Origin of the sequence: Humibacillus xanthopallidus, assembly GCF_044793955.1 — a bacterium.
In the GTDB taxonomy this organism is placed as follows: domain Bacteria; phylum Actinomycetota; class Actinomycetes; order Actinomycetales; family Dermatophilaceae; genus Humibacillus; species Humibacillus xanthopallidus_C.
The window spans coordinates 114408-172078 of the sequence record NZ_CP084995.1; the positions used below are offsets into that span (position 1 = coordinate 114408).

The following is a 57671-nucleotide window of genomic DNA, read 5'->3' on the forward strand; positions in this document are numbered from 1 at the left end:
GCTCAGTCCCACCCAGACCGTCTCGCTCAGCGACGGGAGCATGTCCACCAGCCCAGACTTTCGCATCCAGTAGGCCAGGTAGAGGACATCGCCGCCCGCCACCAGCAGGACGTCCGTCTCCCGGACCAGCGGCACCCAGCGCTCTTCATCGATGCTGGGCAGCGCGGTGAGCTCGAGCACGCCGACCGACTTCCAGCCCAGGTCGACCATGGGGTTCTCGGAGGTTCCACTGATGAACTGCCAGGCCTTGACGCCAGGGCCGACCCAGGGGTGTCCGTACATCCCGGTGGGGATGCACAGAGCGCTCGAGTCGCCGATCGGCTTGGCCAGCAGATCGACCAACGCATCGCGGATGCTCGGGTTCGTGACGCCGCCTGAGGTGAGCAGAAGCCTCATCGCTTGCCTCCAGATGTCTTGAGCGGTCCCCAAAAGGGCTGGCTTGGTCGACCGGAAACGGGGATCACCGAGATGTGTTCACACCGTACACACCAGAGCGGCTCAGGGCTGGTTGGGCCGCTGTCCACTCGGTCTCGGACTACGCCGAGATATCCACCATCACCAGGGTCATCCGGCACGCTGTCTCGGCAACCAAGGCATGTGACGCACCCGGCGCGAGGTAGATGACGTCACCGTCCCCCATGCTGTGCTCGGTGCCATCGACGGTGAACCGCATCCGGCCGCTCACCAGCTGGACTGACACGGCGCGGGGCGACGTGTGCTCCGTGAGCATCTCCCCGGCGTCGAAGGTGAACTGCACGATCCGCATCACGTCGTTCGTGACAAGGACCCGCGAAGTTGTCGATTCGGCTACGACCGGCAGAGCGTGGAGCAGATCCACGTGGGCGGAGGACTCTGAGACGGGGGACGGCTTCGCCATCTAGTGAGCCTACGACCGCGTGGGCGTCTCAGGTTCACCTTCCTCCGTGCGGTCGATCCGAGAAAGCTTCCTGCAGATGCGCCAGCCTGCAACTCGTGCGTCCTTCGGCTCCGAGTGGCTCGTCGAGGTCAAGCGCCGTGCGGACGTTGATGACCGTTCGACCTTCGCGTGGATCCGACAAGCCTTTGAGCGGCACCAAACAGAACTGCCTGAGCTGCAACGGGACGTGGTGCGCCACTACGCGGCGGCTAGACGCATCCGCCGCCGCCAGCCACGAGGCTTCCGAATTCCGGCACTCGCGGTCTCGCGCGGGACCTACATTCGCTGGCAGGACGGCTCATCCGGAAACCTGCCAGGCCATCCGGGACCTGATTGCGACGACGTACCAGACAGCGGAGAGGTGCCTCAGCAGGAGCCGGGCGGCTGCCTTGACCGCCGCAGGGCGGTCGGCGCGGGAACGATGGTCCGGGCGACGTGCGGGACCTTCTGCCCACCTCGGGACCCGCCGGCGACGCACGGCCAGGAAATCTCGCGGGAACCGACTCGGCGCTCCTCGCATTCTCCCCCTGTGTCACCCGGCGCACAGACAGCACCGCGCCCGAAGCGCACCCTCATGGCATGAACACCAACAAGAGCATCAGATGCGCCATCGGTAGGCACCGCTGGCAGCCCACCCCCATTGCAGGCATGCACGAACGGATCTGCGTCGACTGCGGCAGCTCCCGCTTCGACGCCTCGATCCACCCGGACCACGAGGCAGGCAGCGGAGCCGTCAGCGCCTCGGGTCCTGCTCCCGCACACTTCCTCTCTGACGGTGGATTCGACGGAGGGTTCGACGGCGGTTTTGGTTGACCAGGTCGTGCGCAGTGGCCGACCGCTGTCGTGCGCTCGGTTAGCGCTGCCGGGTGGCTTCAGGCCAGACAAGCAACACAGCCCTACAGCCCGACGCTAGCCCGATCGGGTTCCCGCTGCCGCTTCGCGGCGGAAGGACACTGCCGCTTCGCGGCGGTTAGACGCACCATCACGGATTGCGGCACGAGCGCACGTCCACCGCTGACCTCCGGTGGGGTCACTGAGCGCAATAGGGCATTTGGTCCAACGCGAACCATACTCGCAAGTAGCGCGAACCGGACTTTGTGGTTCCGCTGTGCAATCGCCACATGGGGAGTATGCCGGAACGAGGGCCATCGCCGACTTGGCCCCAAAACCCACCCTCTGGAGGTGGACTCATGATCCGATTACGTGGCATGGCGTTGGCGGCGGCACTTGTGGCCGGCTTGACCCTTCCAGCGCTCTCTCCGGCGGCCCCGGCTTCAGCCGCGCCCGCCGGGAACGGCCCGTGGCACACCCTGTACGAGGAACCGTTCACCGACACCATCCAGGACTACTGTGACGTCCCCGGTCTGACGGTGACCTACACGTACGGCGGAGTCCTTCAGGTCCGGACTTCTCGCACCCTCGGCGTCGACGGCTTCCCTTATGAGACTTCCTTCTATACCGCCGAGGAGCTATACACGAACGTCGCCACCGGTGAGACGGTCACTGATGCCTTCGCAGCCGTGAGTCAGGACGTCCGCCTCATTGACAACGGCGACGGCACTTTCACCCGCCACGTCTCCAACAAGGGCCACCACGTCCTGTACTCGGACGACGGCGTCGTGCTCGTGCGCTCAGCCGGCATATTCGGCTACAACGTCGTCTACAACTACGCAGGCACTCCGTCCGACCCGTCCGACGACTTCAAGGTAGGGCGCCCCTTCAACTTCAAGGACGAGGGCCTCAAAATCGACTACTGCGCCGTCATCGTCGGCGCGATCGGCTGATTCGCAGGGTCACAACCCGTCGGCCAGCCCACATCGGATCCTCGAATGCGCGACGGGCACGGCGCGAAACTGATCCAGTGCCCGCCCGCGGGCGGAGGGCGATGGGACCCCACCGGCACGACCTTGAACGTCCTGAATTCGCCACGAGTGCTACGCCGGCGCCCGTCATGCGGCGATAGGGGCGCCCACAGTGGGCGGAGTAACCGCCCCAAGAGTCCGGGTGGTGGATCAGAAGTTGGTCGCCATGTTGGTGAACCGGCTGAAGTGGCCCTGGAACGCGACGACGATCGTGTCGGTGGGGCCGTTTCGGTGCTTTGCCACGATGAGGTCTGCCTCACCCTCTCGGGGCGAGTCCTTCTCATAGGCGGCCTCGCGGTGGAGGAGGATCACGATGTCCGCATCCTGTTCGATCGAGCCCGATTCTCTCAGGTCGCTCATCGCCGGCTTCTTGTCGGTGCGCTGCTCGGCGCCACGGTTGAGCTGCGAGATGGCGATGACCGGCACCTCGAGCTCCTTGGCGAGCAGCTTGAGTGCACGGGAGAACTCCGAGACCTCCTGCTGACGCGACTCGACACGCTTGCCCGAACTCATGAGCTGGAGGTAGTCGATGACGACGAGCTTGAGGTTCTCACGCTGCTTGAGCCGGCGGCACTTGGCGCGGATCTCCATGAGCGACATGTTGGGCGAGTCGTCGATGAAGAGCGGCGCCTCGGACACGCGTCCCATGGTCGAGGCCAGACGGGTCCAGTCCTCCTCGCGCATCGTGCCCTTGCGCATATGCTGCAGCTGGATGCCCGCCTCGGCCGAGAGCAGACGCATCGTGATCTCGGTGCGGCTCATCTCGAGGGAGAAGACCACGGCCGCCATCTTGTGCTTGATCGCGGCGGACCGGACGATGTCGAGCCCGATGGTCGAGTTGTGCGTCGGAATCATCGCCTCACCGGCGAGGTAGAGATGATCGTCCGCGGCAACCTCGATGCAGCGCACCGGCACCGATGTGACAGGACGGATCTGCTCGATCTTCCACTGCGCGTGCCGGATCCGGCTGACACCCTTTGCGGGTGCGCGGTCGATGCTGACGACGCGACCCCGCCGAGCGGCATACATTGCCTCGACCGTCGTCACCACCTGCGCAGGTGCGGCGTCGAGGGAGACCAGCCACTGGTGGTGCTCGTCGGCGACGATGACCGAGCCGTCGGAGAACTCGACCTCGTAGCAAGGGCGGTCGTGCATGACCTCCGTGGCCGCGATGACCCGGGTCGGGCGCCCGTCCGAACCGATGACGAGGTCGCCGACGCGGACCTCGCCCATCGTCGTCCAGCCCTCAGGCGTGGGCAGCGGGGTGTCGAGCGCCAACGCCTTTCCCATCGCGGGACGAGCGGCGATGACGATCATCTGGCCGGCGTGCAGACCGTTGGTGAGGGCGTCGAGGTCGGTGAAGCCCGTGGGCACACCCGTCATCTCGCCAGAGCGACCCGAGGCGAACTCGATCTCGTCGACGGTGGCCTCGATGACCTCGCCGAGGCGGTGGTAGTCCTCGCCGCCGCGCTTGTCGGCGACGGAGTAGACCTCGGCCTGGGCGGCGTTGACGATGTCTTCGACGTCGCCGCCACCCTGCGCGTAGCCGAGCTGCACGATGCGCGTGCCAGCCTCGACGAGGCGGCGCAGCACGGCCCGCTCGCCGACAATCTGGGCGTAGTAGCCGGCGTTGGCCGCCGTCGGCACCGACGCGATGAGCTGGTGGAGGTAGGCCTGGCCCCCGATGCGGGAGAGGTCGCCGCGCTTGGTCAGCTCGTCGCTGACGGTGATCGCGTCGGCCGGCTCGCCGCGGCCGTAGAGGTCGAGGATCGCGTCATAGATCAGCTCGTGCGCCGGGCGGTAGAAGTCGGTGCCCTTGAGCTGCTCGACGCAGTCGGCGATCGCGTCCTTGGACAGGAGCATGCCGCCGAGGACGGACTGCTCAGCGCCGACGTCCTGGGGCGGCAGCCGGTCGTCGGGGGGACCGCCCTCGCGGTTCGACGCCGCGAACGCGCTGGTGCTCAGCTCATCGAGCGACACGCGCTCCCCTTCCCCTGTGTCCCCTGTGTCGACGAATGACATCGGTGCAACTCAAGTAGACCCCGAGCCACCGACAGTCCCGCGTCCTCTGCTCCCCGACCCACCCGGCGGGGGAGCACCACGCCAACCTAGGCCCCACCCTCCGGGGGACCAAGCCGATCGGACGAGGTCGAGACGCCGCCTGTGGACAACCCGTGGACAACACCCCTCGACACGCCGTCAACAGGTGTGGACAACTTGTGTGAACAACTGTGGGGCCGGTGCCGGCGAGATCGCGTTTCGTGCGTGGCGACCTGCATCGATGCCCGTCCACGGGGTGTGGAGAACAAACTCCTGACCCCTGTGCGTCGTCCACAGATCGAGTTCGTCCCACGCGTCACACCCGTCTCCGACACCCGGCGCCCCGGTCCAGAGACCCGTCGCGCTCAGTCGCCGGACCGCACCACACACCCCGACGCACGCTCCCCCGAGGCCGGGAAGGAGCGGGCGAACGCATCGGCGATGCGCTTGGCGCGCTGGGCATAGCCGGCGCTCGTGAAGTGGATCTCGTCGTCGATGAACCACGAGTCCTTGACCTCGGACCGCCAGTCGTAGACGCGCATGGTGGGGTAGCGGGAGCAGGCGTCGACGAGCGCCTGGTTCCACTTGCGCATCTCGGCGTCGTCCCACGGGCCGGAGGAGCGCAGCGTCTTCACGGTGAGCCACATGACGGGGTGGTTGCCGATCGGCTCCATCAGCAGGTCGATCCGCTGCGCCAGCGGCACGGTGCCACCGACGTACTGGTTCGCCACCTCGTTGGTGCCCATCGCCAGCACCCAGCAGCCGTCGTAGCCGTCGGACACGCGCGAGACGACCGCCTGCTCGGCGTTCGGCTGGTCCTTGTAGCGCTCGACGATGGAGCGGGCGCCGAGGATGTCGGGCGAGAAGTCGCGCACGCCGATCCGGCGATACTGCGCGTCGATGCGCTTGCTCGCCGCGGGCAGGTAGTTCTTGTCGACCAGACCGGTCGACGTGGAGTCGCCGACATGCACTAGCTGGGTGCACGAGGTGCGCAGGTCCGGCGCAGCCGTCGTGGCCGGCGCGGTCGGCGCGGTCGGCGTCGCCGGCAGGTCGGTCGGGGTCGGCCCCGCCGATGCCCCCGCCGACGCGCCCGCCGATGGAGTGCCGCTCGCCGACGGCTCGGCCCCGTCGCCGCCGTCGGCACCGCCGTCCGCGCCGGCGTCCGGCGGCAGCGGCGGCTTGCCCGCGTCGAGGAGCGCCGTCTCGGGGTGGTGACCGCCGCCAGCGAGCGCGGTCGCGCTGAGCGCCGTCACGCCCACCAGCCCGAGCACCGCGGCCCCCACAACGATCGCGGGAGCCGCGGGCGCCAGCACGCCGGGTCGGGCGGGCGACGGCCGCCCCAGCCGCAGGGCTCCGCGGAAGCCGTGCCGGCGGATCGGGTCCTCGAGGATCGCCCACGACAGCGCCGCGAGGGCGAGCGTCAACGCGAGCTGTATGCCGCCGCGCCAGGCCGGGTGGTCGGTGAGCAGTCCGTTGGGGGTGAAGGCCACGACGGGCAGGTGCCACAGGTAGATCCCGTAGGACCGCGCCCCGATCCACGCCAGCGGAGCGACCCCCAGCGCCTTCCCCACGAGGGACGACGGGTGCGAGACCGCAGCAACGACAAGGACGGTCGCGATCGAGAGCAGCAGGATGCCGCCGCGATAGAGGAACATCGAGTACTCGTCGGTGTGCAGCACGAGCAGCCCGATGCCGACGAGGCCGACGACGCCCGCCCCGTCGAGCAGGGCACGCTCGCGCGGGGTGTCACACGCCGGCATACGCCCCGGCCGCCACACGAGCGCGACGGCCGCCCCGATGAGCAGGCCCCCCCGCGCGCGTGTCGGTGCCCTCGTAGGCACGGGTGTTGTCGAAGCCCGGGGCGGCGATCACCCACAGCAGCACGAACGACACCGCAGCGAGCGCCAGCGTGGCCCGGGCCACCGCCCGCAGGTTGCCGCGCAGCACGACGACGAGCAGCAGGAGCAGCAGCGGCCACACGAGGTAGAACTGCTCCTCGACGGCGAGTGACCAGAGGTGGTCGAGCGGGCCGGGGCCGTTGACGCGGTCGAAGTAGGACTCCCCGGACGCGATGGTGGCCCAGTTGCCCACGTAGAAGAAGGCCGCCACGCTCTGCCACCACCGGGCGCCGATGGCGTCACGGTCGACGAGCACGGTGGCGACGAGCACGACGAGCAGCACCATGACGAGCGCCGGCAACAACCGCCGCGCCCGTCGCAGCCAGAAGGTGCGCAACCCCACCTCACGGGTGCGCTCCCACCCGGACAGCAGGATCGAGGTGATGAGGAAGCCGCTGAGGGTGAAGAACACCCCGACCCCGAGCAGCCCTCCGGGGAGCCGCGCGACGCCGAGGTGGTAGCCGAAGACGACCACCACCGCGATGGCGCGCACCCCGTCGAGGCCGGGCAGGTAGGTCGACGATCGGTCGACAGGTCTGGGCACTCATCCCCCCCGGGTTGGTGAGCGCGCAGGCACGCACTTCCCGTCATGCTAAGCAACGATCGGCGCGCGCGCACGGAGGGCACCCCCGACACGGCGGGCGGCGCGCGCAACCCAGCGACCCACTCCCGTATGCCGTTCGGCCCGCTCCGCAGCCGACGCCCAGTCCTCGTTCAGGGCACGTTCAGGCTTCGTGCAGGGCGCGTCCTGACCCTGCACACAGCCGCCACAGAGCCGCTCCAGAACACCCTCAGGCCGCGGTCGGCTGCCGGCTCACAGCCCGGCGGCCGACGCGTCGTAGTAGTCGCGGTTGGCCAGGCCCGCGGCGGCTGCCTCGTCGAGCACGACGACCGCATCGGCGTGCCACTGCAGCACCGATGCCGGGCACGACGCCGAGAGCGGACCCTCGACCGCGGCCGCCACCGCCGCAGCCTTGCCGGCTCCCGACGCGACGAGCACGAGACGCCGGGCGTCGAGCACCGTCCCCAGCCCCTGGGTCACGCAGTGCGTCGGCACCGCGTCGAGCGAGTCGAAGAAGCGGGCGTTGTCGGATCGGGTGCGCTCCGAGAGCCGCTTGACCCGCGTGCGCGAGGTCAGCGCCGAGCCGGGCTCGTTGAAGCCGAGGTGGCCGTTCGCGCCGATGCCGAGGATCTGCACGTCGACGCCGCCGGCGTCGGCCATCCGGCGCTCGTAGTCGGCGGCCCCCGCCGCGAGCTCCTCCTCGGATCGGCCCGAACCGTCGGGCACGTGCAGCCGGTCCGGCGGCAGCCCCAGCGGTCCGCAGACCTCGCGCAGCAGCACCTCGCGATACGACTCCGGGTGGCCCGCCGGCAGGCCGACGTACTCGTCGAGCGCGAAGCCGCGAGCCCGCTCAAAGCTCACCTCGCCGGCCGCGACGGCACCCGACAGCACGGCATACAGCCCCAGGGGCGATGAGCCCGTCGCGAGGCCGATGACGGGCTCCGTCCGACCCGACGCCAGCGCGGCGCGCACCCCGTCGACGACGACCCGGGCGGCCCGCTCGGCCACCTGCTGCGCCGTCGGCAGCACGAAGACCTCCATCAGCCCACCAGCTCGTCGGTCAGCAGGACGGGGCCCGGCAAGCGCCCAGGCAGCAGCGCCGCGCCGATGGCGGCCACCGGCACCGACGCGGGCACGAGCTCGAAGCGCGACTCGAGGTCGAGCGCCGCGATCATCGGCGCCGACCGGGCGCGGCGGCGCAGGTCGGCGCGCACACCCTCGACGAAGGGCTCGCCGAGGCCGGTCAGCCCGCCGCCGATGACGACGTGCTCGGCGCCGGCCGCGAGCACGAGGAGCTGGATCGCGAGTCCGACCCCGTCGCACAGCACGTCGACGGCTGCGGCGGCCATCGCGTCGCCGGCCGCGGCCGCGGCGAAGGGGTCACGTCCACCGCGCGACGGCGGCCACAGCCGGGCCAGTGCCGTGCCCGACGCGACGGTCTCGAGGCAGCCGACCTGCCCGCACGTGCACGACACGTCACCGCCGACGGGCAAGTGCCCGATCTCTCCTGCGGCGCCGTCGATCCCGCGGACGAGCACGCCGCCGCGCACGACCGCCGAGGCGAGTCCGGTGCCGAGGTTGAGATAGGCGAGGGTGTCGACCGGCGCTCTCCGGTATGCCGTGTCGCCCGTCGCGGGGTCGGGTGCCGTCCCGGCCCCGCCGCTCTCGGACCCGTCTGTCGCGGGCGTCTCGGGCGTCTCGCGACCCTCAGGGTCCAGTCCCCAGGCCCGCTGGCGGAGGTGGTGGGCACCGAGGGCAGCCGCCTTGACGTCGTTGTCGACCTGAACGCGCAGTCCGAGTGCCCGGGTCAGCGCGCCAGCCAGGTCGAGCGACTCGACGTCGAGGTTGACGGCGTGGCGCACGACGCCGGAGCGGGGGTCGACGAGCCCCGGCATGCAGGCCCCGACCGCGCTGATGCGCCCGAGGCCGCCCACCGAGCCGGCGACCTCGCGGGCGAGGCGAGCGGCGACCTCGACGACCTCGGCCCCGCCGCGACCCGACGGCGCGCTGCGCAGCGACACCACCGCACCGGCTCGGCTGACCGCGGCGACGGCGGTCTTGGTGCCGCCGATGTCGATGCCGAGGAGGAGTTGCTCGCTCACGGCGCGGTCACCCCGAGCAGCCGGCCGAGGGCCCTGGCGACGACGGGCGAGCCGCCGTAGGTGACGACGTCTGCATCGCCGCGGGGCCAGCCGCACTCGACGGCGATCACCGGATGGCCTTGGGCACGAAGCCGATCCACGACCGCCCACGCGGGGTGGGAGGGGGCAAGGGACCGGCCAGCCACCGCGACCTTGGCACGTGCGGGCACGGCCTCCTCGGCGGTCGTCAAGCCGGCCGCATCGGGCCCCCAGGCCACCCGTCCGACCGCGAGGTTGGGCTCGGACGCGACCTGCACGACCACGGGAGACGCATCGAGCGCCAACCACTCGCGGGCGGCGTCACTGACCGAGAAGGCTTGCTGCACCACGTCATCCGACCACAGACCCACGTCACCCGCCACAGGGCCCGACGTGACCCCCGCTGGCGCGAAGTCCCTGCGCAGCCGCTCCACCCGCGCTGCCGCGTCGGCGACTCTCGCGTGCGGCAGCCGCCCCGACTCGACCGCGGCGACGACCGCGTCGACGATGGCCAGGTAGTACTGCTCCGTCGTCTCCGACCCCGTGCAGAGCAGGTCGCAGCCCGCGTCGAGCGCACGCACCGCGGCCTCTGGGATGCCCGTCTCGGCCCTCGCGCCGGCCATGTCGAGCGCGTCCGACACGATGACCCCGTCGAAGCCGAGACGCCCGCGCAGCACACCGCCGAGCATCGTCGGCGAGAAGGTCGACGGCCGGTCGGGGTCGATCGCCGTCACGACGACGTGCGAGGTCATGACGCAGGCGACCCCTGCGGCGACGGCCGTCCGGAAGGGCTCGAGCTCACGCACCTCGAGCACGTCGGCCGGTGCGTCCACCCGCGGCAGCGCGAGGTGCGAGTCGGTCACGGTGTCGCCGTGCCCCGGGAAGTGCTTCGCGCACGCCGCCACCCCCTGCGACTGCAGGCCCTCGATCGCCGCGACCGTGTGCCGAGCCACGTGGGCGGCGTCGGCGCCGAAGCTTCGGACCCCGATGACGGGGTTGTCGGGCGCCGAGTTGACGTCGACGACCGGGGCGAGGTCGAGGTTGATGCCGTATGCCGTGAGCTCGCGGGCGATCGCAGCCGCCGAGTCCCGCGTCAGGGCGGTGTCGTCGATGCGGCCGAGGACCGCGTTGCCCGGCTGGTCGGACCCCGTCGGGTAGTGCAGCCGCGTGACGTCTCCGCCCTCCTCGTCGACCGAGACGAGCAGGTCGGGCGCCGCGGCTCGGAGGTCGGCGCACAGGCGCGAGAGCTGTTGGGGGTCAGCCACATTCGCGCCGTAGAGGCAGACGGCCGCCAACCCACCGGCATACTCGCGGACGACCCACGGCGCGACGGTCGTGCCGACGAAGCCCGGCATGAGCGTGCCGACGACGAGGCGACGCAGCGCCTCCCTGGTGGTGTCCATGTCAGCCCTTCACCGCCCCGCCGACGAGCCCGCTGCTCATCCGGCTCTGCACGATGAGGAAGAAGACGATGACGGGGATGGCGACGAGCGTCGATGCGGCCATGACCTGGCCCCAGTCGGTCTCGCGGGTCGCGCTCGCCTGGATGAAGCCGCGCAGCCACAACGGCAGGGTGCGCGCCTGCTCCTCGGTCATCACAACCAGGGCGACGGTGAACTCGTTCCACGCCTGGAGGAACGCATAGACCCCAGACGCCACGAGCCCGGGAGCGAGCAACGGGAAGGTGATCCGCAGGAAGGCCTGCGTGCGTGACAGCCCGTCGACCATGGCCGCCTCCTCGAGGTCGATCGGCACGCCGGCGACGAAGCCGCGCAGCATCCAGATGGTGAAGGGCACGACCGCCGCCGTGTAGAGCACCGCGAGGCCGATGACGTTGTTGAGCAGTCCCACGGAGCTCATCATCTTGTACTGCGCGATGAAGAGACCCTCGGCGGGCAGCATCTGGATGAGCAGCAGCGCCAGCACGAACGAGGCGCGGCCACGGAAGCGGAAGCGGCTGATCGCGAGCGCGCCGAGGAAGGCGATGGCGAGCGCCGCAGCCACGGTGATGAGCGTGACCGAGAGCGAGATCGCGAGGGCCCGACCGAACGCCGGGTCGCCGAGCACGGTCGTGAAGTTGTCGAGCGACCCGCCGAAGGGCAGGAAGGTCGGCCGCGTCGACTGCAGCGTGGCCTTGTCGAGGAAGGCCGAGTTGACCATCCAGTAGACGGGGAACGCCCAGGCGAGGGCGAGCACGACGGCGAGGAGCGTGAGCAGCCACCGGCGCAGTTTCGGGGCGCGCATCAGGACTCCTCCTTCATGAGGGAGCGGACGTAGTACCAGCTCATCGCCACGGTGAGGCCGAGCATGATGACCGAGACCGCGGCTGCGGCGCCGAAGTCACCGGCGCCCGTGCCGAGCTGGTAGATGTAGGTGCCGAGCAGGTTGGTCTCGTTGGCGAAGCCCCCCGCGTCCTGGAGCAGCTTGATCTGCGTGAAGACCCGAAGGTCCCAGATGAGCTGAAGCAGCAGGACGATCGAGACGACGGGCGCGATGAGCGGCAGGATGATGTGCCGCACCCGCTGCCAGCCGTTGGCGCCGTCGATCTCGGCCGCCTCGAGCACCTCGGGCGAGACCTGCGTCAGCCCGGCATAGATCGACAGGGCGACGAAGGGCACGCTCATCCAGATGACGATGACGGCGGCGACGGCGAAGAACGAGAGCGGCTCGACGAGCCAGTTGTGGCCCTGGAAGTCACCGCCGAGGCGGGTGAGCAGCCAGTTGAGCACGCCGCGGCGCCAATCGACGATCCAGATCCAGACCGTCATCGAGGTGACGACGGGCATCGCCCACGCGACGAGCAGCGCGATCTGGAGGATGAGCCGGACGGGCGTGCTGACGGCCCGCATGAGCAGGGCCATGCCGCCGCCGATCGCGACCGTGCTGACGGCGCAGACGAGGCAGAAGGCGATCGAGCGGGCGATGACGATCCACAGGTAGGAGTCCGTGAAGAGCGCCACGTAGTTGTCGAGGCCCACCCACTCGGGGGGCTGCCCGAACTGCTGGAGCATGCCGTAGTGCTGGAAGCTCGTGACGAGCTGCCACCCGATCGGGTAGCCGAGGGCGACGAGCAGGATGAGCAGCGTCGGGACGATGAGCGCGAGGGGCACGCGCCTGGCCGTGGACATGGTGGACCTTTCGACGGGGAGCCCGGTGGTCGGTGGAGGGGTCCGACCACCGGGCCCTGCCTGCCTTCAGTGCGATTCGCCCGAGGGGCGAGGCGTCACTTGAGGTTGAGGATCGGCGTGATCTTGGCGTCGTACTCCGCGGCGAGCGCCGTCAGGTCCGAGGCGTCGCGGATCTTGCCGAAGAACTCCTCGAGGATCATCTTCGACTCGACGGCGGCCCACCCGGGGGCGGCGGGGGTCAGCTTGGAGTTGGACGCCGACTCGATGAGCGACTTGGCGAACTGGTCGGTGCCGAGCGAGCTGACGTAGTCGGCGTTGGCCGGGCCGAGGCCTGCCTTGCCGAGCATCTGCTGGTACTCCGGCGAGAAGATGATCCTCATCAGGTCGCGCGAGAGCTCCTGGTTCTGGCTCGCCTTGGAGATGCCGATGTTGGAGCCGCCGGCGAAGACCGGGGCCGGCTTGCCGTCGTTGCCCGGCAGCACGAACGCCGCGAACTTCGCGTCGTTCCACTCACGCACCTTCTTGCCGTCCTTCTCGACGAGGTCACCGATCGACCAGTGCGCCCAGCCCGGGGCCATGATCGTCGCGGCGGCGAGGGAGGTCTTGCCGGTCACCTTCTGGTTCTCGTCGAGGATCTCGTCCGAGTCGTTGACGTAGAGCCACGGCGTCGCGTCCTTGGCGTCGGCCGGCGCCTTCGAGGCGTTCTTGAAGAGGTCCTGCAGCTGGGTGAGGCCCTTGATCGTGTTGGGGTCGCTCAGCGTCGAGACCCACTGGCCGTTCTCCTTCTTGGCCAGCTCGCCGCCGTTGGCGAAGACCCACGAGATGCCGTTGCGCCAGTCCTGGCCGCCGAGGAAGAAGCCCGAGAAGTCCTTGATCTCGCGGGGGCTCTTCGCCGTGATCGTCTTCACCGCGGTGTTGAACTCCTCGAGGGTGGTCGGCGTCTTGACGCCGGCCTCCTTCCACACGTCGGAGCGGGCGAACATGTAGCGCGAGCCGAAGTAGTAGGGGAGGGCGAACTTCTTGCCGTCGACCGAGCCGACGTCGACGAAGGACTGGAGCAGCTTGGCGCCGCCGAGCTCCTCGTAGAGGTCGGAGACATCGCTGAAGGCGCCGACGTTGGTGAAGGTCGGGGCCTGCGTGTTGCCGAGCTCGGTGACGTCGGGCGTGTTGTTCGCGTCGGGCAGCGAGGTCGTCAGCTTGGTGACGATGTCGCCCCAGCCCTGCTCCTCGATCTTGAGGGTCGCGCCGGTCTTGGCCTTGAAGGTGTCCTGGAGGTAGGTCCGCAGCTCCTGGGGGGTGTCACCGCCGACGACCCAGAAGGTGATCGTCTTGCCGGCGTTGTCGGCCTTGCTCGCGGTCGTCGCCGACGACGAGGAGCCGGTCGCCCCTCCGCCACAGGCGGTGAGCAGGAGCGCCGCCGTGGTCGTGGCCACGGCCAGACCCAGGGTCTTCTTCATTGCGTTGTTTCCTTTCGGGGTGGCCGCGGTGCGGACCGGTGAGGTGGTGCAGGTGGAGGGGATTTGCAGTTCAAGGGCCCCGCCGGCGTATGCCGGGTGGCGGGGCGGGTGCTCGTGCTCAGGCGACGCCGAGCTGGTCCCAGAGCACGAGCACGGCAGCGCCGCGCAGCACGATGTCGTCGGAGTCGTGCGCGATGCGCACGGTGAGCTCGGCCTCGGGCCGGGCGAGCAGCCGGTCGTGCAGGGTCTGCTCGACGGAGTCGCGCAGGGGTCCGTCCAGCAGGTGCCCGGGCCCGGAGAGCACGACCTCGGCGAGGTCGAGCACCGCGACGACGGGGGCGAGGGCGATGCCGAGCCGCTCCCCCGCCTCGCGCAGCGGGGCGTCGTCACCGGAGGCCGCGAGCGCCTGCTCGAGACGGGGCGCCGAGACCCACGTCTCGAGGCAGCCCGTCTTGCCGCACCGGCATACGGCTCCTCCGTCGGTGCCGACCGTGACGTGCCCGATCTCGCCCGCCGCGAAGTGCGCCCCGCGCACCCGCTGGCCGCCGACGATGAGCCCGCAGCCGACACCGCGGCCGATCTTGACGAGGACGACGTCGTCGCCTCCGTCGCCGAGCGTGTAGTCGGCGTGCACGGCAGCGTCTGCGTCGTTGACGACGAAGACCGGCAGGCCGGTCGCGTCGGCGATGAGGTCGCGCAGCGGCACGTCACGCCAGCCGAGGTTGGGGGCCGTGTCGACGACGCCGCCGGCCACGATGATGCCGGGCGTGCCGACGCCGATGCCGAGGATCGGCGCGGTCGCGGCGGCGACCATCTCCTGCACGAGCTCGAGGACGATCGCGACGATCGCCTCGCCCGTGTCCTCACCCGTCTCGTCGGCGATGCGGCGCTCGGCGCGCACGAGGATGTTGCCGTCGAGGTCGAGCACGGCGGCGCGCAGCACCTCGTGGGCGGCGAGGTCGACGCCGATCGCCTGCAGCCCGGTGCGGTTGACGTCGACGAGGGTGGCCGGCTTGCCGGGGCGCACCTGCTCGGACGGGCCGAGCTCGACCGCGTGGCCGCTCTCGATGACCTCGGCGACGAGGTCGGAGACGGTCACCTTGCTGATGCCGAGCCGGCGGGCGAGGTCGGCCCGGCTCATCGGACCGGAGGTGTAGAGCACCTGAAGCGCGAGCGAGAGGTTGTGCCGGCGGCCGTGGGTGGGGAGCATCACGGTGCGCGGCGAGGCCCGGCGAGCGCGAGGAGGGGTGGTCACAGGAGTTAGTAAAGTTTACTAACTCCTGATTGGCAAGTCCCTCGGCAGTCCCGTGAGCGGGCCGCGCCGCTTAGAGTCAGTCCATGTGCCGCAACATCCGCCAGCTCCACAACTTCGAGCCACCGGCCACCTCTGACGAGGTGCACGCCGCTGCGCTGCAGTACGTCCGCAAGGTCAGCGGCAGCACGAAGCCCAGCCAGGCCAACCAGGCCGCCTTCGACGAGGCCGTCGAGGCGGTGGCCCACGCGACGGCCCACCTGCTCGAGCACCTGACGACGACCGCGCCGCCCAAGGACCGAGACCTCGAGCGCCAGAAGGCCCGCGAGCGCAACGCCGTCCGCTTCGGCACGCCCGCCTGACCGGCACCAGGCCGGCCACCCCCTGTGTCGATCTTCGTCATCGTCGTCGCGGCAGTCCTCGCGCTGCTGACCTTCCTGCTCTACCGCCGGCTCGCCGTCGCCCCCGACCTGTCCACCCGCGGTCGGTGGGCCGTCGCGCTCGTGCTCGCCGTCATGTGGGGGGCCGCTCTCGCGGCCTTCGCCATGCAGGCCGGCGTCATCGACCCGAATCGCGCGCGCTGGCTCGCGTGGGCGGGCATGACCTGGCTCGTGGTGGCCTGGTATCTCATGCTCGGCACGCTCGTGCTCGGCTTCCTCGCCCTGCTTGCCAGCCTCTCCAGCAGCCGCGAGCCGCGGCGCCGCCTGCTCCGCGTGGGCACCCCCCTCGTCGTGGTCGCCTCACTCAGCGCGACGGCATACGGGCTGCACGAGGCGGCGATGCCGACGGTCACGCCGGTGACGGTCACCAGCCGCGAGCTGCCCGAGGGCTTCGACGGTCTGCGGGTCGCCCTCGTCACCGACCTGCACCTCGGCCCGGTGCGTGACGCGTCCTTCGCCCAACGCGTCGTCGAGGAGGTCAACGCGCAGCGGCCCGACGTCGTCGTGCTCGGCGGCGACCTCGTCGACGGCAAGGTCACCCAGGTCGCCGACGCAATGGCGCCGCTCGCCGACCTCGACGCGCCCCTCGGCGTCTTTGCCGTGAGCGGCAACCACGAGTTCATCTCGCAGGAGGCCGACGCCTGGCTCAACCACTGGGAGACGCTCGGCATCACGGTGCTGCGCAACGAGAACGTCGCGCTGCAGCGGCAGTCCGACACGATCCGGCTCGCCGGCGTGCACGACGAGACCGGCACCGGGGCCGACACGGCCGACGTCGATGGCGCCCTCGGGAGCGCCCCCGCGGGCGGCTTCACCCTCCTCGCCGCGCACCAGCCGCAGCAGGCGCTCGACGCCCAGGGGCGCGGCATCGACCTCCAACTCTCCGGGCACACCCACGGTGGTCAGGTCTGGCCCTTCCGGTATGCCGTGCGGCTCCAGCAGCCGGTCATCGACGGTCTCAACCTCGTCGGCGACGTGCCGGTGCTCACCTCGCGCGGCGCGGGCGCGTGGGGTCCGCCCGTGCGCGTGCTCGCCCCACCCGAGATCCCCGTCATCACGCTGCGTCGAGGATGAGCGGAGCGTAGGTTCGGGGCCATGGGTCTGTGGGCGAGGCAGGTGGTGCCGCGCCTCGTGGAGGTCGGCACCGGCGGCGTGGAGATGCTCGCCTACCGTCGGCGGGTCTGCGAGGGGCTGACCGGGCGGGTCGTCGAGCTCGGCTTCGGCAGCGGCGCGAACCTCGAGGCTCTGCCGGCGACCGTCACGAGCCTCGTGGCCATCGAGCCGTCCGACGTGGCGTGGCAGCTGTCGCAGCAGCGCCGGGACGCAGCCGGCGTGGCGGGCGTGGCCGTCGAGCGCGGCGGCCTCGACGGACAGCGGCTCGACCTGCCCGACGCGAGCGCCGACGCGGTGCTCTCGACCTTCACCCTGTGCACGATCGCCGACGCCGACGCCGCGCTGCGCGAGGTCGTGCGGGTGCTGCGCCCGGGGGGCAGCCTGCACTTCTTCGAGCACGGCCTCGCCCCCGACGACGACGTCGTGCGCTGGCAGCACCGCCTCGAGCCGCTGCAGAAGCGGCTCTTCGACGGGTGCCACCTCACCCGCTCGATCGACGAGCTCGTCGAGCGGTCGGGGCTCGTCGTGGACTGGATCGAGCGGGCCTACGCGCCGGCTCCCCGACCGATGCGGCCGTGGGTCTACGGCTACCTCGGGCGGGCCCGGCGCGTCTGAGCCCGCCGGAGCGATCGGCTGCTCGCGGGCTAGACGGGCCGCGCGGGTGTCGCCCGTCCCGGCTACGTTGGCCGCATGGTCGAGCAGGGGGTGCACCACGAGCTCGTCGGCGCCCTGCGCGCCGCGCTCGAGCAGCACGCCGACCCCGAGCGCGCGGCGGGCCAACAGCGCTACATGAAGTCGACGATGCCCTACCGCGGGCTCACGACGCCGCAGCTGCGCCGGGCGCTCGCACCGCTGCTCGCCGACCCCGGTCTGCGCCTCACGTCGCGGGAGCAGTGGGAGGCGACGATCGAGGCGCTGTGGCACGGCGCCACGCACCGCGAGGAGTGGTATGCCGCCATCGCCCTCGCGCGGCACCGCACCTATCGCAGGTGGGTCGACAGCGACGCAATGCCGTTGTGGCAGAGTCTGATCCGCAACGGCGCGTGGTGGGACGTCGTCGACGACATCGCGACGCACCTCGTGCGCGACACCGTGGCGGCCGCCCCCGACGTCGAGGGACTGCGGATGCGCGAGTGGGCGGCCGACGAGTCGCTGTGGGTGCGGCGCGCGGCGATCCTCAGCCAGATCGGCGTCCGTGACGGCTTCGACGCCGACCTGCTGACCGACGTCATCGAGCCCAACATCGACCACCCCGACTTCTTCAGCCGCAAGGCGATCGGCTGGGCGCTGCGCGACCGCGCCCGTCACGACCCCGACTGGGTGCGCGGGTTTGTCGCGACGCACCCGAGTCTGTCGGGCCTCTCGCGCCGGGAGGCGCTCAAGCACCTCGGGGCGCTGTCGTGAGCGAGAGGCGCGACCAGGTCGGACGAGACGAGGCGGGGCCCGACGAGGCCGCGCGAGACTCTGCGGGCGGCTCGACGAGCGGCTCGACGGGCGACTCGGCACGCGGCTCGACGAGCGGCTCGACGAGCGGCTCTGGCCTGAGGGGCGCGACCACGCAACGTCGCGACATCCTCCGGCTGGCGGTGCCGGCCTTCCTGGCCCTCATCGCCGAGCCGCTCTTCCTCCTCGTCGACTCGGCGATCATCGGCCACCTCGGCACGGCCGAGCTCGCGGGTCTCGGCGTGGCGAGCGCCGCGCTCATCACAGGTGCCGGCATCTTCGTCTTCCTCGCCTACGGCACGACGAGCGTCGTCGCGCGCCACCTCGGAGCCGGTGACGAGCGGTCGGCGATCAGCGCCGGCGTGGACGGCCTGTGGCTGGCGCTCGGGCTCGGCGCGGTCACCGCAGCCGTCGTGGCGATCTGGGCGGAGCCGATCTGCGCCGCCTTCGGCGCCTCTCCGGCGGTGCTCGAGCAGGCGACGATCTATCTGCGGGTGTCGGCCTTCGGCCTGCCCGGCATGCTCGTCATCCTCGCCGTCACCGGGGTGCTGCGCGGCCTGCAGGACACCATTACGCCGCTCGTCGCGTCGGTCGCCGGCTTCGGCGTCAACATCGCGCTCAACCTCCTCTTCGTCTACGGGCTGCACTGGGGCATCGCCGGATCCGCCTGGGGCACCGTCATCGCCCAGACCGGCATGGCGGTCGCGCTCGTCACGGTGCTCGTCGTCAAGGCACGGGCCCGGCAGGCCTCACTGCACCCGCACCCGGGGCGCGTGCTCGCGGCCGCACGCACCGGCATACCCCTGCTCGTGCGCACCCTCGCGCTGCGAGCGGTGCTGCTGCTCACGACGTGGGTCGCGGCCTCCCTCGGCGATGTCACCCTGGCCGCGCACCAGGTGGCGCTCACGATCTGGTCGTTCCTCGCCTTCGCCCTTGACGCGCTCGCGATCGCCGCACAGGCGATCGTCGGCCGAGCGCTCGGAGCCGGCGACCGGCGGGGGGTGCGCGAGGCGATGGGCACGATGACGCGCTGGGGCGTGTGGGGTGGTTTCGGGCTCGGGCTCGCGCTCGTCGCGCTGCACGGGGTCATCCCGCCGCTCTTCACGCCCGACCCGGCCGTTCAGGAGGCGCTGTCGGCGGCGCTCGTCGTCGTCGGTCTCGGCCAGGCGGTGTCGGGCTACGTCTTCGTGCTCGACGGCGTGCTCATCGGCGCCGGGGACGGCACCTGGCTCGCGTGGGGCATGCTCGTCACGCTCGTCGCCTACCTGCCGATCCTGCTCGCGGTGCGGTCGGCCGGCCCCTCGGCGTCGCCCGCGCACGACGTCGCGATCCTCTGGGCGGCCTTCACCGGCTTCATGGTCATCCGGGCATTCGTGCTGGGCTGGCGCGCCCGCCACGACGCCTGGATGGTCGTCGGCGTCCGCTAGCCCCCAGGCGCCGCGCCCCACCCAACTGCTAGGCGTCTCCCAGCCTTCTTTAAGGTTCGCGGGTCATAGTCGTTCTCGTGAGTTGCTCCTGTGCGACTCGGTGATCTCCTCCCCTGTCGGATCACCGGGTCAAAGGGCACCCGCCCCTGCTGGTCAAGTTCGGCGACGTGACCAGTGGGGGCGGGTTTTCTCTTGTCCCGCAAGGCATTCCGGCGGACGTGACTCCTCACCAGGCGCCGTCGGTCACCTCGATGTCGGAGAGCATCTGCTGCACCTCGGCGGTCGTCGGCATCGCCGTGGAGCACTCGGCCCGAGACGCGACGATCGCCCCGGCGACGTTGGCGAAGTGCAGTGCGCGCTCGAGGTCCCAGCCCTCGAGCAGGGCGTGCACGAGCGCGCCGCCGAGCGCATCGCCGGCACCGAGGGCGTTGACGACCGTCACCGGGAAGGCGCGCACCTGCACCCGCTCAGTGGCGGTGACCCCGAGCACGCCCCGCGGGCCCTGCTTGACGACGGCCAGGTCGACGCCCGAGGCCAGCAGCGAGCGGGCCGCGGCATCCGGGTCGCTCTCGCCCGTGGCGAGCTCGCACTCCTCGACCGTGCCGATCGCGATGGTCACCTCGCGCAGCCCGCGGGCCACCTGTTCGCGGGCCTCGAGCGGGTCGTCCCAGAAGCCCGGCCGGTAGTCGAGGTCGAGCACGGTCGGCACCCGGCGGCTGCGCTCCTCCCACGCGGCGAGGTGGGCCGCGCGGCTCGGCTCCTGCGACAACCCGGTGAGCGTCGACCAGAAGATTCGCGCATCGCGAATCGCCTGCAGCGGAAGCGAATCCACGCTGATCATGAGGTCAGGCGCGGTGGGGTAGCGATAGAACCAGATCGGGAAGTGGTCGGGCGGCATGATCTCGCAGAAGGTGACGGGCGTCGGCGGGCCGCCGGTGATCGTGGCGACGTAGGCGTCGTCGACGCCGAGCTGGAGCAGCTGCCGGTGCACGAAGCGCCCGAACGCGTCGTCGGCCGTCGCGCTGATGAGCGCCGAGCTGCGCCCGTGGCGTGCCGCCGCGACGGTGACGTTGGCCGCGCTGCCCCCGAGGAACTTCTCGAAGGTGCGCACCTCATCGAGCGTGACGCCGTGCTGCAGGGGGTAGAGGTCGACCCCCACCCTGCCCATCGCCAGCAGGTCGTAGGCGCGTTCGGTGGCCGGGTCGTGCGCCGTCATGACCGGTCCTCTCGCTCGTCGTGGAGCGTCGCTGGCTCCATCCCACCGCACCCCCGGACACAGGGTCAACCAGGTGGGCCCACCCAACTCAGCACAGATCACGGGTTGGTAACGGGACTTGACCGGAGCCGGGCCCGACCCCCATTGTCATCCGTGAGAGCGCTCTCACACCCCGGTTCCACGCACGGAGAGCGCTCCCACGACCCATCCTGGGAAGAGACCAAAGGAGCTCTCCAATGACCCGTTCCACCCGCTCCGGCGCCCTCACCGGCCGCCGCGCATCGGCGCGATCCATCGCGCTCGCCACCATCGCCGTCGGGGCCCTCGCCCTCACGGCCTGCAGCTCCGGCTCCGGTGACACCGCCGGCGGGGCGGATGCCTCCGCCACCTCCGCCAGCGGACCGGTCACCCTCACCCTCGCCACCTTCAACCAGTTCGGCTACGAGGAGCTCATCCCGGAGTTCGAGAAGGCATACCCGAACATCAAGGTCACCCACAAGAAGGCCGCCACCTCCAACGAGGCCCGCGACAACTTCTTCACCCGCCTCTCGGCCGGCAGCGGCATGGCTGACGTCGAGGCCGTCGAGGTCGACTGGCTGCCGGAGATGCTCCAGTACTCCGACAAGTTCAACGACCTCAACTCTGCCGACGTCGCCGGCCGCTGGCTCGACTGGAAGGCCAAGGCCGCCACCGACGCCAACGGTGCCCTCATCGGCTACGGCACCGACTCCGGCCCCGAGGCGATCTGCTACCGCAGCGACCTCTTCAAGGCCGCCGGCCTGCCGAGCGACCGCGAGTCCGTCGCCAAGCTCTTCGGCAACACGTGGGACAGCTACTTCGCCGCCGGCAAGCAGTTCGCCGCCAAGTCGAAGGTCCCCTTCTTCGACAGCATCGGCGCCACCTACCAGGGCATGGTCAACCAGCTCGAGGCCGCCTACGAGAACCCGGCCGACGACGCCATCACGGCGACCGACAACCCCGAGGTCAAGAAGGTCTACGACGCCGTCATCCAGGCCGGCATCACCGACGGCCTCTCGGCCAAGCTCCAGCAGTGGGGCGACGACTGGACCGCGAGCTTCCAGAAGGACGGCTTCGCGACCATGCTCTGCCCCGGCTGGATGGTCGGAGTCATCGAGGGCAACGCCAAGGGCGTCAAGGGCTGGGACGTCGCCAACACCTTCCCCGGTGGCGGCGGCAACTGGGGCGGCTCCTACCTGACCGTCCCCAAGCAGAGCGCCCACCCCAAGGAGGCCCAGCAGCTCGCCGCGTGGCTGACCGCGCCCGAGCAGCAGATCAAGGCCTTCAAGAAGGTCGGTGCCTTCCCGAGCCAGGTCGAGGCGCTCAGCAGCCCTGACCTGCTCTCGGTCAAGGTCGCCGCGTTCAACGACGCCCCCACCGGCCAGATCTTCGCCGACCGGGCCAAGGCCGTCACCATCGCCCCGTTCAAGGGCACCCACTACTTCGCCATCAACGACGCCATGCAGCAGGCGCTGACCCGCGTCGAGCAGGGCAGCTCCCCGCAGGAGTCGTGGGAGAAGTGGGTCAACGACGTGAAGGCTCTCGGCTGAGCCGAGCGCACCCGCTCTGACGGGGCCCGACACGTCCCGGGTCCCGTCAGATCGGCCGGCAGGCCGGCCACCAGCACAAGCCAGCGGTATGCCGCTGAGCGCCGACCAGCGGATGGCGCGGTGACCTCCCACCAGGCACCGCGCCGCCCGCCCGACGAGCGGATCCGACCGTGACCGTCCAGTCCCCACCTCGCCCGAAACCCGGCCCGGAGCCCGGCCCGGAGGCCTCCGTCGAGCGGACGCCGATGGCCCCGCGGCCCGCCTGGCGCCGACGCCTCACCCGCGCCGACGAGAAGGCCTCGCCGTACGCGTACATCTCGCCGTTCTTCATCCTCTTCGCCGTCGTCGGGCTCTTCCCGCTGCTCTACACGGCGTGGGTCTCCCTCCACAAGTGGAGCCTCATCGGCGGGCAGGGCGACTTCGTCGGGCTGAAGAACTACACCGACGTGCTCGGTCAGCCCTACTTCTGGAACGCGCTGAAGAACACGATCAGCATCTTCCTGCTCTCGAGCGTGCCGCAGATCATCATCGCGCTGCTCATCGCCGCCGCCCTCGACAGCGGCCTGCGGGCCCGCACGTTCTGGCGGATGGGCGTGCTGCTGCCCTACGTGCTCGCCCCCGTCGCCGTGGCCCTCATCTTCAGCGACCTCTTCGGTGACAAGTTCGGCCTCGTCAACCACCTGCTCGGGCTCGTGGGGATCGACCCGATCCAGTGGCACAAGGAGGTGGTGCCGAGCCACGTCGCCATCGCCACGATGGTCAACTTCCGGTGGATCGGCTACAACGCCCTGATCTTCCTCGCCGCCATGCAGGCGGTGCCCCGCGACTACTACGAGGCCGCGATGATCGACGGCGCCGGACGCATCCGCACGTTCTTCTCGATCACCATCCCGCAGCTGCGGGCCACGATCATCTTCGTCATCATCACCTCCACCATCGGCGGCCTGCAGATCTTCGACGAGCCGCGGATGTATGACCAGTACGGCCTCGGCGGCGCCGACCGCCAGTGGCAGACGCTGACCCTCTACCTCTACCAGCTCGGCTGGACGCAGAAGAACTTCGGCCGGGCCGCAGCGGTCGCCTGGATGCTCTTCCTCATCATCGTCGTCTTCGCCGTCATCAACTTCCTCGTCACGCGCAGGATCGCCTCGAAGGGACCGCGATGAGAACCAAGGTCATCCGCCGCACCCAGGCCAGCCCGACGGCATACGTCTTCCTCATCGTCGTGCTGCTGGCCTCGGCGTTCCCGCTCTGGTGGTCCTTCGTCATCGGCAGCAAGGACTCCGCTGCCATCGTGCAGGACCCCTACTCCTTCATCCCCGGCGGGCACTTCTTCCAGAACGCCGCCACCGTGGTCACGACGGTGCCGTTCTGGAAGGCGCTGGGCAACAGCATCCTCGTCAGCTCGACGGTCGCGCTGCTCGTCGTGCTCTTCTCGGCGCTGGCCGGCTTCGCCTTCGCCAAGCTGCGCTTCCGCGGCCGCAACGGCCTACTCGTCTTCGTCATCGCGACCATGGCCGTGCCGACGCAGCTCGGCATCGTGCCGCTCTTCATCGTCATGAGCAAGCTCGGCTGGATCGGCAGCCTCTGGGCCGTCATCATCCCGAGCGCGGTCAGCGCCTTCGGCGTCTTCTGGATGACGCAGTACCTCCAGGAGGCGCTGCCCGACGAGCTCATCGAGGCCTCGCGGGTCGACGGCGCGTCGACGCTGCGCACGTTCTGGTCGATCGCCCTGCCGGCCGCCCGGCCGGGCGCCGCGATGCTCGGCCTGTTCACCTTCATCGCGACGTGGACGAACTTCTTCTGGCCGTTCATCATCCTCGACCCGGGCAACCCGACGCTCCCGGTCGCGCTCCAGCAGCTGCAGGCGGCCTACTTCGTCGACTACTCGCTCGTGCTCAACGGGGTCGTGCTCATGGCGCTCCCCCTCATCGTCCTGTTCGCCTTCGCCGGCAAGCAACTCGTGTCCGGCATCATGCAAGGAGCAGTCAAGGGATGACCGCCCACCTGACCCACCCGAGGCACCAGCCCGAGACGAGAGGAGCGACCACGGTGACACCCCAGCTCATCGTCCCCGGGTCGCGCCCCGTGCCCCGAGACTTCGTGCTGGGAGCCGCCACCGCGGCCTACCAGATCGAGGGCGCCCGCCACGAGGACGGCCGGACCGACTCCATCTGGGACACCTTCTCGCACACCCCCGGCGCTGTCGTCGACGGCGACACCGGAGACGTCGCGTGCGATCACGTGCACCGGTATGCCGCTGACGTGGCTCTCATGAAGACGCTCGGTCTGCAGTCCTACCGCTTCTCGACCTCGTGGCCGCGCGTGTGCCCCGACGGCGGCGCCGTCAACGCCGCGGGCCTCGACTTCTACGAGCGACTCGTCGACTCGCTCCTCGAGGGCGGCATCGCTCCGTGGCTGACGCTCTACCACTGGGACCTGCCCCAGGCGCTCGAGGACCGCGGCGGCTGGACGGTGCGTGAGACGACCGACCGCTTCGTCGACTACGCGCTCGCCGTGCACGACCGCCTCGGCGACCGGGTGCGCACGTGGACGACGCTCAACGAGCCGTTCTGCTCGGCCTTCCTCGGCTACACCGCCGGCATGCACGCGCCGGGCCGCACCTCCCCCGCCGACGGCCTCGCCGCTGCCCACCACCTCATGCTGGCCCACGGCAAGGCGGTGCGGGCGCTGCGTGACCGCGACCCGTCGCTCGAGCTCGGGCTGACGCTGAACTTCACCGTCGCCGACCCCCTCGACCCGGACGACCCGCGCGACGTCGACGGCGCACGCCGCATCGACGCCCAGATGAACCGGATCTTCCTCGACCCGATCTTCCGCGGGGCCTACCCGGCCGACCTGCTCGAGGACGTCCGCCACCTGGGACTCGAGGACCACATCCGAGATGGCGACCTCGCCGTCATCTCCACGCCGATCGACGTCCTCGGCGTCAACTACTACAACGGCGAGGCGATCGGGCACGAGGCGCCGGCGTCGGCGCTCGACGACAGCGTCAACGGGGGTCGCGAGACGCGGTCGCCCTTCCCCGCCGCCGACGACGCGCACCGCCACCCGCGCGGCCTGCCGGTCACCGACATGGACTGGGAGATCCAGCCCGACGGCCTCACCCGCCTGCTCGTGCGGCTGCAGGCGGAGTATGCCGGCCCGGCGGGGGTCGCCCTGCACGTGACCGAGAACGGCGCCGCCTTCGACGACGTGGCAGACGACCGCGGCTTCGTCGAGGACCGCGACCGGACGGCATACGTGCGTGCCCACCTGGGGGCGATCCTCGACGCCATCGACCAGGGGGTGCCGGTGCGCGGCTACTTCTACTGGTCGCTGCTCGACAACTTCGAATGGGCGTGGGGCTATGCCAAGCGCTTCGGTATCGTCCGTGTGGACTACGACACACAGGTGCGCACCCCGAAGGCGAGCGCGCTCGACCTCGCCCGGGTCATCGCGACCCGGCAGCTGCCGCCGCCGGACGCCGACCTCATCGCCCTCGAGCGGCACACCGATCCCCCAGGAGACACGCGGACATGAGCGAAGGGACGCTGGCCCCCGTCGGCCGACCGACCCTTGAGGAGGTCGCGCGGGTGGCCGGCGTCTCGCGCGCCACGGTGTCACGCGTCATCAACGGGTCGCCGCGCGTGAGCCCCGACGTGCTCATCGTCGTCGAGAAGGCGATCGCCGAGCTCAACTACGTGCCCAACCGGGCAGCCCGGTCGCTCGCGGCGCGGGCCACGATGTCGATCGCGCTCGTCGTACCCGAGAACGCGCACCGCTTCTTCGGTGACCCCTACTTCGCCGACGTCGTGCAGGGCATCAGCGAGCGGCTCGACGACAGCGACTACGTGCTCAACCTGCAGCTGACCCACCCGAGCAGCCCGTCGGAGAAGACGCGGCGCTACCTGCTCGGCGGCAACGTCGACGGTGCGATCGTCGTGTCGCACCACTCGGGCGACCACTTCCTCGCCTCGCTCGGACGCTCGCTACCCGTCGTCTTCGGCGGTCGCCCGCTCGGCCAGATCGCCAACCCCGGCGACTACTACATCGATGTCGACAACCGGCTCGGCGCGCGGCACGGGGTCGAGCACCTCATCGAGCGAGGGCGGCGGCGGATCGCGACGATCACCGGTCCCGCCGACATGCCCGCGGCCGTCGACCGCGAGATGGGCTGGCGCGACGCCGTGCTGGCTGCGGGACTCAGCGACGCGAGGATCGCGCACGGGGACTTCACGGAAGCGGGCGGCATACGGGCTGCACTGACGCTCATCGACGAGCACCCCGACCTCGACGCGATCTTCGTCGCGAGCGACCTCATGGCGAGCGGGGTCCTGCTCGCTCTCGCCGAGCGTGGGCTGCGGGTGCCCGAGGACGTCGCGATCGTCGGCTTCGACAACAGCCCGTATGCGACGCGCGGGCGGATCGGGCTGACGACCGTCGCGCAGCCCTCCCTCGAGATGGGCGTCGTCATGGCCGACACCCTGCTGCGTCTGCTCGCGGGCGAGCAGGTCGAGCACGTGACGATGATGGAGACCAGCCTCGTCGTGCGCGACTCCACCTGACGCCGTGCCCCCACGTCGGGGCACGTCCCACCACAAAGTCCAGTGGGCACTTTCCCCCGCCCCGTCGAGTGGGCACTTCCCACCCCAAAGTCGAGTGGGCACTTTCCCCGCAACGTCGAGTGGGCACTTTCCACCAGCCCCGGCGCGGCTCGCCGCCCGCCCGACCTCTCTGTGCAACGTCGAGTGGGCACTTCCCACCAGATTCGAAGTGCGCGGGAAGGTGCCCACTCAATGTGGTTGGCACTAGCGGAGGACACTGCCACGCTTCCGCTCAGTCCCTCCGACGAGCACTCCGCTGCATGTCACGTTGGATGGCCATCTCAATGGCGCGCGCTGAGAAGAAGCGCGGGTCGGCCTGCGACAGGTCGAGCGAGGACTCTGCCACCCCGAGTGCGGCGGCGAAGCGCAGCACGCATTCCCGACGCGCCTCTGAGTCCTTCATGTCCGCATTCCAGATCTCCTCCATCGACAAGCCTGCACCTCGCTTGAAGCGATGGCCCCGCCGCGCGTCCCTCACGCGCTGGTCGGGCTCGTCATGGAACTCCTTGCCTTGGTACTCGCCCGCCAACCGCTGCTCTTCCCAGAGCAGGTCGGCGAAGCCGAGGAGACGCCCTCCCGCGTCGAACACCGGCGCGTTGAGTGCTGGCTCGGGCAGACCGCACCGCACCAGCACGAGCCGGGCAAGCGTCTCCCGAGGGGAGGCAGACCCTACCCTGATCTCCTCCAGGGCTTCGAGCAGCGTCACCTTGCCCCGCGGACGGACTCGCGCCATGACCGCCGCCCTCAGAGGAGCCGTCGAGCCAAGCCGCGTGGCGATGGCGTCTCCGACCACGATCAGGTCGTCGAGCCCCACCGGCTTGCCCCGCCCGACCAGCTCACCGAGATCAACCCACGTGTCAGCGAGATCGACCACCAGGAGACCCTCGACGTGTGTGAGCGCGCGCGGATGAAGAGCCCGGTGGGCAACGACGCCGGGTCGACGCATGCGGCGACCGTCCAGGGGACGGGTGACGTGCAGCCTCTCGTCCTGCTCCATCGCGTACGACAACGGCAGTCCGTGGAGCATCGCGGCGGTGATGTGGGAAAAGGCGGAACCGTCAGGGAGCACCGGGGCGAGACCGGACGCTCGCTCGACCAATGACTCCGGCGGCCTCAGGGCGCGCACGCCTCTGTGGGGACGGAGCAGCAGGGGTGAGTCAAGGAGCCGCTGGGGGACGCCTGCCAACCGCATGGACGAAGAGAGAAACGGGTTCGGTGGCAGGATGATCCCGTCAGGCAGGATCACGGTGTCACCCGGCGCGGGAAGCGGGCCCGCTGTCACCGGCACCGTCGAGCACAGCGGAAAAGGTGCCCGGCCGCGGTTGGGACTCGGGCCGGTAGGGGTAGCCGTCCTCCCATGGGAACACGCCGCCCACGGACCAGGTGAGCTGAAATGCTGGCACGGACGCGGTGCTCGGCCGCTGGTAGTGCCGGTTGGCCACGAAGACGATCTGGCCGGCATTCGGCACCTCTTCGACGAGATACTTCTCGTCGTGGCCGGGGAACGTCAGGACCTCACCTGCCACGAGGTCACGGCCCGCCCGGACCAGACCGTGCAGGTGGTTGAGGCAGCCGGTTGCGCTCGGGAAGTCGAGACCGAACACGAGCAGCTCAGGGTGTCCGAGGCCGAAGAGTCCGATCGTGTAGCAGAACGGGGTCACCAGGCCGTCGTCCTTGCACGGCTGGACGTATTGGAGGGCGCAGCCATGCTTCCTGATGGTGAGGCTGATCCTTCGATCCTCCTGCTCCAGCCACTGCTCCGTCGTGATGTCGCTCATGCACCCTCCGTGGTCCGTCGTTGTCGATGTCTCCACGGTGGGGGGTGGCGACGGAGCACAACAGCGGTGCTGTGCAGGCTGTGGATGAACCCCATTACGGCATCACGGGGTGTGGACAAACGATGGAAAGTGCCCACTCGACGTTGGGGTGGGAAGTGCCCACTCGACGGGCAAGGAGGGACGGCACAACCCGGGGGCGGACGGCATACGGCCTCAAGGGCGGTGGAAAGTGCCCACTCGACGGGCAAGGAGGGACGGCACATCCGGGGTTGGACGGCATACGGCCTCCACGCGCGGTGGGAAGTGCCCACTCGACGTTGGGGTGGGAAGTGCCCACTCGACCTTGGGCTGGGGCTTCGGTGGGAAGTGCCCACTCGACGGTGGCGGGGGCACACGAAAGGGGCCGGCCTCCGCTGAGTGCGGATGCCGGCCCCTCGCGGTGTGTCAGGCGGAGACGACCTCGAACGTGAGGGTCGCCGCGACCTCGGGGTGCAGACGGACGGTCGCCTCGTAGGAGCCGAGCGTCTTGATGGCCTGCTTCACCTCGATCTTGCGCTTGTCGAGCTCCGGGCCACCGGCAGCCTTGACGGCAGCGGCGATGTCGCCGTTGCTCACAGCACCGAAGAGACGACCGGACTGGCCGGCCTTGGCCGGGACCTTGACCGACGTGGCCTCGAGCTGGCCCTTGACACCCTTGGCGGTGTCGAGGTCCTTGATCTCGCGGACCTCGCGGCCCTTGGTCAGGGCGTCGACCTGCTTCTGGCCGCCCTTGGTCCACGGGGTCGCGAGACCACGCGGCATGAGGAAGTTACGGCCGTAGCCGTCCTTGACCTCGACGATGTCGCCGGCAGCACCGAGGCCAGTGACCTCGTGCGTGAGAATGAGCTTCATGGTGGTGTTCCTCTCTCGAATCCGGCTCAGCGAGCCGAGCTCGAGTAGGGCAGCAGGGCCATCTCACGGGCGTTCTTGACGGCCGTGGCGATGAGACGCTGCTCCTGGACGGACACACCGGTCACCCGACGAGCGCGGATCTTGCCGCGGTCGGAGATGAACTTGCGCAGCAGCGCGGTGTCCTTGTAGTCGATGTTCTCGACCTTCGCCGCCTTGAGCGGGTTGGCCTTCTTCTTGGGCTTGCGCACAACGGGCTTTGCCATCGTGGTGCTCTCCTTCGTGATGAGAGCCCGGGGTTAGAGGCCCCGGGATGGGTCATTGATGTCTTGTTCGTATGCCGTCCGGCGGACCGGGCGGCGGAGCCGACCCTGTCGGGTCGGTCAGAAGGGCGGCTCGTCGTAGCTGGGAGCAGCGCCCCAGCCACCACCCTGGCCACCCTGAGGAGCGCCCGGCGCAGCGGCGGGCTGTCCCCAGCCGCCGCCCTGACCGCCCTGGCCACCCTGACCGCCGGCACCCTGACCAGCCGGCGTGGAACCGCCGGTCGCCCAGGGGTCCTCGGCCTGACCGGCCTGGCCGCCACCGGCCGGGGCACCCCAGCCGCTGCCGCCCTGGCCACCCTGGCCGCCACCGAAGCCACCGCCACCCGCGCCACCGCGCTGGGTCTTGTTGACCTTGGCGGTCGCGCTGCGCAGGGACGGGCCGATCTCGTCGACGTCCATCTCGACGACGGTGCGCTTCTCGCCCTCCTTGGTCTCGTAGGACCGGGACTTGAGGCGACCGGAGACGATGACACGGGTGCCACGCTGCAGCGACTCGGCGACGTTCTCCGCCGCGTCACGCCACACCGAGCAGCGCATGAACAGCGTCTCGCCGTCCTTCCACTCGTTGCTCTGACGGTCGAACTGCCGCGGCGTCGAGGCCACGGTGAAGTTCGCGACCGCAGCCCCCGACGGCGTGAAACGCAGCTCGGGGTCGGCGGTCAGGTTGCCGATGATCGTGATGACGGTGTCGCCTGCCATGGACCAGTCCTTCGTTGGGTGATCGAGCGGGTGGAAGGGGCGGATCGTTGGGTGACCTGCGATGGCGCCCAGGGGCGCCGGGAGGAGAGACTCAGGCGCCGGGACGGAGCAGCTTGGTCCGCATGATCGACTCGTTGAGGTTCAACTGTCGGTCGAGCTCCTGGGCCGTGGCCGGCTCCGCGGTGAAGTTGACGACGGTGTAGATGCCCTCGGACTTCTTCTTGATGTCGTAGGCGAGGCGACGACGGCCCCAGATGTCGACGTTGTCGACGGTGCCACCGTCCTTCTTGATGACGGCGAGGTAACGCTCCATCGTGGTGCCGACTGAGCGCTCTTCGGTCTCCGGGTCGAGGATGACCATGAGTTCGTACTGACGCATGCTTCTAACCCACCTCCTTTGGTCTTGGCGGTCACGGGTCTCTCCCGTGACAGGAGGGTTGCATTCGTCCCACCGGGCCCCAGCATCACAGACCGCACCGACACGGGGTCGGAGTGATCCACAGCCAGGCACACGGCGAACCCGGCAAGACTACCGGGCCATCCGGCATACACCGAAATCGGCGGGACCGGGCCACCGGGGCCGACCCGTCGGGTCCCGGGAGCCGCGTCAGCGCCCGGTGGTGAGCAGCTGGTCGACCGGCGCCCAGTCGTCGCGCAGCACCTGGGGAGCATCGCCCACGAAGGTGAGCAGGTCGTCGGCCGCGACGAGCTCCATCGGCGACTCCTGGCGATCCATAGCCGCCTCGACGGCGGCGCGGTCGATCGGCTCGTCGGACGCGAGGAGGACGAGGTTGCCGCCGGGTCCGGCAAGGGCGCCCGGGGCGGCCGCGAGCGCGACGTGGTCGAAGACCGACGCGAGCGTGGCCACCTCGGCCCGGGCGAAGTCGAGCCGTCGGAAGTCGATGACGTTGAGCACGACGAGACCGCCGGGGCGCAGCACCCGCTCGACGTCGACGAAGGTCTCGCGCGTCGTCAGGTGCCACGGGACCGCGATGCCGCCGAAGGCGTCGCCGACGTAGGCGTCGAAGGAGTCGTCGGGGTAGCCCGCCACGGCGACCCGCCCGTCGGCGACCTCGACGCGCAGACGCGGGTCGTCGGGCAGGGCGAGCCGTGACCGGTCGACCTCGACGACGCCGGGGTCGATCTCGACCACCGTGCTCGTCGCCTCGGGACGCGCCTGCAGCAGGTAGCGCGGCAGGGTCATGCCGCCCCCACCGACGTGCAGCACCGACAGAGGGCCGCTCGGCAGCGTGTCGAGCGCCGCCGCGAAGGTGCGCACGTAGCCGAACTCCAGGTATGCCGGGTCGCCCGGGTCGACGTAGCTGTGACGCAACGTGTCGAGCACCAGCACCTGCCCGCCGGGACGGGCGGGGTCGGGACGCACGGACGCGCAGTGGTACTTCGTCTCGACGTCACAGGGCGAGGCGACGAGCACGCCTCCGGCGCCGGCGACGAGGGCGACGGCGATGGCCGCGGCGGTGCCCGGACTCGGCGCATCCCCGCGCCTCCGGGCGAAGACGACGAGGGCCACTCCGGCCACGACGAGCACCCCTCCGGTGCCGAGCAGGATGACGCTCGTCGGCACGACGGCAACGAGCACGAAGCCGGTGAGGAAGGTCGCGAGGATCGCCCCCAGGGTGCCGATGCCGGAGAGCCGCCCGACGACGGCACCGGTCTGGTCGAGGCTGGAGAGCTGCAGCTTGACGACCATCGGGCTGACGGAGGACAGCACGGCGGCCGGGGCGAAGACGGTGACCGCCGCGAGCATCAGTGCCACGACGGGCGCCGCCGACGGGCCGACGACCGAGGTCGCCAGCCGGATCGCCGGTGTCACGAGCAGCACGAGCGCGCCACCGACGACGAGCAGCGGCCCGATCATCGAGCGGGGCGGGCGACGGTCGGCGGCCGCCCCACCGGACCAGGCCCCGAAGGCGATGGCGGCCAGCGCCAGCCCGATGACGCTCGTGTTGGTCTCGAGGGTGATGCCGACGTAGGGCGCGATCAGCCGCAGGGCGGTGATCTCGAGCACGAGCACCGCCGCGGACGAGCCGAAGACGATGGCGGCGGCGAGCCAGCCGGGGAGGGCACGGTCGGCAGGGCGCATGCTCGACCCTACGACGCGTGCCGCGGCTCAGGGCCCGCAGCCTCGCGGCGTCTCAGCTGAAGCGGACGAGGACGCGGTCGGGGGCGCCGGCCATCGGTCCGGCGAGGTCGTCGACCTCGGGCACCCGGTCGCCAGCCCCAGGCGCGACCGTGTCGGCAGCGTCTTCGGCAACCGTGTCGTCGACTCCAGAGACAACCCCGGCGTCGACCCCGTCGGCCACCCCGGCGGCCACGGGCCGGTCCCAGCGCTCCCGCGCCCGCAGCCACACGACGGCGGCGAGCCAGAGCACCGCGACGACACGGAGCATGGAGAAGAAGGAGTACCAGGCCGCCGGCATCCCCCGGTCGGGCACCGTCGTCGCGGCGATCGTCAGCCACACGGCGACGAAGTTGAGCGCCTCGGCGCCGGCCCAGATGAGGTGGTCGCGCCACTGCACCGCGCACCACGCGACGAGCGGCACGAGCCAGAGCGAGCTCTGCACCGTGAAGGACTTGCCCGTGACGAGCACGATCGCGACCATGACGAGCGACACCTCGGCCACCGTCGGGCGACGGGCCGACGACAGCGCGAGCACCGCGCCCGCCAGCAGGGCCACGAACCAGCCCGCCACCGCGAGCGCCGTGACGGCCCCCTCGGGCAGCGCGTTGCCGGCGAGCTGGGGCAGCAGCCACGGCGAGCCGTAGCCCGCCGGCGCCGAGACCCAGTTGGTGTAGGCGCTCGCCGCGGCAGTGGGGTTGACCAGCCAGACGGCCGACAGCACCACGCCGAACGTCAGGACGGCATACGCGGCCGTGCGGACGAACTCGCGCAACCGTCCGGAGCGCAGGCAGAGCAGACCGATCGCGACGAGGAGGAGCACGGGGTAGGAGCGGGCCGAGATGGCGAGGCCCAGCAGGACGCCCGCGAGCGTCGGGCTGCGCCGCGACCAGGCCCAGAGGCCCGCGGTCGCGAGTGCCACGCCGAGCAGGTCGGCCGAGATGAACGCCGTCAGCGCCACCACCGGTGACAGCGCGACGTGCGCGGCCGAGATGGGCGGGTGCGCGCTCGACGCGACGAGCCACACGATGACGAGCAGCAGCAGCGTCAGCAGCACCGACCACAGCGCGAAGAACCACGCGGCGCGGGAGTTGAGCGACCCGTCGGGCACGAGGCTCGCGACCGCCGTCAGCGCCAGCCCGGTCAGCGGCGGCTGCCCCGTCTCGGGGGCGTCGGCACCCCCCTGCAGGTATGCCGCGAGGCCGGCCTTGACGTTCGCGTCACGGTAGGTGGTGGGCAGGTCGGCGTAGCAGGCGTTCCAGAACTGGTCGATGCCGGCGAAGCCCGTGCGCAGGCAGGGGATGCGCAGGAGGATGCCGAAGCCCGCCGTGACGGCAGTGAGGGCCGACAGCAGCGCGGCGGTGAGCACCCACGGGAGCTCGCGCGACACGGCATACCGGCCGCGGGGGCCTCCGATGACCTCGGAGGCCGCCCGCGCGACCGGGTCGGCCGGCCGCGTCACGGCCCGTTGCCGGGCTTTGTCGGGGTGGGAGCGGCGAGGGTGGGCGTCGGCTCGACCGTCGGGAGGGTCGGCGTCGGCTTGCCCGTGCCGTTGGTCTTCGTCGGCGCCGTCGTCGTGGGCGGTGGCGCCTGCGTCGTCGTGGGCGGCGCCTCGGTCGTCGTCGTGGACGGCGGCACAGTGACCGTCGTCGTCGGCGTCTGCGTCTCGGTCGGGGTCGCCGTCTGCGTCTGCGTGAACGTCGGGGTCGGGGTCGAGATCTTGTTGTCGCCCACGCCTGCGCGCTTCGGGAAGTCCTGGACCTCCATGTTGTCCGTCGCGACCTTCATGAAGTCGAGCCAGATGTTGGCCGGGATCGTCGAGCCGTCGGGGAGGGAGGACTCGTCCGGGCTCAGCTCCAGGTTGCTCTTGCCGTCAGCGGTGGGCTTGTACATGCCCACGGAGACGGCGAGCTGGGGGACGAAGCCGGAGAACCACTTCGACCGGTTCTGCTCCGAGGTGCCGGTCTTGCCGGCGACCGGACGGTCCAGGGTCCGCCCGATCTTGGTGGCGGTCCCGCCGGTCTTGACGGTGGCGGTCATCGCGTCGGTGACGTCGGCGGTCACGTCCTTGTCGAAGGCCCGCGCGGTCTCCGGCTTGGCCTCGTAGCTGAAGTCGCCGGTGCTCGAGGTGACCTTCTGGACGAAGTACGGCTTGGCGCGCACGCCCTGGGACGCGATCGTCGAGTAGGCGGTGGCCATGTCGATGATGCGGGGCGAGGCGGTGCCGAGGACGTTGGTCAGGTCGGTGCCGAGACCGGGAGTGCGCTCGGGGATGCCGGCGTCGATGGCCGCCTGGCGGGTCTTGTCCGGCCCGATCTCCTCGTTGAGCGCGACGAAGGCCGTGTTGATCGAGCGGCCGATCATCCGACGCATGTCGACCTCGCCGTAGGAGGTGTACTCGTAGTTGTTGATCTTCGTGTCGCCGAAGGTCTGGGGGGTGTCGCCGTCGAACTTCGTCTTCGTCGAGATACCGTCACGGACAGCGGCCAGGACGGCGAAGGGCTTGAAGTTCGACCCGCCCTGCATGATGGCCTGCGTCGAGGTGTTGAACTGGTCCTTGGCGTAGTCGGCGCCGCCGTACATCGCCACGACCGCACCGTCACCGGGGCGGAGGGCGACGAGGCCGCCCTTGACCTCCTTGGGCAGGTTGTCCTTCACCGCGGCGACCGCGGCGGTCTGTGCCTTCTTGTCGATCGTCGAGACGATGCGCAGGCCACCCTTGTCGATGTCCTGCTCGGTGAGCCCCGTCGAGAGCAGCTCCTTCTTGACGGCAGCGGTGATGAAGCCGTTGGGGCCGGCCGAGAACCGGTTGCCCTTGTAGTCGAGGATCTTGGGCAGCTCGTCGTACTTCGCGCGGTCGGCGGCCGAGAGCCAGCCCTCCTCGACCATGCCGTCGAGCACGTAGGCGTAGCGCTTCTCGAGGTTGGCCTGGGCCTTCTCACCGTTGGCCGGGTCGAAGAGCGACGGGGCGTTGATGACCGACGCCAGCACGGCGCCCTCGGCGACGGTCAGCTTGGTGACGTCCTTGCCGAAGTAGGCCTTCGCGGCGCTCTGGATGCCGTAGGCGCCGCGGCCGTAGTAGATGGTGTTGAGGTACTTCTCGAGGATCTCTTCCTTGCTCAGCTGGCCGTCGATCTTGACGGCGATGAGGATCTCGCGAGCCTTGCGCGTCAGGGTGCGGTCCTGCGTGAGGAAGTAGTTCTTGACGTACTGCTGGGTGATCGTCGAGCCACCCACCTGGGTCTCGCCCGTGATGCTCGTCTTGACCGCGCGCAGGATGCCGCCGACCGAGATGCCGTTGTTCTCGTAGAACGTGCGGTCCTCGGCGGCGATGTGGGCGTCCTGGACGAACTTCGGCACCTTCGACAGCGGCACCGACTCGCGGTTGCCCTCCGCGACGGCGATCCGGTCGAGCTCGGTCTTGCCGTCGGCGTAGTAGACGATCGAGACCTGCTTGTCGGCGAGCTCGTTGGGCTGCGGGATGGCAGTCTGGTTGTAGGCGAAGAAGACGCCGACGACCCCGATGACGAGAAGTGCGAGGCCCGCGATGGAGCCCCACTTGAGGGTGCCGAGGGCCCACTTCTTCCAGCCGGTGCGTCCGCCGCCGTCTCCGTTGGCCCCGCCCTCGGCGAAGCCGGAGTCGCCAGGTCCGTCAGGTGCCCCGGTCCCGCTGCCACCTGACGCCCGGCCCTTCGACCCCGCCAGCTGGGCAGCACGGATCTCGTGCCTGCTCTGACTCACTGCAACCCACTCCACTTCCACCGACAACACGTCGACATGCGATCAATTCGGCCCGGGAGTCCTCCCGAGCCGCCTATCAGTATGGCCTGACGCGCGTCCAACCAGCCAAACGAGACGCCGGTCCTCACAGCACCCACACAGGCCCACCACCGGGTCGCCACCCCGTCGCGACGGACGCGACCGGCACATCCCATCAGCGTCCCGAGGCGCTCTGAGGTTCCCCTGCCGATCGAGAGAGCAATCCGTCCGGGGGCGGCCAACCGCGCGGTGCCGCGGGTCGTGGACGGATTGCTCTCTCGATCGGCGATGTATCGCAGCGATATATCTGCGTGTAGGGTGAGGACGTGCCGAAGACCGACCGACCCCAGAGCCGCCGTGCTGCGCTGCTCGAGTTCGCGGTGCTCGGCCTGCTCCACGACGGTCCCCTGCACGGCTACGAGCTGCGCAAGCGGCTCACCACCGCTCTCGGCATCTTCCGGGCCCTGTCCTACGGCTCGCTCTACCCGGCGCTCAAGCGGCTCGTCGACGCGGGCTGGATCCACGAGACGCAGGAGCCGACCACGGCCGGCAAGCGCCCTCGCATCACCTACGAGCTCACGGCCGACGGCAAGGAGCACTTCCAGGACCTCGTCGCGGCCAGCGGCCCCGACGCCTGGGACGACGACGACTTCGACGTGCGCTTCGCCTTCTTCTCGCGCACCGAGGCGCAGGTCCGCTTGCGCATCCTCGAAGGTCGGCGCTCCCGGCTCGAGGAGCGCCTCGCCAACATCCGTGACGCCTCCACCCGCAACCGCGAGCGCATGGACGGCTACACCCTCGCCCTCCAGCAGCACGGCGAGGACGCGGCCGAGCGCGAGGTGCGCTGGCTCGAGGAGCTCATCGTCGCCGAACGCCGCGCGACCCTCGACCCGGGCCCCACGGCATACGACGACACGACCACAGACATCACCACCACCACAAACACCAGCACCACCAACATCAAGGAGTGATCCATGGGATCAGTACGCGTCGCCATCGTCGGCGTCGGCAACTGCGCGAGCTCGCTCGTGCAGGGCGTCGAGTACTACAAGGACGCTGACGCCACCACCGGCGTCCCCGGCCTCATGCACGTCAAGTTCGGCGAGTACCACGTCAACGACGTGGAGTTCGTCGCCGCGTTCGACGTGGACGACAAGAAGGTGGGCAAGGACCTCTCCGAGGCCATCAACGCCTCCGAGAACAACACCATCAAGATCGCCGACGTGCCCACGACGGGTGTCGAGGTGCAGCGCGGCCACACGCTCGACGGCCTCGGCAAGTACTACCGCCTCACGATCGACGAGTCGGCCGCCGAGCCGGTCGACGTCGTGCAGGTGCTCAAGGACCGCAAGGTCGACGTCCTCGTCTCCTACCTCCCGGTGGGTTCCGAGCAGGCCGACAAGTTCTACGCGCAGTGCGCCATCGACGCCAAGGTCGCCTTCGTCAACGCCCTGCCGGTCTTCATCGCCTCCGACCCCGAGTGGGCCGCGAAGTTCGAGGCTGCCGGCGTGCCGGTCATCGGTGACGACATCAAGAGCCAGGTCGGTGCGACCATCACGCACCGCGTCATGGCCAAGCTCTTCGAGGACCGCGGCGTCGTGCTCGACCGCACGTACCAGCTCAATGTCGGCGGCAACATGGACTTCAAGAACATGCTCGAGCGCGAGCGTCTCGAGTCCAAGAAGGTCTCCAAGACGCAGGCCGTCACGAGCAACCTGACGGGCCCGCTCGCGGGTCTCGTCGACAGCAAGAACGTCCACATCGGCCCGTCCGACTACGTCGCGTGGCTCGACGACCGCAAGTGGGCCTACGTGCGCCTCGAGGGTCGCGCCTTCGGTGACGTGCCGCTGAACCTCGAGTACAAGCTCGAGGTCTGGGACTCGCCCAACTCGGCCGGCATCATCATCGACGCCATCCGTGCGGCCAAGATCGCCAAGGACCGCGGCATCGGCGGCGCCCTGCTGTCCGCCTCGTCCTACCTGATGAAGTCCCCGCCGGAGCAGCGTCCCGACGACCTCGGCCGCGCCAAGCTCGAGGCCTTCATCGCCGGCACCGAGGAGCGCTGACCTTCCCGGTCACGACCGATGACGTATGCCGTGAGGCCCCCTTCCAGGCGGAAGGGGGCCTCACGCATACCCGGGGTCCACCCCCCGAGCGGCAACACACCGAGTAGTTGCCAACCCCGCGGGGCACACCACGTGGAGTTGGCGACTTCTCGGTGTGTTGCCGAGGCGGCGGGGTGCGGGGCGGGCTACTTCAGGGCGGAGCCGGTCGTCGTGCCGGTCGGGGCCTCGACGAGGCAGAGGACGGTGCGATCCCCGCGCCACGTGTAGGAGTCGGGGTAGATGAAGGACGGCTCGAGGTCGCCGAAGGCGGCGTCGGTCAACAGCGGATCGGCCTTGTCGGCGCAGCCCTCCTCGGCGGCGGCGATGACCTCGTCCTCGCCGGGGTAGTCCCCCTCGGGCAGCTCGAAGATCGTGACGACCTGGCTCTCGTGCGCGGAGGTGCACGGGACCGGGTTGACGAGGTCGATCTGGTCGGTGCGGCCCCCCGAGAAGCAGTCGCCGGCCTCGAGGTCGTCGACGAAGATCTCCGGCTTACCGGCCGACCCGCCAGGGGCGGCCGTGGCGCTGGACGAGGTGCCCTGCGATGTTCCGCTGACGGCGCTGATGATGCCGAGGGCGAGCAGTCCCGCCCAGACGAGCGTGCCGATGGTGCCGAGCACGATGCCCGCGATCGCCATGCCCCGGCCCCGCTGGCCCGAGCCGTGCACCTGAGGCGCCTGACGCACCTGGCGCAGCTGGTGCAGAGCAACCACACCCAGCACGATCGCGACGACGCCGACCACGGGCACGACGGCGGCCAGGCCGCAGCAGAGCGCCGCAATGGCCAGACCGTTGGTGCCGGGCAGCTGACCCTGCCCACTCAGCCCACCCAGCTGACCCGGCGCTGCCTGCCCGCCCGGCCCCACGGCATACGGCGGCAGGAACGGCGGCGGCAGAGCCGAGAGGTCCGCACCGGCGGGCCCTGCACCTGCGGTCGCGGGCGGGGTCGGAGCGGGCGGCACCGGCACGTCGTGCGACACGGGGAGGTCGTGCGGCACGGGCACCGTGTCCTGCCCGTGGATGGCCTGGGTGTCGTCGGTCGGCGTCCAGTCGCTCGTGGGGTCGGGCGCGCTCGTGGGGTCCGACGTCGAGGACGACTCGGTCGGGGCGGACGTGGGCATATCGGTCACCGCGGGAGCATCCCATGCTCGCGGGAGGTCCATCGACGAATCCGGGGCCGTGCCCAAATCGTCATCAATGGTCGCCCCGCGCGAGGATCGCCTCATGCGAGTCGTCACCTGGAACCTGCGCACCGACACCGCGGCCGAGCCACCGCACTGGCCCGACCGCCTGCCCGAGGTGGCACGCGTGCTCACCGACCTCGCCCCTCACGTCATCGGCACGCAGGAGGGCTCGGCACGGATGCTCGACGACCTCGCCGCCAGCCTGCCCGACCGCTATGCGTGGGTCGGGGAGGGCCGACGGGGTGGGCACGACGACGAGTTCACGGCCGTCTTCTACGACACGTCCCGCCTCGAGCTGCTCACGAGCCGCACCACCTGGCTCTCCGAGCAGCCCGACGTGGCGGGGACGCTGTCGTGGGGGTCGGCCTTCCCCCGCACCGCGACGACGCTGAGGCTGCGCGACCGCGCCGACGACGCGGCATACACCGTCGTCGACACCCACCTCGACCACGTCAGCGCGCGCGCCCGGGCGGAGGGCGCCCGACTCATCGCGGCGTCGCTGCCGCACGGGCCCGCCATCGTCCTGGGCGACTTCAACGCCCCGGCCGACCCCAGCGACCCGGAGGGGCCGTATGCCGTGCTCACCGCAGCCGGGCTCGGCGACGCCGTCGCGCTGCACCTTCGGGGCGGTGTCAGCGTCGGCACCTTCACCGACTTCGCCGACCCCGTCGTGGGGGCGGAGCGCATCGACTGGGTGCTGGTGAGCCGCGACCTCGAGGTCATCGCGGCGCGGGTCGTGACCGACGTGGCAGCCGGTGGGGTGCACCCGTCCGACCACCTGCCCGTCGTCGCCGACGTCGCTCCCCTCCGGGCCAGGCGCCGAGAGAAGCGTCGAGATCAGCGCTGACACCGTGGCCAGCTGCAGTGTCAGCGTCACAACATTTGGACACCCATAACGCGATGCATGGTTGTGAGTCCACACTGGGCGCAGCAGGGGCGCGACGTGCGCCCGACCGCGAGAGGACGAGCCATGGCAACACCGCGACTGGGCGAGATCGCCCCCGACTTCGAGGCCGCCACGACGGAGGGCCCGATCAGCTTCCACGACTGGAAGGCCGGCAGCTGGGCGGTGCTCTTCAGCCACCCCGCCGACTTCACGCCGGTCTGCACGACCGAGCTCGGCCGCGTCGCCGCGCTCGAGGACGAGTGGGCGGAGCGCGGCGTCAAGGTGCTCGCCGTCTCGGTCGACCCGCTCGAGGACCACGAGCGCTGGAAGGGCGACATCGAGGACGTCAGCGGCACGACGGTCGGCTACCCGATCATCGCCGACGACTCCAGGCAGGTGTCCGAGGCCTACGACATGATCCACCCGGGCGAGGGCGACACCTCGGGCGTGCGGTCGGTCTTCATCATCGACCCGGCCAACAAGGTGCGCCTGTCGCTCACCTACCCCAAGAGCGTGGGGCGCAACTTCGACGAGATCCTGCGCGCCGTCGACGCGCTGCAGCTCACCGACAGCGGCCCCTTCTCGACCCCCGCCGACTGGCGCACGGGGCAGAAGGTCATCGTCGCCCCGACCGTGTCGACCGCGGACGCGCGTGAGCGCTTCGGCGACGACGCCGTCGAGGAGGTCAAGCCCTACCTGCGCTTCACCAACGCTCCGGCCTGAGCCCAGCGCCACGAGTGCGGCGCTCCCGCGCGTCCGCATGCCGCCGCGCCGACCCGCAGACGCGTCAGGTGCGGCGGGCGAGCACGACCGCCTGGTCGTCGCGCTCGTCGGCGGTGGCTCGGCGCACGAGTCGCGCAACCTCGTGCACGCCGACCGCCGCCAGCCGGCTGGCGACCTCGTCTGCGCTGTAGAGCTGCCGCTCGAGGTGCACCTCGTGCCCGAGGCGCCGGTATGCCGGGGCGACGTCGCGCGTGCCCGTGCCGGACTGGAAGCCGACCAGCAGGTGACCTCCGGGCCGCAACACACGGACCGCCTCGGCGAGCACCCGGTCGAGGCCCGGCGGCGGCGTGTGGATGATGGAGTACCACAGCATGACTCCCGCGAACTCGCTGTCGCCGCAAGGCAGGTCGTCGAGGGAGCCGACGGCGAAGTCGAGCTCGGGGTGGTCGCGGCGCGCCATCGCAACCATGCCCGGCGAGAGGTCGACGCCGCGCACGGCCACCCCTCGCGCGGCCAGGTAGGCGCTCATCCGACCGGCGCCGCACCCGGCATCGAGCACCGGTGCTGTGCTCGCCTCCGTCGCGTCCGCCAGCACCGCGCTCGCGAAAGCGTCGACCATCGCGAGGTCGAGCGCCGTCTCGGCGCGCGTGTCGGGGAGCCGCTCGGCGTAGTCCGCAGCGACGGTGTCGTAGGCGTGTCGGACGTCGGTGTAGTCGGTCATCGCGTCATCATGCCGTCGCCGAAAGGGGCACGGCGGCAGGAAGTGGCCTCTCGACCCGGGGGGAGCGACAGGAAGTGGCCTCTCGACTTGGTCAGGCAGCGGCGAGGCGGCGGCGCAGCTCGGCGGCGAAGGCGTCGACGTCGGCCTCCGTCGTGTCCCACGCGCACATCCAGCGCACCTCGCCGGTGGCGGGGTTCCAGTCGTAGAAACGGAAGCTCTCGCGCAGCGCCTCGGCGACGCCTCGGTCGATCACGGCGAAGACGGCGTTGGCCTGCACGGCCTGGGTGATGCGCACCCCGTCGACACCGTTGACGGCCGCGGCGAGACGGGCCGCCATCGCGTTGGCGTGCCCGGCCGAGCGCAGCCACAGGTCGCTCCCGTAGAGCGCGAGCAGCTGCGCCGACACGAAGCGCATCTTGGAGGCGAGCTGCATCGACAGCTTGCGCAGGTGCACCAAGCCGAGCGAAGGGTCGGCGGCCAGCTCGGGATTCACGACGACCACGGCCTCGGCCGCGAGCGCCCCGTTCTTCGTGCCGCCGAGGCTCAGCACGTCGACGCCGGCATCGCCGGTGAAGGCGGACAGGTCGGTGCCGAGCGTCGCGGCGGCGTTGGAGATGCGAGCGCCGTCGAGGTGGACGCGCATGCCGAGCGCGTGGGCGTGGTCGCTGATCGCGCGCACCTCGTCGGGGGTGTAGCAGGTGCCGAGCTCGGTCGTCTGCGTGATCGACACGACGAGCGGCTGGGCGCGGTGCTCGTCGCCGAAGCCCCAGGCCTGCCGGTCGATGAGCTCGGGCGTGAGCTTGCCGTCGGGCGTCGGCACGGTGAGCAGCTTGATGCTGCCCATCCGCTCCGGCGCACCGCCCTCGTCGGTGTGGATGTGCGCGGTCTCGGCGCAGACGACGGCCCCCCACCGGGGGAGCAGCGCCTGAAGCGCGACGACGTTGGCGCCGGTGCCGTTGAAGACCGGCCACGTCACCGCGCCGGCACCCACGTGGCCGGCGACGACCTCCTGCAGCTGCGCGGTGTAGGCGTCCTCGCCATAGGCGATGTCGTGGCCGCCGTTGGCCTCGGCGAGGGCAGTGAGCACCTCGGGGTGCAGGCCCGCGTAGTTGTCGGACGCGAAGCCGCGCCACGTCGGGTCGTGCAGCGTGCTCACGGTGTCCTCACTCGGTCGGTCGTCTGGCTGTCAGGCGGTCCGGCCACGGCGTCGCGGCGCGCGGATCGCTCTCTCGATTGGGGATGGGGTGTGGGGGATGGGGTGTGGGGGATGGGGCGTGTTGGGGTCTGTCAGGGTCGGTCAGGGGCGGGCGGCAAGGTCGACCCGTGAGCCGTTGAGGCCCTCGGCGTCGGCGTCGAGCAGCCCGACGAGCCAGTCGGCCACCTCGGCCGGCGCGGTCGCCGTGCGCCCCTCGCCGATCCACTTCACCACACCGATCACGGCTGCGGAGCCCGGGGTCGCATCCTCGGCGCCGAACGAGTCGGCCAGGGCGGTGACCCACGTCTCCGCCGCCGCCTTGGCGCTCGCGTAGGCGGCGTTGCCGGCGGTCGGCTTCGCAGCCGCCTCCGCACTGACGATGGCGACCCGGCCACGACCCGACGCGAGCAGCGCGTCGTGCAGGGCGAGCGTCGTGTGGCGCAGCGTGTCGACGAGGTTGCCCGAGAGCCAGCGCCAGTCGTCGTCGGTTGACGCCGTGAAGCTCGTGCCCCCGCGCCAGCCACCGACGAGGTGGAAGAGACCGTCGACGCGCCCGTATGCCGTCACGACCTCCTCGGCGAGCGAGCGCACCGCCTCGCCGTCGATCAGGTCGCAGACCCGCGTGTCGAGCCGGGCGGCCATGTCGCCGTCTCGGTCGCCGTCTCGGTCGTCGAGTCCGGCCGTGAGCGCGTCCGAGAGCTCACGCAGCGACTCGGGGTCGCGTCCGACAGCGACGACCCGCTCGCCGCGGGCGAGCAGCGCGGCGCACGTGGCGCGTCCGGTAGCTCCGGTCGCGCCGGTCACGACGACGACGCGCTGACCCGGCCGGACGGCATACGTGCTCATGCGGACGCGGCCGTGATGCCGGCGGTCGACTCGATGACGCCCTTCATCTTCTTGGCGAGGGCTTCGTAGAACATCGAGAGCGGGAACTCGTCGGGCAGCACCGCGTCGGTGAGGCCCTTGGGCGGGCCGTCGAGCGGCAGGGCGCTGAGGTCGCCGGCGAGGTGCCGGGCCCAGGCCGAGAGCGGGTGCGGCGTCAGCACCGACGCGATGAGCGCGTAGGCGGCGAGCCAGTGCGCCGTCTTGGGCCGGTCGATCGAGCGCCAGTAGAGCTCCTCGACCGCCCGACCCAGCTCGAGCACCGGCTCGGCCACGTCGGCCCAGTCGATCGAGAGCCGGTTGTCGGTCCAGTGCAGGACGCCACGCTGGTGCAGCCACGCGAAGAGCAGCTGCCCGCCGAGCCCGTCGTAGTTGCGGGTGCGGTCACCCGTGATCGCGAAGCGGAAGATGCGGTCGAACAGGACGGCATACTGCACCGACCGAGCGTAGGGGTGGCCGTCGGCCTCGAGCGCGACCGCCTCGCGGAAGGCCGTGAGGTCGCAGCGCAGCTCCTCGAGGGAGTAGAGGAAGTAGGGCATGCGCTGCTTGATCATGAACGGGTCGAAGGGCAGGTCGCCGTGCATGTGGGTGCGGTCGTGGATGAGGTCCCACATGACGAAGGCGCGCTCGGCGAGCTCTTGGTCGGCGATGAGGCGGGCGGCGTCTGGCGGGAGCGAGAGGCGCGTGACCGCGGCCGCCTCGGTGACGACGCGGCGGAAGCGGGCCGCCTCGCGGTCGGCGAAGATGCCGCCCCACGTGAAGGCCGGCACCTCGCGCATCGCGACGGTCTCGGGGAAGAGCACGGCCGAGTTGGTGTCGTAGCCCGCCGTGAAGTCGAGGAAGCGGATCGGCAGGAAGAGCTTGTTGGAGTAGTGGCCCGCCTCGAGGTCGGCGACGAAGTCGGGCCAGATCACCTCGAGGAGCACGGCCTCGACCTGGCGGCCGGGGTTGCCGTTCTGGGTGTACATCGGGAAGACGACGAGGTGCGGCAGGCCGTCGACGCGGTGCTGCGCCGGCGCGAAGGCGACGATGGAGTCGTAGAAGTCGGGGACCTCGAAGCCGCCGTCGGCCCAGCGGCCGAAGTCCTTGACGAGCGCCTCGAGGTAGTCGGCGTCGTGCGGCAGCGAGGGGGCCAAGGCCTCGATGCCGGCGACGATGCGGCCGACGTGAGCGGCGGCACTCGCGTGGTCGGCCGTCTCGGGCACCGACCCGTCGACGGCCTGGAGGTCGCGCAGGCTGGTGACGGCAGCCTTGAGGTCGGTCCACGCCGGGGTCTGCACGAGCGGGTGCACCGTCACGGCCTGGCGACGGGTGGGGCGGGCGGCGACGTGGCAGACGGCGTTGTGCACGAGCTCGGCGAAGCTGCGCGCCGCCGGGTCGCCGTCCGCCGGGGCAAAGGGCAGCGCCACGGAGCGACCCGTGTGCCGGCCGGTGACAACGACACCCTCGGCGGGGGTCAGGAGCGAGCGGTCGACGCGCGCGTAGAGGTCCTCCGCCGGGTCGATCTCGCTCGCGGGCTCACTCCCCAGCTCGCCACCGCGGTCGCGGGCCTCCGGTGAGGGCGTGACGGCGCCCCGGAGGTCGACGACCACGTCGACATCCTGGGGCACGTCGAGCACGACGCAACCGCGGTGCGCGAGCGCCTCGGCCAGGCTGGGGGTGGTCGAGCGGACCGAGACGGTCGGGAAGATGCCCATCACGTCGTCCTCCTGTCAGGAATATCAGGCGTGCGAATGCACTCCCACAGAAGAATCTACGGGCCAATGGTGGTTGGACGCCAATTCGTTGCGTCTGGCTGCCGATGGGACGCAGAAAGGGTGGTCGCCCCCAGGGGGCGACCACCCTCGCGCTGCTCCCGACGGTCAGGCCGGGAGGTGTGTCACGTGGCCGAGGCCGACTTCTGCAGCTCGGCGTTGGTCTTGCACTTCTTGCCCATCGCGTCGAGCTTGTCGCCGGCGGCGGAGACGACCTGGCGCTGGCCGTGCCAGTCGCTCTGGAAGCGCTCGGCGTCGGTGCCGCCCCAGTTGCTCTTGATCTGCGAGACGGCGCTGTTGACGGCCTCGACGATGCCGTCGAGCTCGCCCTTGTAGCCGACGAGCTTGTCTCCGGAGGCCGACACCGCTTCGGCGTTCATGCCCTTCTTGTACACAGCCATGGTGGTTCCCTTCAGAAGTCTGCGGTCGTGATGGTGGTGAGAGCGATCAGTACTGCGAGGAGGTCTCGCGCTGCTGCTGGACCTCGTGGTCGATCGTCGTCTTCATCTCGGTGAGCAGCTTCTGGGCCTTCTGGAGCTCCGGACGGTGGGTCCCGGTCCACTCCTGCTCGAACTGCCTGGAGTCGTCACCCTGCCAGTTCTGCTTGAGCGACTCGACCTCCTGGTCGACCTGCGTGATGAGCTTCTGGATCGCCTCGGCCTGCTGCTGCAGGACGTTCCCCTGGGCGTTGACCTCATCGTCGTTCATACCGAGCCAAGCCATGACTTCTCCTTCTCGTGCGTCTTCGTGCGTGCCCGACTGGTGCCGGATGGTCTCGGACCAGCCGCGGTGGCCGTCCCCTGGTGCAACAGTGACGACCGTAGGCGACCCCCGCAGGGGTGTCGATGGGGAGCACTCCCCATGCCCACGTCGAGAGGCCACCCCTGGTCGCCTCCCTCACGTCGAGAGGCCACCCCTGGTCGCCTCCCCCACGTCGAGTGGCCACCCCTGGTCGCCTCCCCCACGTCGAGTGGCCAGTTTTGGTCGCTGACCACGTGTGGCCACTCGACTCGCACGGGCGGCAGATTGTGGCCACTCGACTCGCACGGGCGGCACACTCTGGCCACTCGACGTGGACGGGGCGGCAGATTGTGGCCACTCGACTTCAGGGGAGGGCGATCTGGATCAGCTCGAACTTGCCCTTCTCGATGACGAAGCCGCGGCCCGGCGGCAGCTCGGCCCGGTTGAGGGCGGGCAGGTTGGCCTTGAAGACCGAGAGTCCCTCGTTGCCGTCGGGGTGCAGGGCCAGGCCCGAGCGCGACGTCTTGAGCAGCGACTGCAGGCCGTAGTTGGTCGTGAAGAAGCCCGACTCCCCCTCGGCCACGACGAGCTGGTCGTTGTCGACGCAGGCCTTGACGAGCGCGGTCAGCGCGCTCTCGACGCCGGCCGGGGCGAGGTCGTCCACGCGCTCGACGAAGACCGCGACGGGCCGGGTGATGCGCCCCGCCTCGATATCGGACGCGAGCCGCGTGGCCAGCGCCGTGGCCGCCTCGCCGCCGACGGCCGTCTCGGCCCACACCCCGAGGTCGAGCAGCTCGGACTGCCGCCGCGGCGTCATGAGGTGCAGCTCGGAGGCCGAGCTGAAGCGGTGGAGGGCGGCCGCCGTCGCCGCGAGCGCCGTCGTGCGACCGGAGCCCGAGGGCCCGGTGATGATGAAGGTGCCCTTGGGGTCGAAGCCGTGCGGCTCGAGCGACGACGAGGCGACACCGATGACCGGTCGCCCGCCCGACTCGGAGGGGAGGTCGCCGAGCGGGATGACCTCGGCGAGGCTCTCGATGGGCGGGGCCTCGGGGACACCGGCCTTGCGCGTGGCGTCGGCGAAGGCCACGACCGCTGCCGCCTGCACGGTGACGTCGGTCGACCCGCCGAGCACCGCGACCTGCACCTCCTGCCCGGCCATCAGGCCGCGTCCGGGAGGGGAGGCCATCGTCAGGACGTCGCCGGGCACCCCGAAGACGGAGTAGTCGTCGGAGCTGCTCATGCGCAGGATGAGCCGGCCCTGCACCGCCGCAGCGAGGTTGGTCGGCAGGCCGGTGCGCTGGTCGGAGGCGATGATGAAGTGCACGCCGACGGGCCGCCCGTCGGCCGCCAGACCCGCGAGCAGGTCGAGCCACTGGAAGCGGCCACCGACCTCGTAGGCCTGACGGAAGGCCGTCATGCCGTCGATGAGCACGATGACGCGCGGCTCCTCCGGCCGGCCCGCGATGCGCCGGTAGTCGGTGATGGTCGACGCGCTGACCGACGAGTAGCGCGAGGCCCGCTCGTCGATCGTGGCCCGCAACCGGCGCAGCAACCGGGTCACCCGCTCGTGGTCACCGCCCGGCACGATGGAGCCGACGTGCGGCAGGGCCTCGAGCATCGACAGGCCCCGGTTGCCGAAGTCGAGACCGTAGACCTGGCACGGGCCGCCGCGCACGGTGTAGCCGGCGGCCACCGCGATGGTGCGCAGGAAGACCGACTTGCCGGACCCCGACGTGCCGTAGACCGCCATGTTGCCCTCCTTGTCGGGGCGGAAGGCGATCTCGGGCTGGGCCTGGCGGTCGGGGTCGTCGGCAACGCCGAAGACGAGCTCGTCGTCGCGCCGCTGCGTCGGCAGCGTGGCGAGGTCGTAGACGGGTCGCATGTCGGGCAGCCACGGCTTGCGCGGCTTGGGCAGCTGGGCGACCTTGGCCGCCCGGCCCAGGGTGGCGACGAGTCGCTGGATGTCGGTCGGGCCGAGGTCGGCCGTGTCGTCCCCCTCGGCGCCGTCGTCACGGGCGGGCTCCCACTCGATGCCGGACCCGAAGGTCAGCGTCTCGACCTTCATGTCGGGAGGCGGTGGCACGTCGGAGGTCCACCCACCGGCATACCCCGTCTGGAAGGGGACGAGCCGGCCCGGGCCCGTCTTGGAGACCGCGCGACCCGGCAGGGCGGGGTCGAAGAAGGCCGCCTCCTTGGAGCCGAGCACGTCGTCGGAGTCGTTCTCGTCGGCCATCCGCAGCGCCATGCGCAGGTTGGTGTTGGCGCGCAGGTTGTCCTTGATGACGCCCGCAGGCCGTTGCGTCGCGAGGATGAGGTGCAGCCCGAGCGAGCGCCCGCGCTGGGCGACGTTGACGACTCCGTCGACGAACTCCGGCACCTCCTGCACCAGCGCGGCGAACTCGTCGACGACGATGATGAGCGACGGCGGGGCATCGACCTCGCCCCGGCGCTCGAGCTCGACGAGGTCCTTGGCCTTGTGGCGGGCAAGCAGGTGCTCGCGGTGGTGCAGCTCGGCGGCGAGTGACGCGAGGGCGCGGCGCACGAGGTGCGGCGAGAGGTCGGTCACGAGGCCGACCGTGTGCGGCAGCTTGACGCAGTCGCGGAAGGCCGAGCCACCCTTGTAGTCGACGAGCAGGAAGGTGACGCGCTGCGGCGAGTGCGCCGCCGCCATGCCGAGGATCCAGGCCTGGAGCAGCTCGGACTTGCCGGCGCCCGTCGTGCCGCCGACGAGGGCGTGCGGGCCGTCGCTGCGGATGTCGACCGAGAACGTGCCCTGGCTCGACTGGCCGACGACCGCGCGCAGGTTGCCGGGCTTGCGGGGCAGCACCGCCGGCGCATACGGACCGGTGAGGACCGAGCGCGACTCGACCCACTTCTCGACGACCGCCTCCTCGGAGCTCGCGAGGTCGGTGCCGGTCAGCGTCAGCAACGAGACGGCGCGGGGCAGGTCGCTCGCGTCGTCGACCGGAACCCCGGCGTCGACGACGGGAGCGAGCTGCCGGGCCGCGGCCATCGCCTCGGGGGCGCTCACATGGTCGACGGCAACGGGCTGCACCTGCTCGCCCACCTGGACGTAGCCCGCGAGGGAGCTGAGGTCGTCGCCGACGACGAGGAAGGTGTGGCACGCCGCGGGCAGGAGGGTCTGGGTGTCGGCGACCCACACGACGACGACCCCGTGGCGGTGGCCGCGCTCGGCGATGGCGACGAGGCGGCTGCGGTCGATCGGCGCGTCGCTCTCGACGAGCACGAGCACGGTGGGACGGTCGGCGACCGCCGACCCCGGGGCGCTCGGCGAGGCCGCGCCACCAGACCCACCGGACCCCCCGGACCCACCCGCGCCGCCCTTGGCGGCGACGAGGTCTTCGAGGGCGTCGGCGAGCGCCGAGCACGCCGGTGCGCTGGCCGCGAGGTGCCCGACCTCGATCGGGCTGTGCGGCGAGGTGGTGTGCGGCAGCCACTTGAGGAAGTCCCAGTCCGCGGCCGACGAGCCCGAGGCGAAGGAGCAGACGACGAGCTCGGCGGGCGAGTGCAGCGCGGTCGCCTGGGTGATCAGCGAGCGGGCGGCACCGAGGGCTCCCCCGCGGGGTCCGCAGACGCCGACCGCACCGTCGGCGAGCGGCGTCGCGACGACCGGCACGTCGGGCACGACCTCGAGGCCGTGCAGCTGCTCCGAGACCTCGATCCACGCCTCGGCCTTGGAGCGCCCGACCATGGGCATGCGGATCGACGAGCGCGACGGGCGGGTGCCCAGCCCGAGCCGCAGCTCGCCGTAGCCCGGCACGTCGCGGCGTCGGGTCCACAGCAGCGCACTGCGGTCGCGCACGGCGGTCAGGCACTGCTCACCGCTCGGGTGCTCGCCGCGGCGCACGTCGCCTTCGCGGTCGAGCGCGCCGCGGATGCGAGCGGAGAGGATCGCAAGATCCTCGCGGAAGTCCTCCATCGCCTGGACGAAGTCCTTCTTCTGCTGGCGGCGCGCCTCCCAGTAGGTGCCCGCCATCATGACCGGCATCATCAGCATGAAGATGATCGAGAAGGGGCTCCTGGTGATCGCGAAGAGCACGGCACCCATGAGCAGCGGCACGACCATCGCGACGAGCGGCATCGGCGTCGGACGGCCACGCTCGGGCAGGTCGGGCACCTGGAACTCCTGGCCCGCATAGAGCGGTGCCACGCGCGGGGACCGCGAGAACGCCACGACGCCGGCGTCGCCGGACAGCACGCCGCTACCGGGACGGGTGAGGACGCCGTCGCCCTGCAGGTGCACCTCGAGCTCGGTGTCGCCGAGGCGCACGACGTCGCCGCTCTTGAGGTGGGCCCGGGTGACCTGCTGCCCCCCCGCGGTGATGCCGTTGGCCGACCCGAGGTCGACGACCTCGACGACCTCGGAGATGACGAGCTTGGCGTGGCGCCGCGAGACCGACTCGTCGTGCAGCTGCACCTCGCAGCCGCGTCCACGGCCGATGTATGCCGTGCCGCGGGCGAGCGGGACCTGCTGGCCGGCGTCGGGGCCCGACCGGATCACGGCCACGGCCGCGGGGCGGCCGCGGTCGACGAAGCCCTCCCCGGCCCGGCTGACGGTGACGCGCATGCCGGACTGCAGGCCGCTCTCGGCGACGGTGGCCCGCGGGTCGAGGGCGCGCAGGTCCTGGTCGACGAGGGCCAGCGTCATCGACGCATCCGCTCCCCCACGGCCGAGTGCGCTCGACCGGTGCGGGTCGGACGCGGCGAGATGGGCGGCGAGGTCACCGACCGTCGTGGCCGAGTCGGTGGTCGCGACGAGGTCGGTCTCGCGGTCCCCGGACCTGAGGACGAACTTGAGCTTCACGGCTCACCCTTCTGCCCACGTCGACGCCTCTGGGCGGTGGGGGCGGTCGTGCCGATGCCGGCCTTGGTGTCCTTGCCCCGCCGTGGCGTGGCCGACCCTTGGCTGCGCGACGACCCCTGGCTGCGCGACGACCCCTGGCTGCGCGACGTGCGCCGCAGCGCCGGAGCGAGGCCGGCCCCGTCGGGCAGGTGGTCGCGGAAGGTGCGCAGCGACACGTCGCCTCGCACCTTCTGCCAGAAGCCCTGCTCGCCGCGGATGCGCCGGCGAGCGGTCTCGACGTCGGCCCAGAAGGCCTCGACCTCGTCGGGGGTCGGCTCGTCGAGGTCGAAGACGTGGCCGTTGGCCGACGCCGCGAGGGGCACGAGCCCGAGCTCACGTGCCGGTCGAGTGCCCACTTTCCCCTCGACCAGGGACAGTGGCGTGGGCTCAGAACTGGGGGGAAAGTGGGCACTCGACGGGACGGGGGCGCCCATGAGGGCGCCGTCGACGACGGGGCTCGGCTTCACGGGCGGTGGACCGAAGACGTGCTCCTCGAGGGCACGGGCCTGCTCGAGCCGGGTCCCCTTGACGGGCAAGGGCATCCGCAGGTCGCGCGCGGTGTCGACGAGCTCACGCCACCCGCCGGTGACCTGGCTCGCCGTGGCGCCGCGCGAGCGCCGGCGACGCCGGCGCAGCCACTTGGCGAAGCGGATCGACCCGTAGACGAGCAGCAGCACGAGGAGCGGGAGCACGACGAAGAAGAGCAGGTAGCGCAGCCAGTCGGGCCAGGTGCTCGGGTCGAGCGGGTTCTGGTCGTCCTTGGGCGGGTTCTTCAGCTGGGTCGCGTTCTGCGCCTGGTCGGGGCCCTGGAGCACGCTCGGCGGGTTGTTGGCCGCGGGCGGGGGCACCTGGGCGCCGGTCTTCTTCTCCTCCGACTTCGTGAGCAGCTGCTGCGGCTTCTTGTTGCGGTCGGGCAGGAAGGCCGTCTGGAGCACCGGCTGCCAGGCGCCGTCGGACGTGCGCACCTCGACCCACGCGTGCACGTCCTTGCCCTTGACCGTGCCGTCCTGCGCCGGCATGGCGCCGACGACGACGCGGGTCGGGATGCCGAGGCGGTTGGCGGCGAGGGCGAGCGCCGACGCGTACTGCTCGTCGTTGCCGGCGAGCTGGGTCGACTTCATGAAGCGCTGGAGCCGGGCGAGGCCGTGGCCCGGGAGGAAGGTGTTCTGGTAGTCGCCCGGGGCGCCGCCGTCGGTGTAGGCGCCGTCCTGCAGGGCGCGGGCCATCGCGGCGAACTTCTCCCACTGGCCGTCGACGCGGTCGGTCCACGCGCCGACCTTGTCGTCGAGGAAGCCGAGGGCGCCGGGGTCGACGTCGACCTGGCCGTCGTCGACGTCGAGCTCCTTGGGCAGCGTCTTGGCGGGTGCGGCGACGCGGGCCGTGACGGTGTAGGAGTCGCCGCCGGCGAGCCGGGTCGGCAGCACGCCCGTGTCGGTGTCGACGTTGAAGCGCAGCTCGTCGGCGAGCGTGTCGCCGCGCGGCCCGCCGAAGTCGAGGCCGGTGACGGTGCCGAAGGTCGGCAGCCAGACGTCGCGGTAGCCGTCGGCCGGGACCGTGACCGTCGCGGTGACCTCCTGGCCGGCGCCCTCCGACGCGATGTGGCTGCCGACCTTGCGGAAGCTCGAGCCGGAGGCGGCGTCGTCGCCCTCCCCGCGGCTCGCGGCGTTGCCCGCGCCCCAGACGAGGTTGTCGTAGGAGTCGAGGGCCGCGAAGCGCACGGGCACCCCGGCCGGCAGGCCCTCGACGCGCAGCAGCGTCCGGTCCCACAGCTTGGCCGGGTTGGGCTCGGTGTACTGCCGGAAGCCCGCCAGCGGGCTGGCGAACTGGGTGACGTCGATGGGCGGCGTCAGCGCGGTGCGGAAGACGGTGCGCTGGGTGTCGTCGGCACCGGGCAGGTGCGGGCCGATGAGGAAGCCGCCGAGGGTCGCTGCCGCGAGCAGGGCTGCGGTCGTGACGGCGCGCGTCGTGCGCCCGGCGCCGTTCTGCAGGGCCGGGCGGTTGCGGTTGCTGCGCACCGCCGCCCACCCGATGGCCGCGAGCGCGAAGACCGCGCCCTGCAGGAGCACCGCGGCCGGGGTGAGGGTGCCGAGCACGATCGAGGCGACGAGCAGGGCGACGGGGGCCATGAGCGCGACGACGGATCCGCTCCACCGGCGGGCGACGGCATACGTCACGGCGGAGCCGACGAGCCCGAAGAGGAAGGCGAGCGCCATGTAGGGGCCCTCGGAGTCGACGGGCGTGAGCGCGGTGAGCAGCTCCTTCCAGCCGGGCACCGCCATGTGCACGAGCGTCGCGAAGGTCGCGACCGACGGCAGCACGCCGGCGATGAGGTCCTCGCGCACCGCGATGGGCCCGCCGAGCAGCAGGTATGCCGCCGCGACGGCCACCAGCGTCACCACCCCGGGTGCCCGGTAGGTCGCGGTCACGTGGCTGATGAGCAGGCCGACGACCAGGCCCGCGAGCCCGACCCAGAGCCAGCCGAGCCCGAAGAAGGTCGTGCGGAAGCCGACCAGCGCCAGCGCGACGAGCGCGACGGTGAAACCGGCGTCGACGAGCTGAGTGGTGGTGGGGCGCAGGCGAGCGAGCTGGGTGAGCGCTCGCTCGCGGAAGGTCGGCGGCGTGTCGAACACCGAGGGCGGCGGGGCGGGGATCGAGCCGGGCGAGCTCGTCGGTGACGTCATCGGGCCACCCCCGCGACGAGGAGGGTGCGCAGCTGCTCGAGCCGCCCGACGGTGAGGATCGTGAGACCGCCGCCGTGGCGGATGCCGTGCTCCGCGCCGGGGTCGACGACGATGACGACCTTGCTCACCTCGGGGGCGAACTGGCCGGCGGCCCGCTGCAGGTCGAGCAGCGGGCGGTGCGGACCCGTGACGAGGAAGACGGTGCTCGTGTCGGGGGCGAGATCGACGGCGTCGAGCGAGGTCGTCAGCAGGTCGACGGGCCCGGGCACGACGCGAGCCATCGCGTCGAGGGCGACCTGGGGGCCGGTCTTGCTGACCTTCTGGTCACGGCACACGAGGGTGGCGTCCTGCTCGTCGAGCAGCACGCGGACCATGATCGAGCTGCCCACCGAGATGGCGGTCTCGACATCGGCCTCGATTGCGGTCGGGGCGTTGGCCGACAGCACGTCGCGCGGGGCCTCGTGGTCGGTGCGGCCGGTCTTGCCGCGGCCGGAGCGGTACTGCTCCGGGTCGGGGTCGACGATGACCGTCACGTGCGACCGGCGGGTGTCGAGGAACTGGCGCACGAGCAGCTTGCCCGCCTTGGCGGAGCTGCGCCAGTGGATGTAGCGACGGTCGTCACCCGGCTGGTACTCCCGCAGTGCGTGGAAGGCGAGGTCGCTCATCGAGACGTCCTCGGTGGTGCTGCCCTCGAGGTCGCGCAGCAGCCCCGCGCCGAGCGACTCGAGCGCGACGGTGCGCGGGTGGACGAAGAGCTCCGTGCGCTCGGTCCACGTCAGGGTGCGGCGCATGAGGCCGAGCGGGTCGCCCTGCACCGTCGTCGCGGGTCCGACCTGGATGACGCCGCGGCGCGAGGTCGGCACGACGAAGAGCTCCTCGTGCGCGTCGCCCGGGGTGAGCGGCGGCAGCACGAAGCGCGCGGCCGAGAGCCCGACGGGCAGCTCGACGAGGATCGGCAGCATCGGGGTGCGCGCCTCGTTGGTGACGACGATGCGACCGGTGGCGGGCTCGCCGACGACGACCCGTCGCGGGTCGACCTCGGCGAGGATGCTGACCCGCGTGCGCCCGACGGCGAGGACGAAGCAGATGGCGACGAGCACGAGGGCTGCCGCGGCGACCATGAGCAGCTCGGTCCACCCCCACCGTGCACCGACGGCCCAGCAGACGACCCCGAGCGCGAGGATCGTCCAGCCGAGCGGCGAGATCCAGCGCACCACCCCGGCGACCGGGCGCCACACTCCCTCGGACGCCTGCGCGACGTGGCCGATCGAGCGGGTCAGCGGCTGGGTCACCTGACGGATGCCGCGGCTCGTCGACGACGCGAGGTCGGCGACGACCGCGCGCGGGCCGGTGGAGCCCGCTCCGCCGGCGGACGTCGGGGTCGCCGACGACCGCGGCGTCGGCGCGGGGGTCTGCTCCTGCTGCAGCGTCATTCGCTGTCCTTCACACGTGCGTGGTGCTGTGGGTGTGCGGATCCGCCTCAGGCGGAGGCGCGCTCGGCCGGGGGGGCGATGTCGCCGAGGATCTGGTCGATGGCCTGCAGCACGGTGGTCCCGGCGAACTGGGCCTCCGCGTTGAGCAGCAACCGGTGCGAGAGCACCGGCTCGGCCAGCAGCTTGATGTCGTCGGGCACGACGTACGTGCGGCCCTGGCTCGCGGCCCACGTCTTCGCGCAGCGCACGTAGGCGAGGCAGCCGCGCACCGAGAGGCCGAGCTTGAGCGAGGGGTGGCGCCGCGACTCCTCGGCGATGCGGCTGACGTAGCCGAGGATCGCCGGGTCGACGTGCACCTCGTCGGCGAGCTTGCTCATCTCGACGATGACGTTGCTCGCGATGAGCGGGCTGAGCGTCTTGGCGCGGTCGCGGGTCTTGGCGTCGGCGAGCACGGCGATCGTCGCCTCGTGGTCGGGGTAGCCGACGCTCGCCTTCATGAGGAAGCGGTCGAGCTGCGCCTCGGGCAGGCGGTAGGTGCCGGCCTGCTCGATGGGGTTCTGCGTCGCGATGACCATGAAGGGCTCGCCGACGGAGTGCGGCTTGCCGTCGATGGTGACGCGGCCCTCCTCCATCACCTCGAGCAGCGCCGACTGCGTCTTGGGCGAGGCGCGGTTGATCTCGTCGGCGAGCACGATGGTCGCGAAGATCGGGCCGGGGTGGAACTCGAAGGTCTGCTTCGTCGGCTCGTAGATCGTGACGCCGGTCACGTCGCTCGGCAGCAGGTCGGGCGTGAACTGGATGCGGCTGTGCGTGCCCTGCACCGTGGCGGAGAGGGCGCGGGCCAGCTGCGTCTTGCCGGTGCCGGGGAAGTCCTCGAGGAGCATGTGCCCCTCAGACAGCAGGCAGGTCAGCGCGAGCCTGGTCACGTGCTGCTTGCCGAGCACGGCCTTCTCGATGTTGCCGACGAGCTGGTCGAAGGTGTGGGCGAACCAGGTCACCTGCTCCTGCGTGATCTGGCTCGTGGCGGGGGTGGCCGTCATGGGTGTCGTTCTCCTGTCGGGTGTTTCACAAACGTCGGGGTATGCCGGGTGGCGTGGTTGCGGTCAGCCCCACGGGTTGAGCGAGCCGCTGGGTGAGTAGGTCCTGCCGTCGGCGCCCTGCCCGGTGCAGGTGACGCTCACCCACCCACCGGCGAAGCCGTAGAACTTCGTCGACTGGTTGCCGCCGTTCTTGGGCTCGATGCGCCAGCCGCCCCCGTCGTCGGGGTCGGGCCAGCCGCCGTCGCTGCTGTCGACGGCGCAGCTGATCGGGCCGGCGAAGTTGGACAGGCTGTAGGCGACGAAGTTGCAGTTGGTGCCGCACTGCACGCCGTTGTCCATCCGGCACCCGCTCGTGGCGCCGCACTGGGCGCCCTGGTAGACCCGGTCGACCGAGGGTTTGGGGGCCTGGTTGGTGGTGCCGCTGATGGAGGTCCACGGCCCCCACCCGGCATCGGTCGCGAAAGCACGCACCCTGATCGTGCGGGTCGTGTCGAAGCCGAGACCGCCGATCGTCGTCGACTCACGCGAGGCCGCGAAGGTCTCGCTCTTGTCGCCGGCGACCTCGTAGCGGGTGATGTCGCGGCCGTTGGTGGCCGGGGCGTTCCACGTGAAGGTGATGCTGTTGTCGTCGTGGCGTTCGCCCGGGTTGCGGATCGCCTTCGTCGGCCCGTAGGGCTGGAAGGAGACGTTGTTGGACCAGGGCGAGCACCGCCCGGCGACGTTGCAGGCCTGCAGGTCCATGGACTGGGTGCTGATGCCGAGGTTGCCGGCCGTGCCGCCGGAGCAGCCCGCCGAGCAGTCCCACGACCCGGAGCGACCGGCGCTC

Annotated in this window: 50 protein-coding genes (2 of these 50 cut by a window edge); 16 read left to right on the forward strand and 34 right to left on the reverse strand. The window is 70.9% G+C overall.

Annotated elements, in window-relative coordinates:
* Together LG278_RS00525 and LG278_RS00530 are read right to left on the reverse strand one after the other, a co-directional pair.
* Positions 1-396, reverse strand: the 5' portion of a protein-coding gene (locus LG278_RS00525) for a Type 1 glutamine amidotransferase-like domain-containing protein (protein WP_404389869.1). It extends 276 nt beyond the left edge of the window; 396 of the gene's 672 nt are visible here — the first part of the coding sequence; its start codon is at positions 394-396; the stop codon falls past the left edge of the window.
* 139 nt (positions 397-535) lie between these two features.
* Positions 536-877: a cupin domain-containing protein gene (locus LG278_RS00530; RefSeq protein WP_404389871.1), complete on the reverse strand. Its 342-nt coding sequence runs from the start codon at positions 875-877 to the stop codon at positions 536-538.
* A gap of 618 nt (positions 878-1495) precedes the next feature.
* Here LG278_RS00530 and LG278_RS00535 point away from each other — a divergent pair.
* Both LG278_RS00535 and LG278_RS00540 read left to right on the forward strand, forming a co-directional pair.
* Positions 1496-1729, forward strand: coding sequence for a hypothetical protein (locus LG278_RS00535; protein WP_404389873.1), 234 nt, complete (start codon positions 1496-1498; stop codon positions 1727-1729).
* 395 nt (positions 1730-2124) lie between these two features.
* Positions 2125-2700: a hypothetical protein gene (locus LG278_RS00540; protein WP_404389875.1), complete on the forward strand. Its 576-nt coding sequence runs from the start codon at positions 2125-2127 to the stop codon at positions 2698-2700.
* Between the two features lie 228 nt (positions 2701-2928).
* On the opposite strand, the gene dnaB is transcribed toward LG278_RS00540, so the two are convergent.
* The 10 genes from dnaB to LG278_RS00590 all read right to left on the reverse strand — a co-directional run bounded on the left by dnaB (position 2929) and on the right by LG278_RS00590 (position 15238).
* The gene (gene dnaB, locus LG278_RS00545) at positions 2929-4758 is read right to left on the reverse strand and encodes a replicative DNA helicase (protein WP_404389877.1); all 1830 of its coding nucleotides are present in this window, start codon (positions 4756-4758) and stop codon (positions 2929-2931) included.
* A gap of 425 nt (positions 4759-5183) precedes the next feature.
* Positions 5184-6659, reverse strand: a complete 1476-nt coding sequence (locus LG278_RS00550; protein ID WP_404389879.1) for an acyltransferase family protein — start codon at positions 6657-6659, stop codon at positions 5184-5186.
* Positions 6565-7260 carry an acyltransferase family protein gene (locus tag LG278_RS00555; RefSeq protein WP_404389881.1) on the reverse strand — a complete coding sequence of 232 codons (696 nt, stop codon included), beginning with the start codon at positions 7258-7260 and terminating at the stop codon, positions 6565-6567. Before LG278_RS00555 ends, LG278_RS00550 begins: the two co-directional genes overlap by 95 nt.
* Positions 7261-7530: 270 nt before the next feature.
* The gene (locus LG278_RS00560) at positions 7531-8319 is read right to left on the reverse strand and encodes a glucosamine-6-phosphate deaminase (RefSeq protein ID WP_404389883.1); all 789 of its coding nucleotides are present in this window, start codon (positions 8317-8319) and stop codon (positions 7531-7533) included.
* Entirely contained in the window at positions 8319-9380 is a 1062-nt protein-coding gene (locus tag LG278_RS00565) for an ROK family protein (RefSeq protein WP_404389885.1), read from the reverse strand. Before LG278_RS00565 ends, LG278_RS00560 begins: the two co-directional genes overlap by 1 nt.
* Positions 9377-10801: a beta-N-acetylhexosaminidase gene (gene nagZ, locus LG278_RS00570; protein WP_404389887.1), complete on the reverse strand. Its 1425-nt coding sequence runs from the start codon at positions 10799-10801 to the stop codon at positions 9377-9379. The genes LG278_RS00565 and nagZ overlap by 4 nt, the downstream gene beginning before the upstream one ends.
* Before the next feature lies 1 nt (position 10802).
* Positions 10803-11642, reverse strand: a complete 840-nt coding sequence (locus LG278_RS00575; protein WP_404389889.1) for a carbohydrate ABC transporter permease — start codon at positions 11640-11642, stop codon at positions 10803-10805.
* On the reverse strand, positions 11642-12526 hold the full coding sequence (locus LG278_RS00580; protein WP_404389891.1) for a carbohydrate ABC transporter permease: 885 nt from the start codon (positions 12524-12526) through the stop codon (positions 11642-11644). Before LG278_RS00580 ends, LG278_RS00575 begins: the two co-directional genes overlap by 1 nt.
* A 95-nt stretch (positions 12527-12621) precedes the next feature.
* Positions 12622-13983, reverse strand: coding sequence for an extracellular solute-binding protein (locus LG278_RS00585; RefSeq protein ID WP_404389893.1), 1362 nt, complete (start codon positions 13981-13983; stop codon positions 12622-12624).
* Between the two features lie 118 nt (positions 13984-14101).
* Entirely contained in the window at positions 14102-15238 is a 1137-nt protein-coding gene (locus tag LG278_RS00590; protein ID WP_404389895.1) for an ROK family transcriptional regulator, read from the reverse strand.
* 83 nt (positions 15239-15321) lie between these two features.
* On the opposite strand from LG278_RS00590, the gene LG278_RS00595 reads away from it, so the two are divergent.
* The 5 genes from LG278_RS00595 (at position 15322) to LG278_RS00615 (ending at position 19658) form a co-directional block, all read left to right on the forward strand.
* Positions 15322-15597, forward strand: a complete 276-nt coding sequence (locus tag LG278_RS00595) for a DUF2277 domain-containing protein (RefSeq protein WP_404389897.1) — start codon at positions 15322-15324, stop codon at positions 15595-15597.
* Between the two features lie 24 nt (positions 15598-15621).
* Entirely contained in the window at positions 15622-16749 is a 1128-nt protein-coding gene (locus tag LG278_RS00600; protein WP_404389899.1) for a metallophosphoesterase, read from the forward strand.
* A gap of 21 nt (positions 16750-16770) precedes the next feature.
* On the forward strand, positions 16771-17403 hold the full coding sequence (locus LG278_RS00605) for a class I SAM-dependent methyltransferase (RefSeq protein ID WP_404389901.1): 633 nt from the start codon (positions 16771-16773) through the stop codon (positions 17401-17403).
* A gap of 75 nt (positions 17404-17478) precedes the next feature.
* The gene (locus LG278_RS00610; protein WP_404389903.1) at positions 17479-18192 is read left to right on the forward strand and encodes a DNA alkylation repair protein; all 714 of its coding nucleotides are present in this window, start codon (positions 17479-17481) and stop codon (positions 18190-18192) included.
* Positions 18193-18329: 137 nt separating this feature from the next.
* Positions 18330-19658, forward strand: coding sequence for an MATE family efflux transporter (locus LG278_RS00615; protein ID WP_404393489.1), 1329 nt, complete (start codon positions 18330-18332; stop codon positions 19656-19658).
* Positions 19659-19884: 226 nt separating this feature from the next.
* On the opposite strand, the gene iolC is transcribed toward LG278_RS00615, so the two are convergent.
* Positions 19885-20874, reverse strand: coding sequence for a 5-dehydro-2-deoxygluconokinase (iolC, locus tag LG278_RS00620; RefSeq protein WP_404389905.1), 990 nt, complete (start codon positions 20872-20874; stop codon positions 19885-19887).
* 236 nt (positions 20875-21110) lie between these two features.
* Between iolC and LG278_RS00625 the strand changes: the two genes are divergently transcribed.
* From LG278_RS00625 to LG278_RS00645, 5 genes are all read left to right on the forward strand, one after another.
* Positions 21111-22442: an extracellular solute-binding protein gene (locus LG278_RS00625; RefSeq protein WP_404389907.1), complete on the forward strand. Its 1332-nt coding sequence runs from the start codon at positions 21111-21113 to the stop codon at positions 22440-22442.
* Positions 22443-22687: 245 nt separating this feature from the next.
* Positions 22688-23608 (forward strand): carbohydrate ABC transporter permease, encoded by a 921-nt coding sequence (locus LG278_RS00630; protein WP_404389909.1) that lies wholly within the window; start codon positions 22688-22690, stop codon positions 23606-23608.
* Complete coding sequence (locus LG278_RS00635) at positions 23605-24441, forward strand: carbohydrate ABC transporter permease (RefSeq protein WP_404389911.1); 837 nt, start codon at positions 23605-23607, stop codon at positions 24439-24441. The genes LG278_RS00630 and LG278_RS00635 overlap by 4 nt, the downstream gene beginning before the upstream one ends.
* Positions 24438-25985 carry a GH1 family beta-glucosidase gene (locus LG278_RS00640; RefSeq protein WP_404389913.1) on the forward strand — a complete coding sequence of 516 codons (1548 nt, stop codon included), beginning with the start codon at positions 24438-24440 and terminating at the stop codon, positions 25983-25985. The genes LG278_RS00635 and LG278_RS00640 overlap by 4 nt, the downstream gene beginning before the upstream one ends.
* Positions 25982-27010: a LacI family DNA-binding transcriptional regulator gene (locus tag LG278_RS00645; RefSeq protein ID WP_404389915.1), complete on the forward strand. Its 1029-nt coding sequence runs from the start codon at positions 25982-25984 to the stop codon at positions 27008-27010. The genes LG278_RS00640 and LG278_RS00645 overlap by 4 nt, the downstream gene beginning before the upstream one ends.
* A 271-nt stretch (positions 27011-27281) precedes the next feature.
* Here LG278_RS00645 and LG278_RS00650 read toward each other — a convergent pair whose 3' ends face one another.
* The 9 genes from LG278_RS00650 to LG278_RS00690 form a co-directional block, all read right to left on the reverse strand.
* Entirely contained in the window at positions 27282-28076 is a 795-nt protein-coding gene (locus LG278_RS00650) for a hypothetical protein (protein WP_404389917.1), read from the reverse strand.
* A gap of 223 nt (positions 28077-28299) precedes the next feature.
* Positions 28300-28827, reverse strand: coding sequence for a DUF4262 domain-containing protein (locus LG278_RS00655; protein ID WP_404389919.1), 528 nt, complete (start codon positions 28825-28827; stop codon positions 28300-28302).
* Between the two features lie 444 nt (positions 28828-29271).
* A complete protein-coding gene (gene rplI, locus LG278_RS00660) occupies positions 29272-29718 on the reverse strand; it encodes a 50S ribosomal protein L9 (protein WP_404389921.1) in 447 nt (148 codons plus the stop codon).
* A gap of 26 nt (positions 29719-29744) precedes the next feature.
* Positions 29745-29981 carry a 30S ribosomal protein S18 gene (gene rpsR / locus LG278_RS00665; protein ID WP_013494395.1) on the reverse strand — a complete coding sequence of 79 codons (237 nt, stop codon included), beginning with the start codon at positions 29979-29981 and terminating at the stop codon, positions 29745-29747.
* Positions 29982-30098: 117 nt separating this feature from the next.
* Entirely contained in the window at positions 30099-30737 is a 639-nt protein-coding gene (locus LG278_RS00670) for a single-stranded DNA-binding protein (RefSeq protein WP_404389924.1), read from the reverse strand.
* Between the two features lie 91 nt (positions 30738-30828).
* Positions 30829-31116: a 30S ribosomal protein S6 gene (rpsF, locus tag LG278_RS00675; protein ID WP_404389926.1), complete on the reverse strand. Its 288-nt coding sequence runs from the start codon at positions 31114-31116 to the stop codon at positions 30829-30831.
* Positions 31117-31344: 228 nt separating this feature from the next.
* Positions 31345-32841: a fused MFS/spermidine synthase gene (locus LG278_RS00680; RefSeq protein ID WP_404389928.1), complete on the reverse strand. Its 1497-nt coding sequence runs from the start codon at positions 32839-32841 to the stop codon at positions 31345-31347.
* A 52-nt stretch (positions 32842-32893) separates the two neighbouring features.
* Positions 32894-34339, reverse strand: a complete 1446-nt coding sequence (locus tag LG278_RS00685) for a glycosyltransferase 87 family protein (protein WP_404389930.1) — start codon at positions 34337-34339, stop codon at positions 32894-32896.
* The gene (locus tag LG278_RS00690; protein ID WP_404389932.1) at positions 34336-36618 is read right to left on the reverse strand and encodes a transglycosylase domain-containing protein; all 2283 of its coding nucleotides are present in this window, start codon (positions 36616-36618) and stop codon (positions 34336-34338) included. The genes LG278_RS00685 and LG278_RS00690 overlap by 4 nt, the downstream gene beginning before the upstream one ends.
* Positions 36619-36962: 344 nt before the next feature.
* Here LG278_RS00690 and LG278_RS00695 point away from each other — a divergent pair, with 344 nt between their 5' ends.
* Both LG278_RS00695 and LG278_RS00700 read left to right on the forward strand, forming a co-directional pair.
* Positions 36963-37607 (forward strand): PadR family transcriptional regulator, encoded by a 645-nt coding sequence (locus LG278_RS00695; RefSeq protein ID WP_404389934.1) that lies wholly within the window; start codon positions 36963-36965, stop codon positions 37605-37607.
* A 3-nt stretch (positions 37608-37610) separates the two neighbouring features.
* On the forward strand, positions 37611-38702 hold the full coding sequence (locus LG278_RS00700) for an inositol-3-phosphate synthase (protein ID WP_404389936.1): 1092 nt from the start codon (positions 37611-37613) through the stop codon (positions 38700-38702).
* 185 nt (positions 38703-38887) lie between these two features.
* Here LG278_RS00700 and LG278_RS00705 read toward each other — a convergent pair whose 3' ends face one another.
* On the reverse strand, positions 38888-39862 hold the full coding sequence (locus LG278_RS00705; protein WP_404393491.1) for a DUF4190 domain-containing protein: 975 nt from the start codon (positions 39860-39862) through the stop codon (positions 38888-38890).
* A gap of 103 nt (positions 39863-39965) precedes the next feature.
* Between LG278_RS00705 and LG278_RS00710 the strand changes: the two genes are divergently transcribed.
* Positions 39966-40772 (forward strand): endonuclease/exonuclease/phosphatase family protein, encoded by an 807-nt coding sequence (locus tag LG278_RS00710; protein WP_404389938.1) that lies wholly within the window; start codon positions 39966-39968, stop codon positions 40770-40772.
* Positions 40773-40895: 123 nt separating this feature from the next.
* Positions 40896-41534, forward strand: a complete 639-nt coding sequence (locus LG278_RS00715; protein WP_404389940.1) for a peroxiredoxin — start codon at positions 40896-40898, stop codon at positions 41532-41534.
* Positions 41535-41598: 64 nt separating this feature from the next.
* On the opposite strand, the gene LG278_RS00720 is transcribed toward LG278_RS00715, so the two are convergent.
* From LG278_RS00720 to LG278_RS00770, 11 genes are all read right to left on the reverse strand, one after another.
* Positions 41599-42255 carry a class I SAM-dependent methyltransferase gene (locus LG278_RS00720; RefSeq protein ID WP_404389942.1) on the reverse strand — a complete coding sequence of 219 codons (657 nt, stop codon included), beginning with the start codon at positions 42253-42255 and terminating at the stop codon, positions 41599-41601.
* Between the two features lie 91 nt (positions 42256-42346).
* Positions 42347-43411, reverse strand: coding sequence for a threonine aldolase family protein (locus tag LG278_RS00725; protein WP_404389944.1), 1065 nt, complete (start codon positions 43409-43411; stop codon positions 42347-42349).
* Positions 43412-43552: 141 nt separating this feature from the next.
* Positions 43553-44296: an SDR family NAD(P)-dependent oxidoreductase gene (locus LG278_RS00730; protein WP_404389946.1), complete on the reverse strand. Its 744-nt coding sequence runs from the start codon at positions 44294-44296 to the stop codon at positions 43553-43555.
* Positions 44293-45630 carry a DUF6421 family protein gene (locus LG278_RS00735; protein ID WP_404393493.1) on the reverse strand — a complete coding sequence of 446 codons (1338 nt, stop codon included), beginning with the start codon at positions 45628-45630 and terminating at the stop codon, positions 44293-44295. The genes LG278_RS00730 and LG278_RS00735 overlap by 4 nt, the downstream gene beginning before the upstream one ends.
* A gap of 581 nt (positions 45631-46211) precedes the next feature.
* On the reverse strand, positions 46212-46487 hold the full coding sequence (locus tag LG278_RS00740; protein ID WP_404389948.1) for a WXG100 family type VII secretion target: 276 nt from the start codon (positions 46485-46487) through the stop codon (positions 46212-46214).
* 46 nt (positions 46488-46533) lie between these two features.
* Positions 46534-46809: a WXG100 family type VII secretion target gene (locus LG278_RS00745; protein ID WP_404389950.1), complete on the reverse strand. Its 276-nt coding sequence runs from the start codon at positions 46807-46809 to the stop codon at positions 46534-46536.
* A 382-nt stretch (positions 46810-47191) separates the two neighbouring features.
* Positions 47192-51652 carry an FtsK/SpoIIIE domain-containing protein gene (locus LG278_RS00750; protein ID WP_404389952.1) on the reverse strand — a complete coding sequence of 1487 codons (4461 nt, stop codon included), beginning with the start codon at positions 51650-51652 and terminating at the stop codon, positions 47192-47194.
* Entirely contained in the window at positions 51649-54372 is a 2724-nt protein-coding gene (locus tag LG278_RS00755; RefSeq protein ID WP_404389954.1) for a transglutaminaseTgpA domain-containing protein, read from the reverse strand. Before LG278_RS00755 ends, LG278_RS00750 begins: the two co-directional genes overlap by 4 nt.
* Complete coding sequence (locus LG278_RS00760) at positions 54369-55805, reverse strand: DUF58 domain-containing protein (RefSeq protein ID WP_404389956.1); 1437 nt, start codon at positions 55803-55805, stop codon at positions 54369-54371. Before LG278_RS00760 ends, LG278_RS00755 begins: the two co-directional genes overlap by 4 nt.
* Positions 55806-55852: 47 nt before the next feature.
* Positions 55853-56845, reverse strand: coding sequence for an AAA family ATPase (locus LG278_RS00765; RefSeq protein WP_404389958.1), 993 nt, complete (start codon positions 56843-56845; stop codon positions 55853-55855).
* 63 nt (positions 56846-56908) lie between these two features.
* Positions 56909-57671 carry the final stretch of an Ig-like domain-containing protein gene (locus LG278_RS00770; protein ID WP_404389960.1) on the reverse strand. It continues 5579 nt past the right edge of the window, so 763 of the gene's 6342 nt are visible here — the last part of the coding sequence; the start codon falls outside the window, past its right edge; its stop codon occupies positions 56909-56911.

Coding starts and splice junctions, on each gene's coding strand:
- LG278_RS00530 (WP_404389871.1), bottom strand. CDS start 877: ATGGCGAAGCCGTCCCCCGTCTCAGAGTCCTCCGCCCACGTGGATCTG.
- LG278_RS00535 (WP_404389873.1), top strand. CDS start 1,496: ATGAACACCAACAAGAGCATCAGATGCGCCATCGGTAGGCACCGCTGG.
- LG278_RS00540 (WP_404389875.1), top strand. CDS start 2,125: ATGGCGTTGGCGGCGGCACTTGTGGCCGGCTTGACCCTTCCAGCGCTC.
- LG278_RS00560 (WP_404389883.1), bottom strand. CDS start 8,319: ATGGAGGTCTTCGTGCTGCCGACGGCGCAGCAGGTGGCCGAGCGGGCC.
- nagZ (WP_404389887.1), bottom strand. CDS start 10,801: ATGGACACCACCAGGGAGGCGCTGCGTCGCCTCGTCGTCGGCACGCTC.
- LG278_RS00575 (WP_404389889.1), bottom strand. CDS start 11,642: ATGCGCGCCCCGAAACTGCGCCGGTGGCTGCTCACGCTCCTCGCCGTC.
- LG278_RS00580 (WP_404389891.1), bottom strand. CDS start 12,526: ATGTCCACGGCCAGGCGCGTGCCCCTCGCGCTCATCGTCCCGACGCTG.
- LG278_RS00585 (WP_404389893.1), bottom strand. CDS start 13,983: ATGAAGAAGACCCTGGGTCTGGCCGTGGCCACGACCACGGCGGCGCTC.
- LG278_RS00595 (WP_404389897.1), top strand. CDS start 15,322: ATGTGCCGCAACATCCGCCAGCTCCACAACTTCGAGCCACCGGCCACC.
- LG278_RS00605 (WP_404389901.1), top strand. CDS start 16,771: ATGGGTCTGTGGGCGAGGCAGGTGGTGCCGCGCCTCGTGGAGGTCGGC.
- LG278_RS00610 (WP_404389903.1), top strand. CDS start 17,479: ATGGTCGAGCAGGGGGTGCACCACGAGCTCGTCGGCGCCCTGCGCGCC.
- iolC (WP_404389905.1), bottom strand. CDS start 20,874: ATGACGGCGCACGACCCGGCCACCGAACGCGCCTACGACCTGCTGGCG.
- LG278_RS00625 (WP_404389907.1), top strand. CDS start 21,111: ATGACCCGTTCCACCCGCTCCGGCGCCCTCACCGGCCGCCGCGCATCG.
- LG278_RS00630 (WP_404389909.1), top strand. CDS start 22,688: ATGGCCCCGCGGCCCGCCTGGCGCCGACGCCTCACCCGCGCCGACGAG.
- LG278_RS00635 (WP_404389911.1), top strand. CDS start 23,605: ATGAGAACCAAGGTCATCCGCCGCACCCAGGCCAGCCCGACGGCATAC.
- LG278_RS00640 (WP_404389913.1), top strand. CDS start 24,438: ATGACCGCCCACCTGACCCACCCGAGGCACCAGCCCGAGACGAGAGGA.
- LG278_RS00645 (WP_404389915.1), top strand. CDS start 25,982: ATGAGCGAAGGGACGCTGGCCCCCGTCGGCCGACCGACCCTTGAGGAG.
- LG278_RS00650 (WP_404389917.1), bottom strand. CDS start 28,076: ATGCTCCACGGACTGCCGTTGTCGTACGCGATGGAGCAGGACGAGAGG.
- LG278_RS00655 (WP_404389919.1), bottom strand. CDS start 28,827: ATGAGCGACATCACGACGGAGCAGTGGCTGGAGCAGGAGGATCGAAGG.
- rplI (WP_404389921.1), bottom strand. CDS start 29,718: ATGAAGCTCATTCTCACGCACGAGGTCACTGGCCTCGGTGCTGCCGGC.
- rpsR (WP_013494395.1), bottom strand. CDS start 29,981: ATGGCAAAGCCCGTTGTGCGCAAGCCCAAGAAGAAGGCCAACCCGCTC.
- LG278_RS00670 (WP_404389924.1), bottom strand. CDS start 30,737: ATGGCAGGCGACACCGTCATCACGATCATCGGCAACCTGACCGCCGAC.
- rpsF (WP_404389926.1), bottom strand. CDS start 31,116: ATGCGTCAGTACGAACTCATGGTCATCCTCGACCCGGAGACCGAAGAG.
- LG278_RS00680 (WP_404389928.1), bottom strand. CDS start 32,841: ATGCGCCCTGCCGACCGTGCCCTCCCCGGCTGGCTCGCCGCCGCCATC.
- LG278_RS00700 (WP_404389936.1), top strand. CDS start 37,611: ATGGGATCAGTACGCGTCGCCATCGTCGGCGTCGGCAACTGCGCGAGC.
- LG278_RS00705 (WP_404393491.1), bottom strand. CDS start 39,862: ATGCCCACGTCCGCCCCGACCGAGTCGTCCTCGACGTCGGACCCCACG.
- LG278_RS00710 (WP_404389938.1), top strand. CDS start 39,966: ATGCGAGTCGTCACCTGGAACCTGCGCACCGACACCGCGGCCGAGCCA.
- LG278_RS00715 (WP_404389940.1), top strand. CDS start 40,896: ATGGCAACACCGCGACTGGGCGAGATCGCCCCCGACTTCGAGGCCGCC.
- LG278_RS00720 (WP_404389942.1), bottom strand. CDS start 42,255: ATGACCGACTACACCGACGTCCGACACGCCTACGACACCGTCGCTGCG.
- LG278_RS00730 (WP_404389946.1), bottom strand. CDS start 44,296: ATGAGCACGTATGCCGTCCGGCCGGGTCAGCGCGTCGTCGTCGTGACC.
- LG278_RS00740 (WP_404389948.1), bottom strand. CDS start 46,487: ATGGCTGTGTACAAGAAGGGCATGAACGCCGAAGCGGTGTCGGCCTCC.
- LG278_RS00745 (WP_404389950.1), bottom strand. CDS start 46,809: ATGGCTTGGCTCGGTATGAACGACGATGAGGTCAACGCCCAGGGGAAC.
- LG278_RS00755 (WP_404389954.1), bottom strand. CDS start 54,372: ATGACGTCACCGACGAGCTCGCCCGGCTCGATCCCCGCCCCGCCGCCC.
- LG278_RS00760 (WP_404389956.1), bottom strand. CDS start 55,805: ATGACGCTGCAGCAGGAGCAGACCCCCGCGCCGACGCCGCGGTCGTCG.
- LG278_RS00765 (WP_404389958.1), bottom strand. CDS start 56,845: ATGACGGCCACCCCCGCCACGAGCCAGATCACGCAGGAGCAGGTGACC.